The organism is Snodgrassella sp. M0110, assembly GCF_016101465.1.
Lineage (GTDB): Bacteria > Pseudomonadota > Gammaproteobacteria > Burkholderiales > Neisseriaceae > Snodgrassella > Snodgrassella alvi.
Genome location: NZ_JACFQM010000005.1, coordinates 1 through 57,671, shown reverse-complemented (window position 1 = coordinate 57,671; position 57,671 = coordinate 1). Strand labels below are relative to the sequence as shown.

Here is a 57,671-nt window from a genome sequence, read left to right as displayed (position 1 = left end):
TGTTGCCAGAATAACCGTTTGCCGGAACTGATTTCCCAACTGCTGGCAGGCAGATTAACCCGGGCAAAACCTATTGTAGCCTTTTCAAATAAACGCCGTAACCAAGTGTCAGTTTTTTTAATTTGTTTTGCCGACTGCACGCCTGCCTGTTCTGTAGGAATAGCCAGCTTAAAAATAAGACGGCATAAGGTGAGTAAATATCTATCCTGTGTGCCGGCCCGATCAAAATAGTCGGCTCTGAAATCATAATGAGTTGACTGGCCTATTTTCAGTGTATTAAAGTGGCTGATAATTTTCTGACATCGGATTTTTAATTTTTCATCCTCTATCAGACGCAATAAAGTGTGAGCGGCTGCATGAATATAGCGGTTTTTTGGTGTATCAATAGTTAAAACCTCAAACTGACATTGTATTCTGCCTTTTTCCAGTAAATGCTGTCGTACTGTAGCAAGAATATCTATTTTTCCTCTGACACGATTCAGTATTTGCGTCTGTTGTATATATCCGCAGGATAATGATCGCATGAGTTTTTCGGTAGCCTTACAATACAATTCGGCAGCCAGCTTAATCAGATCTTCAGGATTATTTTCCAGTTGAATCCGTTGCTGTTTACCCAGACTCCGATATAAATTAGAAGCATAAAGTAACAGTAACCAAATATTTTTAATCGGTATCTTGGCTACTGTAGTACTGGTTTCCTGTTTATAAGACATATATTTTTTAGTTAGTTGTTATTTCTTGGTTTCAGGAAATAATTTTAGCTTGGCTTCCTCAATTTGCTCGGGGGCATGAAACCAGTATTCTTCCAATAAAGGCATAATTTCAGTTTTAACGATAGTGGTAAACCATTTATCAGCTTTATTATCTTTATCAGCTTTATTATCTACTATGCGTTGACTGGTGGTCAGGTAGCTGTGTCCGATGGTAAATGCAGAACCCAGTGTCTGGTCAGCGCTAATTATTTTATTCAGCTCGTCAATACGCTTTTGCAATTCATTTAATTTTCTTATTGAAATTTTTGTTTTGTTGTTCATATATTTTAGCCACTCATTACCGAAATTTGGCTTTAGATCAAAAAATGCAAAGCGGCGCCGCAATGCAAAGTCAACCATAGCCAGAGAGCGGTCAGCGATGTTCATAGTACCTATGACATACAGATTATCCGGAATAAAAAAGCCTTCTTTTTCATCTCCATAGGTTAATTCCAGTGCTTCCTGAGGATTACGTTTACTGGCTTCGAGTAGTGTTAACATTTCTCCAAAGATCTGTGCCGGATTTCCGCGATTGATTTCTTCAATAACAATCACATAGTTTGCGTCAGGATCATTTTTTGCCTGATTGGCTATATTAAGAAAAGGGCCGTCAACTAATTCAAGTTTGCCGTTGCAGGAAGGGCGATAGCCACGGATGAAATCCTCATAGGATGTATTCGGATGAAACTGGATTGCTTTAATATTTTTAGAATCACGATAGCCAACGATTACACTGGCCAATCGCTTCGCCAGCCAGGTTTTACCGGTACCGGGTGGTCCTTGTAAAATTATATTTTTCTTTTCTTTTAATTTTGTCTGAATACTTTCTAATTCATCTTTGCTGATAAAGCAGCCTTCTGCTATTAAACTATTGATAGTATAAGGTGTTTTAACTGTATTTGGCTCAATTTCTTCCTGAATATTGTTATTGGTTTTATTTTTAATATCACTATTATAATTTATTAATTTATATTTACCCCTACCAAAAAAATCTAGAATCTTTTTATCGCGTAAGTCCTGCATTACTCGGCTAATAGTTTGACTTATTGTATTATTGTTTGGATATTGGTTTTTCAGTAGTTGTTCATAATGCAACATAAACTGTTTTCGAGTAAAAATATTGCTTTTATTGTTATGACATAGTTCATAAATTAAATTTAGTACAGTTTGATACCATCCGGCATTATTAAGCTGCTGCTGATTTTGATTATTCATATCCGGCTCATAATTTGTATTATTAAAACGTTCCTGCCAATAAGGCATCTGACAAAATTGATCAATATCCTGAGGCTGATCATCAAAGGTGAAATTAATCAATTGCTCCGATTGCCAGTTGGTATCTTTATTTACCGGCCAGATGGTTTTCAGACTGGTATAAAAATACCATTTTTTTTCAGGAGTAGATCTTTGCCAGCTGACTTTCAGAGATTTACCATCACCCGGATTTTCAATAACAGTACCGATGGCTTTTATTTGTGTTACCGGTACAGGATAGCCTTTGTTTTCGAAAGGCAGATCAGATATCTGAGGTGAGACGGATTTGATTGCTACTTGATCGCCGGTAGCTATCAAATGAATTTGCTCAATATCCTTCTTATTATTGCCAGCATATATCCATTCATTATTACGAATAAAAATATCACTCCGGTTATTATTTGCCTCTAAAAACCAGTAGTTTTGCTTTGTATTATTCATTTTCCCCATCTTTGTAAATGATTACCGGTTGCTGATGAATCATAGCATAGCAATTAAATTAATTAATATTAACTTTAAATGACATTAAATATGATTAATGTTAATCATAATAAAGTTTAAATACAAACTTTTTTGAAAATAACATTTATAGACAATAACAAACAGCCGCCGATAAAATAATTAGCTGTGATATACGCAGATGCTGGTAAGTTATCTTTTAATCTGAATGTTTTATTATATTTTAGTTCAAGAAATTGCGATAAAAAACGCGATGTAATCATCGCGTTTTTTATTCTTTACTGAAACTCAGGCAGCTTCATGAAAGCCGCAGTGACGTAACAGTGCATCGATTTGCGGTTCACGGCCGCGGAATGCTTTAAAGGATTCCATCGCCGGACGCGAGCCACCGACAGCAAGTACTTCGTGCCAGAAACGTTTGCCTGTTGCCGCTGCATTCGCTTCTTCTTCAAAAGCGGCATAAATATCCGCAGAAAGCACTTCTGCCCAGCTATAGCTGTAATAACCGGCAGAATAACCACCGGCAAAGATATGGCTGAAAGAATGAGCAAAGCGGTTAAAATCTGGCTGGGGCATCACCGCTACCCGGCGGCGTACTTCCAACAAAGTTTGCTGCCAGTCACAACCCGGATGGCTATAGATTTCCATATCAAACTGAGCAAACTCCATCTGGCGCAGCATCCACAGCCCGCTCTGGAAGTTTTTTGCAGCCAGCATTTTCTTATAAAGCTCCTCAGGCAGTACCGCGCCGGTATCCTGATGGCAGCTCATGCCGGCAAGCACATCATATTCCCAGACAAAGTTTTCCATAAACTGGCTGGGCATTTCAACTGCATCCCATTCCACGCCATTGATACCGGAAACCCCCAGTTCATCTACCTGAGTCAGCAGATGATGCAGGCCATGACCGGTTTCATGGAACAGAGTCAGGATTTCTTCGTGGCTCAGGCGTGCGGTATTGCCGGCTACAGGCGGCGTGAAATTACACACCAGATACGCAATAGGTGTTTGCAGCTGGCCGGCATGATTGCCTGTTATAAAACGACGGCGGCCGCGGTAATCATTCATCCATGCACCGCCGCGCTTACCGGCTCGTGCATACAGATCCATGTAGACGCCACCGATGATGGCCCCGCCCTGTTCAAGTTCGTAATAGCGAACATCAGGATGCCATACCGGTACCTGTTTTTCGATGAAATGAACGCCATACAATTTATCAATCTGGGCAAACAGACCCGCGAGAACGCGATCAGCCGGAAAATATTTTTTTACTTCAGTCTGGCTGAATGCATATTTAGCCTGACGCAGTTTTTCACTGGCATAGGTCATATCCCATGGCTGTAAATCATCCAGACCGAGATATTCTCGTGCGTATGTTTTAACTTCAGCCAGATCTTTTTCAGCAAAAGGTTTGGCCCTGCTCGCCAGATCCTGAAGAAAAGTCATCACCTGTTGGGGTGTATCAGCCATTTTGGTTGCCAGCGATAATTCTGCATAGTTTTGGAAACCCAGTAACTGAGCTTCACGTGCGGCAATCTGCAGAATCCGGTTGATATTGGCGGTATTATCCCATTTAGCCTCGCCAAGCTCACTGGCCCGGGTTGAATAGGCATGATACAGCTGCCGGCGCAGTTCGCGATTGTGGGCATATTGCATTACCGCCAGATAATGCGGCATTTGCAGCCCGATTTTATAGCCGGCTTTACCTTCTGCCTGTGCCGCAGCGGCAAACATGGCCAGTGCCTCTTCGGTTAATCCGCTGACTTCGCTATCCTGTGCAAAGTCGGCATCTGTGCTGGTCTGACCGGATGTGTTTTCCTGATCAGCCAGTTCTGCGCCATTAGCAAAATACAATGCAAATGCATCAGTGGTGTCCAGAACATTCTGACTAAAGGCTGCGGAAAGCTGCGCACCTTCTGCCTGTAAGGCTGCAAACTCCGCCTGTTCCTGTTCCGGCAGCTCTGCTCCGCTGAGAACAAAATCTCTTAAATCATGGTTCAGTTTGGTTTGCTGTGCCGGGCTCAGCTGTGCATATTCTGCACTGGCTTTGATGCTTTTAAAGCGCTCATATAAGGCAATATCCTGACTGATCGCAGTAAAGAATTCGCTTACTTTAGGCATCAGTGCATTATAGGCCGCACGTAATTCAGGTGTATCTGCCACACTGTTTAGATGGGCAACAACACTCCAGATACGACCAACACGTTCAGTAATACTGGTTAAAGCTTCTACGGTGTTATTCCAGCTGGCATCAGGCTCAGCTTTCAAGGCGGTGATAGCGGCAGCAGCCTGCTGCATAGCTTCAGTCATTGCCGGCTCAATATCTGCAGCCTTAATGGCATCGAAACGGGGTTCACTATCCAGATTCAACAAAACATTTTCAGACATAGTATTCTCAAGAGAAAAATACCTGTAAATTTGCGGTTTTTCAGGTAAATCGGGTGGAAAGAGCAGGAGCTTATATTTATCTTCTGCTATAAATAATATTGCATAATGTAACAGGATAAGGTCAAAAACATGAAAAACAATATTCGTTCTTATTTAGATACGCAACCACAAATTGCCGATAGTTGTTATATAGATGATATGGCTGTGGTTATCGGGGATGTAATTTTGCAGGAAGAAGTATCTGTGTGGCCGTTTGCGGTGATTCGCGCAGATGTGAACAGTATGCGTATTGGTGCCAGAAGCAATATTCAGGATCACTGTATGCTGCATGTCAGCCACAAAACAGCAGCCAAACCGGATGGCTCACCATTGGTGATTGGTGAGGATGTTACTGTAGGTCATCATGTTAATCTGCATGGCTGTACGATTGGTAACCGGGTGTTGGTGGGGATTAATTCGATTGTTCTGGATGATGCGATTATTGAGGATGATGTGATAATTGGTGCCGGCAGTCTGGTGCCTCCGCGCAAACGTCTGGCGAGCGGTTATCTGTATCTGGGTTCTCCGGTACAGCAAATTCGCCCGTTAACGGAAAAAGAACGTGAATTTCTATTATATTCAGCATCGCATTATGTTAGACTCATGAAGAGTTATTAAGTTAACCCTCTAATTAAAGGACTATATAATGAAAAAATTCTTGTCTTTAAGTTTATTATGCAGCCTGCTGGCGTTGACAGGCTGTGCTGGCGATGGCACAGGTAAAGGGAAAGGGCAAACCCAGGTGTACGGAGAGATCAATACCGGTGTGGAAACGTCACATACCAGTACCAGCCGTTAGACTTCATACCAGTTAATCTGGTATAGATATAGCCCGGAATGGTAGCGGTATTGGGATAAATTAGTGTCGTAAAAAGGATATTTTATCAGTTGTAAAATGCAAAATTCGCATGGATCAATTGTTATCTTGGAAAAGTTAAGCTAGATTATTGAAATAGTTTTTCAAACCAACCTCAAAGGACACACATAATGAAAAAGTTATTAGGAATCGGTGCAGTATTAGCTGCCCTGTTACTGACTGCCTGCGCTGCTACAAATTCTGATACAAAAGCTGCTCCATATAGCGATTTACAGGCAGCAGAAGAATCTAACTAAGCTACAGTGCTTAATCAAGTGGTTGTATTTCTGGACAAATAATTCCGGCAAATACAACCACTTTTTTGTATGAAGTAAGCAGATAAATGCCAGAACAGAAAAATAACAGATATTAATTCTCAAATAAACTTTTTTGCTTGAGTTTTAAAGGCACTCATAAATATAAGTCTGTAACTTGGCCTTTTCAGTTAAATCAACCTGAACAACTCTATTTCACAATAAATCTTTATTTAATCATATTTCATTCTGACAATGATTTTTTAAATCTGATTTGTCGATATGTCAATATATAGTGATATTAGAAATGTATTGAGTAATAATATATTACATTATGCCAGAAATGTCGTCAGGGTATGCAAATTAACGCCATGATTTTTTAAGATATTTTATCAATCTCTCTTTCGTTGAAAATTCACAGCGTCTATCGGTTTCAAAATCATCGACACAAATAATATTTGATATAGCTCTATTATCCCCTAAAAAAATAACGCCCTTAAAATACCATCATCTTCTATAAATAAAGGTAATTCAATAAAGCTATAACTGTACGTTATATTTGGCTCTATAGTATCTTTAAGTAAAATGTAAATGTATTTGTCGCCTGTTTTTTATTAGCATATTCAAAAGCACTTACTAGTTCTTCATCACCATATTGATATGTATAAAGTTCGTATGCTTTATTTAATTCTCTATTATTATTTGTTAAAAAATATACCTCTAAATTACGCCTTCCATCTTCAAAGATATTACTCAGAAACATCGCCGTTCCTTTATGGCCTTTATATTCAATATTAATTGGCGGATGAATAATGTTATTATATTTGGGAAATCGATATTCTTCCGGAATAGTATCTAAATCTTCATCAGAATTAGCATAAACATTTTGCAGGGTAAAAACTAAACCTAATAATATAAACAGTACTAGTTTAAATTTCATTGTAATCCCTAAGAAAGAAATAGAATATTTTGCTTTATTTATTTTCTCAAAGTCTGTATATCATTTTGCATAAATCTCAGTCTTATTATTGATTATTTTTTATGTTATCAATATTTTCCTTTGTCTCCTTGATCTGCTTTTTTTACAATTTATCAGAATGTATTACCACTAAACATACCAGTTTTCTCAACCGGAAATTTGAAATCCGCTTCATGGATAATCTGATAATAAGAAAAATATATCTCAAGGTATATTGGTTTTAATATAAAATGTAATTTTATTGAATAAATTTTATGATATGTCAGTAAAATAGAATTTTCCAGCCTCAGACAATACGCTAGCAAGACTGGAAAAATTAACAGGTTATTGTATTAATATATAAATAAAATAATTTTGAAACGCTGAGTGCTGGTTTATGGTTTCAGCAGATCGCTTAATCACCCCTAATGAGTGATGTAGTTGTGCCGTCCGGATGCACTTCTTGCAGAATAACCCCGCATTGGGCTGATGCAGATGCCGCGATGGCCTCGTAATCTTTACCCGGTTCGGCTACAAAAGTAAGTTTGTTACTCTGGCAGGAGGGCTGATAGGAAATGATTTTGCCATCGTTATGAGTATTATTAACATTGGTCAGACCAATAATGGCATTGGATATGGTAATCGGTACATTAGCTGGAATGGTGAATTCACGGTAGTACAGCTTAGACAAATTATGATTATGTCGTTTCATTGTATCCAAAGTAGCCGTTGCCGGTATACCAATGGTGCTGTTACGAGCCAAGCCTAATGATGAAGCAAGTGATCCGCCTAAGGTACCACCGGTTGATTCTTTTACCTCATGCCCCTGAAAACTGTATTTCATATTAGTCGGTTTGCCATTCTGCCCGAAGATACGTATCCGTGCCTGTTGTGCACTATCAACTAAAACATCCTGAGCCATGGCAAAATTCATATTGAAACTTAAGAAAAAACTGATTATCAGGAATTTTCTCAGGCTTAGTCTGGATTTGTTTTTTATGATAAAAGACATATTGAGTACTTTCTGAATAATTGAGAATAGAAAAATTAAAAATAAAATGATTTATCAGAATAATTAACTGATATTACTACTATATTCAGATAAATAAATATTATTTTTCTACATAATTTTTTCTATAGCAGAAACAATTTCGCCTGATAGCATGATTCGGATTGATATTATGAAGTGTGTAATAAATTGTAATGCTGAGTAATATGGTTATAGGCTATCAGTTTTCTTGTTCATTTTATATGATTGCTTTGAAATAATAAATTTATTCAGTTGTACCTAATAAAAAAACGGTATTCAGATAAAAATTTTATTAATAGTTTATTGTGTCAGGAATATTCGGCAGTAATTATTGCTGAATAAATTGTCTGATACTGCAGATTAGCATTGATGTCAGTATCACAATAATATAAATCTGATACCTATCGGATTGCTGTTTTCCGGTTATTTGCTGCGCAGCACTGGCGGATCATTGTAATCAATAACTGATACCTGAAAAAGCAGATTTGATTTCAATAAGTGCAATGAGAATATGCATATTAATATCGGGAAATTCAGATGTAATTTACGATAAATAAATATATATCCGCATAAACAAACAGCATAACGGACACAGTAATTTGTCTCCGTTATGGTGTTTGCTGTTCAGGTGAATTATGTCTGGCTGCCGCCCACAGTCAGACCGGCATCAATACGCAGCGTGGGCTGTCCCACACCTACCGGCACGCTTTGCCCGTCTTTACCGCAGATACCTACACCACTGTCCAGACTACTGTTATTGCCTATCATACTAACGTGTTTTAATACTTCCGGACCACTGCCAATAATGGTGGCTCCTTTTACCGGATATTGCAGCTTACCGTTTTCAACCCACCAGGCTTCCGAAGCACTGAATACAAATTTACCACTGGTAATATCTACCTGTCCGCCGCCAAAATTAACTGCATACAAGCCCTTATCGACCGAGGCAATAATCTCTTCCGGATTAAGCTGGCCGTTTTCCATATAAGTATTGGTCATGCGCGGCATCGGTGCTGAGGCGTAATTTTCACGCCGGCCATTACCGGTCACGGGGACACCCATTAAACGTGCATTGGTTTCATCCTGTAAATAGCCGCATAAAATACCATCTTCAATCAGTACCGTACGCTGTGTAGCATTGCCTTCATCATCAATATTCAGCGAACCACGGCGTTCGGCAATATTACCCTGATCAACAACAGTCACACCTTTAGCCGCTACGCGTTCACCTAAACGGCCGGCAAACGCACTGGTTCCTTTGCGGTTAAAATCACCTTCCAGACCATGACCTACAGCTTCATGTAACAATACACCCGGCCATCCACTGCCCAGTACCACCGTCATCTGACCAGCAGGTGCCGGACGGGCTTCCAGATTGGTCAGTGCCTGAGCAACGGCTGTATCTACATATGATTTGAGCATGGCTTCATCAAAATAACCCAGATCAAAGCGACCCCCTCCGCCACTGCTGCCCTGCTCGCGCCTTTCTCCCTGTTTGGCAATCACAGTAACAGATAAACGGACAAGCGGGCGGACATCAGTGTGTATCCGGCCGTCAAGTCGCGCCAGGTAAATCAGTTCATGCTCGCATACTAGCCCGGCCATTACCTGCACAATACGCGGATCAGCAGCTTTTGCCAGTGTCTCCACACGCTGTAATAAGGCTACTTTCTCTCCGGCATCCAGACTAAGCATCGGATTAGCCATTGCATACAGCGGTTTGACTGACGGCAGAGAAGTTAGTCCCACTGAGCGCTGCTGACCGGCCTGCCCAATTGCCCGTACGGCCTGTGCTGCATCTGTTAATGCCTGCACATTCAGATTGTCGGCGTAAGCAAATGCAGTTTTTTCACCACTTACCGCACGAACACCGACGCCCTGCTCAATCTGAAAACTGCCTGATTTGACCATGCCTTCTTCCAGATGCCAGCTTTCATAGGTACTGCGCTGGCAGTAAATATCAGCATAATCAATATGATGTGCTCCCATTAGCGAGAGTGCACGGGTAAAATCAGCTACAGCCAATTCGTTTTCGGCCAGTAGCTGTTGGTGAACAAGTTGCGCGGTTTGAGTAGAGATAGGCATGAGCTGTCAAAAATTAAGTTGTGACAAAAGCACAGACAGAGAAAGATTTAATCAGAAAAGCAAATTGTGGGCAATTATACCGAAAACAAGCTTTGTCCGGGCGAATGCAGGAATACTTATTATACGCAGATCAGGTGTTGGAATAGAGACCAGAAAAACAAATTGTAAAAATTACCAAATTGTTATTGATAATAATTCTCATTATATTATAATGTGACTCACCAGTTAGTTAGAGATAGTTAACCGGTAATGACCTCAAACATCTTTTATCTAAATCTACTTTCAGGAGCGGCGTAACGATTAGCGTTAAATTTTTGCATCAAAACTCAAAAACCGAAAACACTTAACCCACTGAAATATCAGTGGGTTAAGTGTTTATAATAAGCTGATATTAGATTCATTGTGGCTGTTGTAGCCCTGTGGATTGAGCTGTTGCCAGTGCCATGCATCAGCCATCATACTGGTCAAACTGCGCTGAGCTGTCCAACCCAGTTGTTCGGCTGCGCGTTCAGGATTGGCATAGCACACAGCAATATCTCCTGCCCGGCGCGGGACAATCTGATAAGGAATTTTTTTGCCGCTGGCCTGTTCAAACGCATGTATGATTTCCAGTACCGAATAACCCTGCCCTGTACCCAAATTATAAATATGTACACCGGGCTGATTATTGGTAACGCGCATGGCACTTAAGTGGCCGTCAGCCAGATCCATTACATGAATATAATCACGGACACCGGTACCATCAGTAGTAGGATAATCGTTACCAAATACCGATAGCTGTGTCAGCTTGCCAACAGCTACCTGACAGATATACGGTAATAAATTATTCGGAATGCCATTCGGATCTTCACCAATTAATCCGGATTCATGTGCGCCCACCGGATTGAAATAACGCAGTAATGTCATACTCCAGCGCGCATCTGCTGCCTGTATATCCGTTAACATCCGCTCTACCATATATTTAGATGTTCCGTACGGATTGGTGGTTCCACCGGTAGCCGCATTTTCATCAATCGGAACCGAAGCCGGTGTACCGTAAACTGTAGCTGAGGAACTGAAAACCAGATTGAAAATACCTGCTTTGGCCATTTCTTCAACCAGAATCAGGCTGCCACTGACATTATTATCATAATATTTCAGCGGCTCCCGTACACTTTCACCGACTGCTTTTAAGCCGGCAAAGTGCAGCACATGCTCAATACTGTGCTGTTTAAATACCTGTTGCAGCAGCGTACGGTCGCGAATATCGCCCTGATAAAAAGTTACCTCTTTACCGGTAATCTGTTTTAAACGCTCGAGTACCACTGGCGATGCATTACACAGATTATCAATAATAATCACATTGTAGCCGGCATTAAGTAATTGTACAGTCGTGTGAGAGCCAATAAAGCCGGCACCACCTGTTACCAGAATAGCCATAAATTATCCGTAATAATTTTTCATCGAAATACAACAAATAACCGGTATGTAAACAACCAGAAATCCATAAGTATATCTTGTTTATAATCATAGTTAAGCTGATGCGGGGTAGAAGATACACTAAAAAAACCAGCATCTGCTGTATCTTTACAACAGTAAAGTGCTGAGACGCACAGATGAGGTGACACAACAAAAAATATCCGGTACCTCTGACAAAAGTTATTTCTGTTCAAACGGCAATAACTGAACTGGACAGGAGTGATAAAACAGAAATCTGATAGAAATATGACTTGAAATACAGCGGCAAATAAAACCAGATAAACCATTATGCAGATATAGCAGATAAAAAATCAGATTGAATATTTGCTGAAAACCGGCTACTGATAAATATATAACTAATTAATAAATTGAAAGTTTATATTTATTATTTAATAATATACATTTTAAAAACTAAAATAACTTTTTTGATTTTAACAATGTTCTTCATAATCGGAAGATTGAGACATTAATATTTGTGCATGATATTGCGGCTGTTAATAAGCAAGTTAAGGATAAGTCATTTTTCTATCGGTTAACTCTTAATACTCATCATTATTCTGAAAAAGATACACAAAGTGAAAATAACTATGATTGTAAACAGCCTTTATTTAAAGACCGGCAAAATGTCTGTCTCAATTTAAATCTGCAGAATCAGTTTTTTAGATTATAGCTAGCGAAATCAACACTAGTGCTTTTAAAGATATACAGAAATTGTCGTACAAGGCGATTATAGCACGCCTGCGTCTGTTGTATTAAATGAATTTAAAGATAGCTTTAAACCAGATTCGGCACCATTTATACACTTCGGATAAATTAAGCAATTTGTAAATAGCAAGATCGGTCTATATTATTTGACCGATTTTTATATCAATGTTGTATTTAAACTAATTTAACAGTATAGTATGCAAATATTATGAATACCAAATATCAGCTTGTGATTATTAAATTAGCATTTTGTATTTAGTCATCTACTTAATAATATGGAGTATTTAATTATGCAGATGTATATGAAAAGAATAATATTTTTAATAACCTCGTTGTTGATGACTTTTTTACTAAGTTCTTGTTCTAATTTATTAGACCGATATTTTTTATTTTAATAATATCAAATATTTAATTAGTTGACTGTATATGAAAAGAATAATATTTTTTATAACCTCGTTGCTGCTGGCTTTTTTACTAAGTTCATGTTCTATTCATGGGGAATACGTAACTTATGGTACTGATGAGTTAGCAAATAGCTCTGACACCAATAAATCTTTACATTTTAGTTTACAAATTGACGATTTTTATAAACCTTTTTTAACTCATGCAGAAAATGAAGATTTAAAGAAAAACTTTCCGCCAAAGAATATTAAAATTATAGCCCACTATTACCCTAAAACTAATAAAAATGATAAAAGTTATAGAACGAATCCTCTCTTCACAAAACATAAAACAAAAAGCGGGCCGCCGGATTTGTTTTCGCCGGATTTTTTTTCATTGAAAAGTATTTTAAGAATAACATACGAGGATACTGTTTATGTCACGAAAACCCAAGTTGCTTATGCAACAAATTTACAATTTGATAAAAATAATCGGATTATAAACTTTGATATCCCTGAATCTTTAAAAAAAGGCAATCTAGAGTATTTTCTTGAAGGTATTTATCTTCATTATCCAGATTTTTCTTTTAGCAACTCCAAGAGTTTTTATGTTGACCATGATGAATATGTTCCTGTTTTTTTAAATAGAGGGGCGAAATTCTCTAATACACTACATGGTCTTGATAAAAATTCAAATGGTTATATAGATAGATTTAGTCATTTGGCCTATCGAGAACTTGACATAGAAACTGATAAATTTGAACGTACAGTTAAGACTAAATTACGCTTAGTAAAAGGAGGTGCCTTTAATACCAGTGTTTGGTTTTCAAATGATAAACCAATTAAAAAGGAATTATTAAGTAATGAATATAAAAATGAGTTATTTGATAAAATTAAAGTCCATCGTTACAAAGATGCAATAGATATAGTTATTCCTGATTCAAAGTTAAGCTGGTCTAATACTGAAAATACATCAGGTGCTTTTTATAAAGGTAAAACTTTTGACGTTTTAGTACTTGAAGGGAATTTTTTAAAGCAGCCTGCTAACCCTGAATACAAACGTAAAAGTGGAATATGGATAACGCAAAAAGGGGATTTGGTATCTGTTGAACACAAGTATGATGGTTGGGAGTGCGAATTAAATTATCGGATAATTTTTGAAAAAGGAAATCAAAACCAAACTAGAAGATATATGTTTAATCCATATAATAAATCTAAAACTGCATTTCGACATAATATACATAGTCAAGAAAAAGACGAAGATTTTACATCTTCTGGTAAGATTTATATAACACAAAAAAATCTAAACATCTTTGAAAAAATGAAACAGCAAGCAAAAGAATATTATGACAATAAATTTAAAGAGTTAAACGAAGATTTTGAAGATTTTAAACATACTAAACATACTAAAAAAGATGGCCCAGAATATGTAAGTAAAATTACAAATTTCTATCAAAGTGAAATACTTGAAAACCAAGACTCAGCACAAGCATGTATGAGGGAAATAGATCATATGAAAAGATTGATGACAATGCCAAAAGAACATTTAATGCAAGAATTTGAGCAATACAAAAAAATCATCAATGAAGAAACCTCGAAACAACGCTAATATAGCTGCATATTAATACAAATAAAGTAAATATATGGGTATTTCATCAAAATTTAATAAATATTACGATTCAGGTTACAGTTTGATTGGGCTGATAAATTAATATATTAGTAAATTACTTACCCTACTGGAGATGATTAATTTTATAATATAGTCTTATTTAATTTTTTATTACTTTTATTTTAACCACAAAAACAGCTCTGGTTTCGGTCAGAATATTTGTATTCGTTTTATTAATTTTTTTTAAAAAACATATGTGCTGAAAAAATCATTAAAACAATGTATACTGAAACTGTATATAATGATAATTTCAATTATTTATCAGTTAATGCTGCTCTAAGTAGATTGAATCTGAATATTTACATTAAGTTATGGTTAATAAACCTTACCAGTATGATTAACATACTAAATCAATGAAAAATTTTATCGAAATATTAAACCAAAAAGATATTAAATATACAGTTGAAAATGACATTATCCGCATAGCGGATAATCTGTGCTTTTGTCAAAATCCACTTAAATCACTGCCGGATAATTTAATTATTGAAGGTGACCTGGATATCTCCCAAACAAAAATCAGCCAGTTACCGGATAACCTGATTGTCTGCGGTAATTTGGATATCTCCCATACTAAAATCAGTAAACTGCCGGAAAATATGATTTTTCGCGGGGGGCTGAATATATCTGGTACACAAATCAGAGTGTTACCGGAAAATTTGGTGGTTCAGGGCAAACTTATCGCCTCTCGTACCAAAATACAAGTTTTACCGGAAACGCTAATTGTTGGTGGTGCGCTGGATTTATCCTATAGCTATATTCAGTCGCTACCAGAAAATCTGACAATAAACGGTAATTTATATTTACAGAATAGTTATATACTGGAATTACCGGAGAATTTGGTTGTTGCCGGAGACCTGGATGCCTCTTCAACCAGAATAACCCGATTACCAGAAAAATTTACGATAAAAGGCAGTCTTTGTCTGGAAAAAAGCGGTATCAATACTCTGCCTGCTAATCTGCATATAACCGATGATCTTGATTTGAGTAATACCCGTATCACAAAGTTACCTGAAAATCTGAAAGTAGATGGTAGCCTGATTCTGGCTGCCTCCAAAATTAAGAAATTACCAAAGAATATCCAGGTAAAAAATAATTTAAACTTACGTTTTACAGAAATCAGAAAATTACCGGATAATCTGACGGTGAACGGAGATCTGGATTTATCAGGAACAAAAATTAAAAAATTACCTGCTAATCTAAGAGTCAATGGATGTTTAGGGCTAGAAAGCTGTGTAAAAATCAATCAGTTACTTAAAAATTTTAGAGCTATATGCACTAGTCTGGATTTGTGCTTTAATAAAATCAAAAAAATACCAGAGAATTTAAAAATCCAATCCAATCTGTATTTGAATGAATGCAAAATCAAAAAATTTCCCAAAAAAATGAATATAAACGGAAATTTGAACCTGGATGACGCAAAAATAAAAAAATTGCCTGAAAGTTTGCATGTTGGTGGCAATTTATCTTTTTTGCTGGTACCGATTAAAAAACTACCTAAAAAACTTTCAGTAGGAGGTGAGCTGTATTTATGGGGTTGCCGAGTTAAAAAAATTCCCAGTCATGTTAATGTAGTCAATGGGCTGGACTTAACTTTGACTAACGTAAAAAAATTACCTCAGGATCTTACCGAGATAAAAAATTTGGTAATAGAGGAAACTAAAATTACCCGTTTGCCTGATAACCTCAATGTTGAGGATTGTCTGGATCTGAATAATAGCCGGATTAAAAAATTACCCCAAAATTTGCAGGTTGGTAAAACATTACTGTTAAATAATACCCGGATTAAAAAGCTACCGAATAACCTGAAACTTGATCATGGTATAAACCTGAAAAAAACTTCAATCAGATTTTTGCCGGAAAATCTGGAGCTCAAATGGTTAAGCCTTGATCTTAAAAAGATTAAAAATATTGCTTACCGGAAAAATTGTACAGCTAAAAGAAAAACCATTTTTGCAGCTTATTTGAATGGTGAATACAAAATCTTTCAGAATGAATACCTGATTGGTACCCTGCAAGAGTATGAGCAATTTGTTAACCAGAGATTTATTGATCCGCAGGCTGGTAAACTTAAACAGGCAGCCAAGGATTGCGTAGAGCAATTGCAGAAAAAACTCAGTACTCATAAAACTTAATATATTGAATACTGGCTGACAATAAAACCAGACCGGATAAAGTCAAAGTACTTATTCAGCTTTGTAATTTTTTAATTAGAAATAGATATTTATACTGAAAATATATACTGAAACTGCATGATATTAATACCAGCTTTCTGGAAATGTATGCAACTAAGTTACCTTCCCTTAATTTTTACCAGTATGCTAACATACTAAATCAATGAAAAAATTTATCGAAATATTAAATCAAAAAAACATTAAATATAAGGTTGAGAATGATGTTATCCGGGTACTGGATAATCTGTGCTTTTATCAACCCTGTCTAAAATCACTGCCTGACAATTTAATTATTAAAGGCAATCTGGATATTTCTCAAACAAAAATCAGAAATTTACCGGATAATTTGATTGTCTATGGGAATCTGAATCTATCTGGTACAGAAATCAGTATATTACCGGACAATCTGGTGGTTCATGGAGAACTAAACGCCTCTTATACCAAAATAATTACGTTGCCGGAAAAGCTTATAATAGGCGGTGCATTAGATTTATCCTTCAGCTATGTGCAGTCGCTACCAGAAAATCTGACAATAAACGGCAATTTATCTTTACAAAATACTTATATACTGGAATTACCGGAAACTTTGATAGTTGCCGGAGACTTAGATATTTCTTCAACCAGAATTACCCAACTACCGAAAAAGTTTACTATCAAGGGTAGTCTTAATTTGGGTCATACTGATATCACAAAGTTACCTGAAAATCTGAAAGTAGATGGTAGCCTGATTCTGTCTTCCAAAATTAAGAAATTTCCAAAAGATGTACAGGTAAAAGCTGATCTGGACTTAAGCTACACGAAAATCAGAAAATTACCGGATAATCTGACGGTGAACGGTAATCTGGATTTGTCTGGAACAAAAATCAAAAAATTACCTGCTAATCTAAGAGTCAATGGATGTTTAGCATTGAGAGAGTGCAGTACAATCAATCAGTTACTTAAAAATTTTAAAGCTACTTGCATTAGCCTGGATCTAAGTTGTAATAAAATTAAGAAAGTACCAAAAAATTTAAAAATACAATCCAGTCTGGACCTGAATAGCTGTAAAATCAAAAAATTTCCTGCAGAGCTGACTGTAAAAGGGAATCTGGATTTGTTGGAAGCAAAAATCAAAAAACTGCCTGCAAAGCTGACTGTAAATGAAAATCTGAATCTGGAGGACGCAAAAATCAAAAGATTGCCTGCAAAGCTGACTGTTGGCGGACAATTATCTATTGAGAGGACGTCAATTAAACAATTACCTAAAAATCTTTCAGTGGGAGGTGAGCTAAACTTATCGGGTACCAAAATTAAAAAAATTTCCAGTCATTTTAATATAGTCAATGGAATAAATTTAGCCTGTACACCAGTAAAAAAGCTACCCTCGAATTTTACTGAGATAAAAAATTTATATATTAACGTAACAAAAATTTCTCGCTTGCCTGATAATCTCCATGTTTGGGAGAATCTGGTATTGTGTAGCAGCAAAATTAAAAAGTTACCCAAAAATTTGCAGGTCGGTAAAAAACTGCTGTTAAATTATACCAAAATTAAAAAATTACCAGAAAATCTGAAACTTGAAGAAGGCATCGACCTGAGAAAAACTCAAATCAGATATCTGCCGGAAAATCTTGAGCTCAAATGGTTAAGTCTTGATCTTAAAAAGATTAAAAATATTGCTTACCGGAAAAATTGTACATCTAAAAGAAAAACTATCTTTGCAGCTTATTTGAATGGCGAATATAAAATTTTTCAGAATAAATCCCTGATTGGTAATCTGAAAGAATATGAGCGATTTGTTAACCAGAGATTTCTTGACCCGCAGGCAGGTAAGCTTAAACAGGCTGCCAGAGATTGCGTAAAGGAATTGCAGAAAAAAATCAGAATTAATTAAATTTAATGTACAAAGAACCGGCCGACAGCTGCAAATATGCTGAATTTATCAGTATGAGACACAGACATATTTGGCCGGCACACGTATTTTAAATTTTATCATTAGCATATAAAAAATATTAATTTAGTATTAAATAAAATTCTTTACCGAAAGTAAATTTTAATTCTAGATCAATATACAACTCATGTAAAAATTATAGTTATTTGCATATTATCAAATTTATTTTTGCAAATTTGCCCTAATGATGATAACAGTCTTCAACATGATTACTTATAGAACAATTTTTATAGATATTACATAATTTTGTCACTTCACAAAATGTATGTACGTTGAATCACCACGATCAGAAAATTTTTTTTTGAGACTATTTCCAATTTTCTGACAATATTTACCACATTTGTTACAAAGGAATGAACTAATAATTATAATCTTTCATGAAATTCATCATCCCTTTATCTTTATATATCTGCATAAAGGGGTAATAAACCTAATTCATGTAACTTAGTATCGACACGATTTACCGCTTTAATATCATCTATATTTTTTTCATCAAAAAAATGTGGTACGGTAATAACTAGTGATCCAGCTGCCTGCTCTTCATGGTTTGTGCCGCTAATCACATCAAACGTCTGTGGAACCATATTATGGGATAACTGAACTTCAGGTAAGTAAATCATCCATGCAGCCGAAAGTCTATCGAGAAAAATTTGTTTTTCAATTTCATAATTATTATTAACCATAATATATGTTCCATCAAATTGCTCAGACAAAGCAAGACAAAATTTTTGAATTTTATTTAAAGCTATTTCTGATAAAAGAATATCATAATCCAATCTGATCTCAACCTTAAATGGTTGTCCACAAGTTTGTTCATATATACTATATACTAATCCGGCCTCCTCTGTTTTTTTATCCCAGATACCTAAACAAAAATGTTTTTTGTCTTTATTATATTCTTTGGTTAATTTATGTAATCCAATTTCAGTAACACTATTCCTATCAAATATTTTATGAATCGATGATTTTTTCGATGTACTACATATTTATACTCATAGGCAAATGTTGGAAACGGTAGGCTCTCCAACCAGCCGTTTTGGTGCTTTAGTTGAGATAAAAGGTATCAAACCAGATAGTTATGAAATTTTTTCAAAATATCAAGGATTAGAAAAAAATTTTGATTTAATATTCACTTATGATGAAAAATACTAATAATATACCAAGTGCTCGATTTGTGCCTTTTTGTGCTAAAAAAGCTTTTCTCTAGGGATTTTATTTTGTTTTGTTACCAGGCCTAGATGAAATATTTCGACCTAATTTATTTTATGAAAAATGTAAAAGCATATCTATATTATCATCGAATAAGAATTCTGTTATCATCGAATAAAATTATGTGATCTACATTTAAAAAGAATTTTAATGGTGAATAAATTAAAAAATAATCCTAATGTTGATACTTATGGTCTATTTGATAGTGGCCAATTTATAGGCCCGTATGAAACATTACGAGATTACCGTTATTCAATTATTTTTGAGAATGAAATATCGCCTTACTGTTTTACTGAAAAATTAACTAACTGCTTCGCAACTCAAACCATCCCTATTTACATTGGAGCAAGTAAAATAGGGCAATTTTTTGACGAGAAGGGTATTAGAAGGATTAGTGAAAATGAGATTGATAATATAGAAAATATTATCAAACAATGCAGCAAAAATGATTATATCTCTAGAAAAGATGCAATAACTATAAAATTTTTAGCAGTTCAGAAATTCAGTAATAATGAGAATTACATGTATAAAAATTACATAAAGAATCAGTTTTAATTTGTTTATATCAAATTAAAAATTATTTTTAGCTAATTGAGTATTTATTTTTTAATGAACTATTAACTTGTTCAATAATATGGAATTGGTAATGATTGATATAAAAGGGTGTGTTGAAGATAAAAAAGTTATCGCTTTCAATGGTAAAGAAGTTGATAATCCATTACATGTTTTACTTTGTTTTGATGATAAATATGCTTTTCCCGCTGGCATTAATATGTATTCTATTATTCATAATAATCCAAACAGAGAATTACATTTTCATTTATTTATGCAAAATGTAAGTGTTGAAAATCAATCTAAAATAGCTGAGCTATCATCAAAATTTGTTTCAATTACTCAATATTCAATTAATAATAAATTTAGAATTCATTCAAATAATACAAAATTTTTTCCTATTTCCGCTTGCTTACGTATTATTGCACCTTTAATTATATCCCAGAATGTAAAGAAATTACTTTATATCGATAGTGACACAATTTGCCTATCTTCGTTAGATGAACTTTTCAATACAGATCTTAATGATAAAATTATTGCGGCCGTAGCTGATGTTGAAAATACTCAAGTTTCTCAGTGCAAAAAATTTCAATTAGAATATGGTAGTTATTTTAATTCAGGAGTTATGCTATATAATCTTGAAAATTGGAATGAAGCTAATATAACTAAACTGGCACTTAATTTGTTAAATGAAGGAATTGAGTATAAATTTCCAGATCAAGATGTATTAAATATTTTATTAAAAGATAAAATTTATTTTGTTCCAAAAAAATTCAATAGTATATTATATACAGCTCAAAGTTTTGAAAATAAACAAAAAGTCGAAAAGGAAGCAGTCGAAAAAGGAGCAGTTATTATACATTATACTGCGGGATGTAAACCTTGGTTTAAACTGCATTTAACTCCAATCTATAAAAAATATATATATGATTCACCATGGAAAAATACAAAACTGTTATTAGCTAACAATCCATCTACATTACGACGTTATTCAAAATATTTGTTACGGCAGCATAAATATTTTCGTTCCTTTTTTTATTATATGTTATATCTAAAACATAAAATTTTAAAAGTGTAATTTATTAATAATATTTTTTAGCTAATTGTGATTAAGGTTTATATGAACAATACCCCACTTATACCTGTTATTATTTCGGCATACAATACAATGGATATTATTGAAGAAATGTTGAAATTAATAGAAGCTTAAACCTATCTAAATTACCAAATTATTATTAAGTAATGGTTCTATAGATGAAACAGGAGAATTTGTTGACAATTATTGTAAAATAACAATAGAGCAATAGCTTTTCATCAAGATAATTATGGTGTATCAATTACTCGTAATAAAGGTATTAATTATGCAACGGGGGAGTTTATTTGTTTTTTAGACAGCGATGATATTTATACAGCGATTTTTTAGAAAAAATGTTAAATCATCGGCAACAAACAAATTCCCATTATAGTTTATGGTAGTTTTAATCGTATTACGAAAATTAATATTTTTAAAGAAATGTTGACTTTTGATGGGAGGATATTCTTAAAAATTCTATCGAGAAAAGCTTTCATTTCTCAGGGATGTTATTTAAGCATTTTTTGTTTTGGGATAATATTTATTATGATTATGACCTTAAAATTTGTGAAGATGTCTTTTTTACTATCAAAGCAATAAGTCAAACTGAAGCTTATGCGGTTAGAGAGCAGTTATTTAATTATTTTTATAGAAATCTATTTGTTAATAATTCAATTTATAATACTGAATTATATAAGAATGATATTAAAACATAGTCGCAAGTTCAGTCTTATTTAAGAGAGAATTATGATTAAGAAGATAAACAAGATATTATCGAACTAATTTATTTTATATTAGTTAATTTAAAGATAATAATTTTAACTTAATGTTTAAAAATTTTAAATATAAAGTAATTTGTGATTATTTAAACAAAGACTTTGATCTTAATTATAATTTAATAAGTCTTAGAGATAAATTTTTACATAAAAGTGATAGAAAAAATCCCATATCATAAAAGAAATAAATTAATTTTATGGCTTTAGGGTAGTGTATATTATCGATATGTTAGGCGTGATATCAGAAAATAATAAAATTCAAACCATAATACCAATTTTGTTCTTTGTATAGATATTGTTGTTGGATGTTCAAAATATTATAAACATGTTCTATACATATTATAAGCGATAAATACTTTTTAGGATAAAAACAGATATCAAAAATTAAATTTTTTATAATTAATGATCTATGTTATTTTAATAGTGGGATATAAATTGTGTATAAATTAGGGTAATTTTCTTTATTATTAGAAAATTACGGTATCCCTTTTTAGTCACCTACAACCAACAGTATTGAGCAAGGTAATTTTGTCTACATAATTTATCTTGCTTTTTTCTTGCAACATTATTTTTTGATAATGTTTAATAGTCCATGATAGCAATTCCAGTATTAAATTAATTTATGTAAATAAATGATCATAACGCACTTTAGCCTCTAAAAAAACAAAATCTAGGTAACTATCTATCAAACTCTACTGGTGGATTACCTGATTCTTTAAAATACATCCATTCAGTATATTGTTTTTGCTATCCCAATTCAAACTTCTAATTGCTGATTGATAATCTAGCGATAATAGGCTCATACTACGAAAAATGTTTTTCCTTTGTATTCATTTAAATCTATCTGGCGGGTAATTACAGTTGTTTCGGCCATGTTGCTAATTTTGCTATCACTGCTATTGCCACTGTTCTAAAAGCCACTTTATCTTGTTCCGATACGTGCATATGCTTCTCCAAGCCCGGTTGATTGTGCATGTAATTCTCTCTTAATAATTTCAACAATAGAAGCATAGCTACTATTGTTGAATAACTTACAGATAAACTATTTCAAAAGCTAAAGCTAATGAGTATAAACAGATGGCCAGAGATTGCACAGCGCAGTTAAAGCAAAAGCTGTCTCTTGAATAATCATGACAGTTTTATCAGAGATTATTAATTAATAGCAGGAGACAGGAATTATGTTTTGATATTCATTGTAAAATTATTAAGTGATAAAATGCTAATTAGTTGCTATAGTTCCTGGAATATTTTACGTTATTGTGTTTTTTGTTTTTAATTTATAGAACTGATTAACAATTATTTTACGGAAAGTTATGAATAAGAGCATTATGAATATTTATAAATTGGTTCAGTGGTTTGTAATAATTGTTTTAGCTTATTTTATTATCTGTAATGTCATTATTCATCTCTATGCCCGGCAAAAAGCAGCAGACAATGCTGATACTATGGTTATCTTAGGTGCTCAGGTAATGGGTAATCCTGCAGTACCTCATCCTGTTTTAAAAGGGCGTTTAGATAAAGCTCTGGTTTATTTGAAAAATAACCCTAATACCAAAGTTGTTGTTTGCGGAGGACAAGGAGAAGGGGAACCGGCAACAGAAGCAAGTGTTATGGCAGGTTATTTAATTGATAACGGGATTGATGCCTCAAGGGTTTATCTTGAAGATAAATCAACACGTACTGCTCAGCAGTTTGTTTATGCGAATAAAGTGTTACCGTTAGGTAAAACCGTGGTAGTTACCAATGATTTTCACTTATTGCGTTCTATTATGTTAGCTAAAAGATCAGGAATAAAAGATGTATCTGGGTTATCTGCACCTTTAAGTTTCAGAAATTACAGGAACTACATTTCTCTTATTAGAGAACCATTAGCTCTGATTAATTCATGGTTGTTCGATCATCCCCTAAATAATGATAATTAGAAGATAAAGATATACATGTCTGGAAGCAGAACAGATGCAATTGTTACCAACTGAGCGGGTGAACTAACAGTAAATAATTAACTAATATATTTTATTGTCATAATAGTTAAGGCATAAATACCGATAGCTATAATGCTGATACAAGTACCACAGGAAATGGGTTTAACGGAGTAACCGGTACCCAGATAGTGGGTTTCAAGAACAATGATATTGGCTGCTGGAGGAAGCAGGCAAAATAAGTAAAGTGCGGCACTATTTTCCAGAATAAGGTTTTGCCGGCACAGACAGGCAAGGCCAAGCAGGGCGGAGAGGATGCAGAAATAAGCCGCAGCTTTTTTCAGGAAGGTCTGAATGGTGTTTCTGATGTCGGTCAATGTAATTCTGCTTTTAGCCAGCCACATACCAAGAATAGCCATGCCAAAAAAGCTCATCAGAAATTTAGCGAGGGAATAAATTATATCCAGCTCGCGGATTTGTTTACCCAGTGGTAATAGTAAGCAGCCAATAATAAGGGCAATGACGGGAGGCATCTGAATCAGTTTTCTGATATTGAACCGGATGCCGGTAAGCAGCCATGCCCCAAGTGAGTTACCGACAATAGAACTGCCGATATAGGCAGATATAAATATTGCTGCAGCCTGATTACCAAAGAGCGAGGCTGCTATGGGAAGACCGAGCCAGCCAATATTCAGATAGCTGAAACACAGGGTGCTTACCGGATTGATCCGGAGAAATTTACCGGTAAGCAGCATTATGCTCATAACGACAATAGTGGTAATTAATACCGCGCCCATATTGCTGAAATTGGTCGCTATATTATAGATAATTACGACAGGGATAATAAATTTTGTCAGCAGCAGAGACAAAACAGGTTTTATATCCCGGGTTAATTTGCCGGCGATCAGACCACAGAGCAGGTAAATCAAGGGTAGAAACAGGGTCATGCCGGCTCCCTGAGCATTGCATCGGTTTGTGATAGTTCATTGTAGCTTATCTTTTTTCAGATCATTAGTCATCTGCATTTATTCGATAAGGTATTTATATACTTACAATACGTTTAATTATTTTTTATCGGTGTATTCTGATAAGTTTTAGTATTTGAGTTTTTTCTAGAGCCAGATAATCAGCGTTACTGGTGCAGCCGTGGGATGGGAAGATAAATTCAGCAATCATTTATCACTATTTTGATATCTGTTATGTGTTTTATTGCTTTTGGTCTGGTCTGGTCTGGTGTAAAAATTTCTGTTTATTGGCAGTTGTGCTATGTGGTTTTTGTAAGTTTATTGCAACGCTACCGGTAAGGTTTTATTGGTAGCGTTTTGTATGGGGATGGCTGGGTTAGCGTGCGCCGAAGCCGGTGAGCATGGTTTTGAGGGTTTTGAAGAATATAAGTATATCGAGTGAGAAGGAAAAATGTTTGATGTAGTAAAAATCATGTTCGATTTTTATCTGGGTTTGTTCGGTGTCGGCAGCGTAGCCCTGAGTAACTTGCGCCCAGCCGGAAATTCCGGGTTTGACAATGTGGCGGTAATCATAAAAGGGAATTTCCTGAATAAACTGGTCGACAAATACTTTTTGCTCGGGGCGTGGACCAATCAGGCTCATGTCACCTTTCAGGATGTTCCAGAATTGCGGCAGTTCGTCGATACGGGTTTTGCGGATGATGTGTCCGATACGGGTGACGCGGGCATCCCCAAGTTGCGCCATGCGGGCACCGTTTTTCTCTGAATCGCTGCACATGCTGCGAAATTTATAAATACAAAATTCTTTGCCGCTGCGGCCTACACGGTTTTGCCGGAACAGGATGTTACCCGGGCTTTCAAGTTTGATGGCGATGGCAGTAATAAGCATTACCGGCAGGGTAACAGGGGCGGATAGCAGGATAAGAACGATGTCGAATACGCGTTTAATCAATACATAGGTTGGTGAAGGCAGCAAAGAACCAAGATCATTTTCATATAGGTGATGAATTTTAACCCGTCCGGTAAGAAATTCTTCTACCTGACGAATATTGTAGACAGGCATGCCATTGAGGGTTTGCCGGGCAAGAAATTTCTGCCAGTGGTTGTCGAGCTCAGGTTCGTGCAGGTCGGCAACAATGCCGTTAATGACAGAGGTCTCAGGCAGGCAAGGGCTGGTTAATTTTATCCAGTTGACGTTGGGAAGCTGATCGGCGTTGCTGGCACGTCCGTAGGGCAGGTATGCGTAGGTTGTTATGAATTTGTTGCGGTAATAGATATAAGAAATACACAGAAACAGGGACAGACAGCCTGCCATGAATAAAAACCATACGGTATAGGGCAGGTTAAAGAATTTGGCCGTCATCCACATGCCGAAAAACCAGAAGAAAGCATGCGGCAGAGCAATCACTGCGGATTTTCTGCCGGGAAAATTGCTGAATACAGATAAAGATTTGGTTGTCAGAATATGGGCAATACCGGCAAGAATTATGCTGGTGATGAAAGCAGCACGTCCCTGAGCAAAGCCTTTAATAGGCTCCATGATGGCCAGTGGCAGTAGCATTACCAGCAGGGTTCCGAAGAAAAGACGGCTTTTATAGGACAGTAAACTTCGCATAATTGTTTTTTATTTGTTCAGGCGCAAATGTTGGTAGAGGTTGCCCAGCAGGCTGGTGGGGAGCAGACGGCTGCTGCCGCGCAGGGCAAAACAGCTTAGTGCCGGCAGCAATGGCTGGCTTTTGAGGTGGTGTTTTAGACGCAGCAGCTGCCATTCGCTGCGAAGGTAGCGCAGCCCGCGCCGGCGGGCATGCATGTTGTGGCCGGCACGGGCATACACGAGGGTTTCCGGCAGGTTTGCCGCTTGATAGCCGGCCGCCAGCAGGCGCAGCCACAGGTTGTAATCTTCCATCCACTGGTGATGCTGATAGCCACCTACTGCCTGTACCGCACTTTTGCGGTAGGCCGCAGCCATGTGATTAATCGGGTTGCGCCACTGAGCATAATGGCGGATGGCAGTGTCTGTAAGAGGTACCTGCCTGACTGTGCCGCTTAGTTCCGGGGTTGTGCTGAATTCAGCTATCTGCCCGCTGAACAGGGCGGTATCGGGGTTTTCCAGGATATATGCCCACTGGTATTCAAACCGACCGGGTGCGCAGATGTCGTCAGTATCCATGCGCATGATCCATTCATGCTGGCAGTGTTCCAGTCCGGCATTAAGGGCATGTCCGAGACCGACGTGTTGTGACAGCGGGACGATTTTTAGAGGCAGCCGGGTCTGATAGCTGTTCAGTACGCTATGCAGTTCAGTACCTACGGCACCATCCAGTACCATGATGATTTCGTCGGCCTGTATGCTCTGCGTACACAGGCTTTCCAGACAGGCGCTGAGCCAGTCGGGATGTTCCTGTGCATATAAGGAAAGCAGAACGGAAAAAGGGCGCGTTTTCATGGTTGTGGCAGTAATGGATGCCTATGCTAATGGTTTGTCAAGATTTGTTTATTATATCGCAACAATGCAGGCAGGTGCCTCCCGGATGACAGCGGGTGCAGGTTTATGTTGTTACATCAAAGATAGTTGCTGATTTTTTTACATTTATATCTATTTATACTGTGATGATGGCTGCTGGCTGTTTTGCTCGAATGAGGCTGGATCGGGCAGGTAGTGCTCGTAAAATGCACTTTGAGCAGCGTGCAGTTGTGCCAGTTCGGTGCTGTTGTTGCTGGTGCAGGTATCGTTGAGACAGACAAAACGGATTTCCGGGTGGCGATGCAGATAATGGATAGCGTTATTCAGTTCGGTGATGTTGCTGATGTTGCGCACGAAGCCGTCGTTGTGTTTTTGGGGTATGAATGCACCGCTGGCGAGTTGCCAGTAGCGATTGAGGTAGATGGTGAGGTCGTTACCGGCGCGGAAGCGGTTTGCGGTGCTGGCAAGTATTTCCGGTTCGAAGTGCTGATAAACCTGTTGCAGTGTACTGCGGGTGTAAGGCTGGGGCAGATGCCAGTGAGCAAACCAGAAATAATGGCGGTAAAGGTATTTGAGCAGGAAATTGCTGAATTTTTCACGCAAACTGTAGCTATGGGCAAATAATTGCTGTTTATTCAGTGAGGCTGGCTGATACAGGCGGTTAATCAGGGCAATATTGTTATTCAGTGCATCTACCCAGCTGTTGCGGCCGCGCAGACGGCGAAACAGGCTGCCGCGCTTTAGCCAGCCATGACAGAGAAAGTCTACTGGTAGCCCGTGCTGAAACAGCCGCTCACGCGGGACAGGGCGCAGAATGACGGTGTCGTCGTTAAGATAAACAAATTGTTCACTCAGGCCTTTAAGGTTAACCAGATTCATTTCGATAGCTGAGGAATTGAATACTGGCAGATTCTGCGGGCGGATAAACAGTTGCCGGTGGCTGACAATTTCTATTTTCGGATGACTGGTTTTCAGCCATGGCGGCTGCTGATCGGCGGTTATCAGGTAAATTTTGTGATACCACGGGCAGTTTTTTTCAATGGAGCGCAGTACATAACGCAGGGTGCCGAAATCCTGATAACGGTTATTACTGGTCGCGTCACTGTGTCCCTGATGTTGTGGCTGATAGTGGTTTTTTGCAGCCAGCCAGTCCGGATCGCTGTTGTCTACCCATGGCAGAACAAAATCAATCGAGGTATTGTCAGTACTGGTGTTCATCGGTTTTTCCGTTTGAGCAGCGCTATCAGTTTCTGGCTGTTACGGGCGCCAAGTGTAGTACGCAGAGTGTTTAGGATTCTGCGTTTGAGCCGGTTGACGCCTTTACTGTCATTAAGCCATGTACCGTCGTAGTGATGAATGCAGACAGTATTAGCAGTACGGTTCAGTTCATGGGTATAGGCATTTTTGGCCATGAAGTAATCACTTGGATAAACGCAGACATAGCCGGGAATTTCCTGTCGCTGATCGTTAAGGATAATTCCATGCTTTTGGTATATTTGTTTAAATAACTGGTTGATGGTAATAAGCTGCTGCGGATTGAATTCAAGATTCTGATACTGTTGCCAGATATCCTGCATAAGAATGCTGCCGGCATCACAACCCATTACGCCGGCCTGAGGGTTACAGGTAAGTTCGCGGGTATAGGGATTCATGCCTTGTTCGAAACCGGTGAAGCAGTGATGGTGCAGGAATGGGTCGAATGAGGCAATCATCTGTACATCGGTATCCAGATAGATGCCGCCATGCTGATAAAGTGCCTGAATACGGCAGACATCGGCTACAAAAGCATATTTCCCGGCAGCATAGGCTGAACGGGTGTAAGCGTTAGCCTGGTAGTCAAAATTGTGTTCGTTCCACAGCTGAATTTGATAATCGGGCAGAAACTGGCGCCAGCTGGCAATATATTGTCGGGTGGCGGCAGGCAGTGGCTGAGGTCCGAACCAGCAATAGTGAATCAGTTTGGGTATCATTGGGCAGGCCGTCGATAAATCAGAATTAACAGGATGCCAAAGGGTATGGCGGTGCTCAGACCGGTAATAAAGCCAAGTTTAATCCAATCGATAAAGGTATGTACACTGATGCTGTTTACCGGATGCCCGCCAATAGTGAGGATAATGGCGATGGTAGCAAAAACTGTCAGCCACAGCAGATAGGCACGGGTGCAGGGCAGGGACAGAATGTGTTTGCTGGTGTAATGCACCATTTCACTGCTGCGGTAAAGAAATGATATCAGTGCTGCAAGCAAAATCCCGGCACTGCCCCATATCTGTATAAAGCATACTGAGCAGGTAATGTTCAGAGCAGCTTCGATCAGTGCCTGTGGTTTGGTGTCTTTGTAACGACCGGCTGCCATGATCATGGTCATACTCGGAATACGGCTGTTTTCAATAATGCCCACCAGTAAAAACAGGGCAGCCAGCACGGGTTGATGGTAGTTGGCATCGGTCATATTACGGGTATAAAGCTGAATAAAGGGCGCCAGCAACAGGCCGGTGCATGTATAGACCCAGCCCAGAAAGCACATAAAGAGACGATTATAGCGGCAGAAATTCTGACGGGTACGCTGAATATCTGTGGTAAGGCTATGACCAAAAATAGCCTGCATGCCTTGTGACAGTGATTGCAAGGCCATTTTGATTGCGCCGAAAATCAACGCATAAACGGCGTAGATGCTGGCGTCTTTCAGTGACAGGAAAAAAGTAATCAGTACCAGCGGTGAGCTGAATATCAGCAGACCGGTTAGCTGATGGGTAAGGGCATCCCATGTTTGTTGCAGCTTATACGCGTTATGTTTGTCGTAATGCTGGTTCAGATTGTGATAGTGGTGTTTTACATAGTGACGGTACAACAGAAATTTACTCGCCTGTATCAGGGTAGAGATAAACTGAACAGTCAGAATACTATAGCCGTTACAGATCAGCCAGTAGCATACGACGATGTTAACGAAGATGCTGCCTGCCTGAATGGCGGAGATGATATAGGTTTTCTGGTCGGCAGTAAGTAAGGCACGGTAGCTGCCGAAAAAGAAAAAATCCAGAATATTCACGGCACCCATTATCAGTACCATGTAAAAGGTAAGGCTGGCACTGATTTCGGTGTGGGTAAGCCAGGCAAACAGGATAGCCAGTATCAGTAATGCGACGGCAAACAGCCCGCCGGAGATGCGGTAAAAGTGATGGGCGGCTGCAAGAATGCGGTTACGCAGCTGGTTATCCTGTGCTGTTAGCGCCTGATAAAGGGCTACGACGGCAGCTGCACCGATACCCGCCTCCAGTAAAGTCAGGTAGGCAATAAACTGTTTGATAGAGGCCAGCATACCGTTGGTTGCTGAACCATAGGTTACAACAATTAACGGTGGCAGGATGAATCCGCCCAGTGCAGTTATCAGTTGCAGCAGCAGATTAGCGGATATGTTTTTCAGGATAACTGCACGGGTACTCATGAATATTTAAGCGGATAGGTGCCGGCTTAATGACATTTACCACTACGCTGCATCCGGCCGTAACGACCGGTAATGGCGTTGATGTCCTGCATAGCTGAGTTGTCTACACCACTGAATACAACGCGCATTTTCGCAATGCTGGTAGCGGAACTGCCGGATGACTGGCTGTCACTGTCGCTGCTACCGCCCAATGTGGTGATAAAGGCGTCACTGAATCCCTGCATTTTGGCACGTGCCATCAGGCCTTCTGCATCTTCCCGGCGGTTAAATACGCCAAGGCTGACTTTACCCTGATTAACACCGTAGTCAAATCCCTGTTCCTGCAGACGGGCACGTATACTGCTGTCATTACCGGAAGAGAGGGCAACCATGTAGCGGGTAGGAGCAGCTGTCTGACGGGTTTTGGCCGGAGTGCTGACCTGTTCTATAAAGCGGCTGGTGGTAAACGGCCAGTGAGTAAGCAGGCCTTTGATACGATGAAAATCGTCTTCCGGCAGGGTAACAGTGGCAGTACAGGTATTGGCCGGAGCAGCAGGCTGTTTGTCAGTGTTGTCGGAAGCATTAGTAGTAGCGGCAGTAGTTGTTTTGGGCGCAGCAGTGGTTTCTGTTTTGCTGGCAGCTTTAGCCGCTGTTGTATTGCTGCCGGCAACAGTTTCAGTTTCTGTTGCCTGCCGTACACTGATATCCGGACTGGCTGGTGCAACAGCTTCTGTTTCAGGGCTGGCGGCACTGGCTGCAGCAGGTGCACCAGAATTACTATGTACCAGTTTCCCTGCTATCATGCTGCCAAAAACAATGATATTGAGTGCTACCAAAATTGCAAACAGCCATTTCATGCGTATTCAACCCAGTTTAGTAAACCGTAAATCACTAAATTATCCACAATTTCAATGCGGTTGTCTAAGACAAATGTATTAGGGAGTGCCTGAGCCACTTTATTGGCACCACCGCCGGTAATAATAATGTCGACAGGTTTGCCGGCACCGATTTTCTGTTGCAGGCGCGCATGCATCAGCACAATAGCCCCGCAGACTGCGTCCATAATGCCGCTGGCCATAGCATTCGGGGTGGTGGTGGCAAAAGCGTATGGTTTGCCCAGCGGCCGGTTAAGGTTAGCAGTGCGCCGCGATAATGCCTCTTTCATTAAATAAAAACCCGGCAGGATACTGCCACCAAGATAATGGTTGGTGTCGGTAAGGGCATCTACTGTGACAGCTGTACCACAGCTGACTACAACACAGGCCTGACGGCTGTAGCGCCGGCTGCCGATGAGATTAAACCAGCGGTCGGCACCATGTTCGGCCGGATTGCGGTAATGATTAGAGATGCCGAGTGCTTCCGGCATGGAAGGCAGCCACTGTACTGGCAGTGGCAGAATACCAGCGATTTGCTGCTGGCGGGCTTCTCCGCAGACAGCACAGCCGATAATGCACTGTACGCCGGCCCCTTGTCTGACCCAGTCCTGTATCAGGGGCTTCAGGTCGTAGTAGGCTGCTTTGCCATAAGCCTGTATGCAGCCGTTTTCTACCCATGCCCATTTGAGTTTGCTGTTGCCGGCATCCAGTAGCAGGTAACGTTGTCTGTCATTGGCTTTTACCTGATTCTGTGCAGTCCCCGGGCGCAAACTGATTTCACCGGTGACAAAACTGCGTTCTCCGTCGGCAGTTTGCAGCAATAAAGCCCCCGATGCTGCAATACCGTTAACGGTACCTTCGGCAATGGTCTTGCCGTTGGCCAAGAGATGGACTATTTGTCCCTGATCCCGATGCAGCTGGTTGTAATCATTAAGAAATGAATCTAGTCCGGTTTGGTCAAACTGGGGCAGATATTGTATCAGTTTGGCTAGAATACCCTGAAAAATCTGTGTTACCTGTGCATGTGGCAGAAGAGGCAGAATAGCTGCGGCTGTGCCTACCTGATCAGGCAGACTGAAATTGATGCCGATACCGATAACAGCAGTAGTCTGATTCTGTTGCGCTATGGTTTCAATTAGGATGCCACCGAGTTTGTTTTTATCCAGCATCAGATCATTCGGCCATTTAATTTGTGCCGCTACACCAAGCTCGCGTAAAGTTTGTGCAACAGCCAGTGCTACTACCAGCGCCAGACCGCCAAGCTCTGCCTGAGGCCGCTTAAATGACCAGCTCAGGCTGAACATAAGGCAGTCACCGATGCGGTTTTGCCATGATTTGCCCTGACGTCCGCGCCCGGCAGTCTGCTCATAAGCCAGACAGATTTGCGGCGCTGTATTTACCGGTGCATAGCGCAATTGCTCCAGCAGGACGCTGTTGGTCGATGTGGTCTGCTCCAGCAGTTGCGGATTAAACCCGTACTGACGGGCACTGGTATTGAAGATGTGTTCCGGTATTAATGCCAGAGTTTTAGTTAGCTGCCAGACACCATTACGCTGACGCAGCAGATTCTGGATATGGGCAGGCATATCCTGCCATGCTGCATTGAGCTGCGGTATTTTTTTATTCAGAATGCCTGCCAGTGTCTGGACTTCATGTGCCAGACCATCGGCAAGCAAGGCCAGTAACGGCCAAAACGGTGTGTTCATAAAATGGCATCACCAAGGGTGTCATTGGTTACAACAGGTTAAATTCAATTTGCTGTGTCTGACGGCTGCGCCGGATGCAGACAGGCTGTTAAAACGGCCGTGCAGTCACAACCGTTGTGAATATTATCGCATGGTTTGGTAAATGTATTTGGCTGTGCAGGTTTATTCGACCACAATTTTGGGAAAACGCCGGCTATAGTCTTTGCCCTGATCTGCCAGCGCCTGCACCAGCTGCCATGCAGCCTGTTCATACAAGCCGGCTATTTGCGGCTGCTGCTCTGCCAGTATGCCGGCGGTACCGTTATCCATGGCCTCACGTACAGCCATTGTTAACGGTAGCTGACCCAGCAGGGGAACACCGAGTTTATCAGCAAGCTGTTTACCGCCATTCTGTCCGAAAATAGATTCGGTATGGCCGCAGTTAGAGCAGATATGCACCGACATGTTTTCAAGTACGCCAAAAATGGGAATATTGACTTTCTGGAACATATTGACTGCTTTGCGCGCATCAATCAGTGCTATATCCTGCGGTGTCGTCACTACAAGCGCACCGGTAACCGGAATTTTCTGTGCCAATGTTAGCTGGATATCGCCTGTACCGGGGGGTAAGTCGATAATCAGATAATCGACATCATCCCACTGGCTCTGAAACAGAAGCTGCTGTAAAGCCTGACTAACCATCGGGCCACGCCAGATAACTGCCTGATCAGTATCAACCAGAAAACCAACGGACATCACCTGAATTTCACTGGCAGCCATGACCGGAATCAGCTTATCTTGATGCTGACGCGGTTCAAGGCCGGCGACACCGAGCATGGTAGGCTGGCTGGGGCCGTAAATATCAGCATCAAGGACGCCGACACGGGCACCCATGCGGCTCAGGGCAATTGCCAGATTAGCACTGGTAGTCGATTTGCCCACACCGCCTTTACCTGAGGCAACCGCAATAATATTTTTGACGCCGGCAATGGTTTGCACACCGGGCTGCACTTTATGTTTGCCTATCGCCAGTTGTACCTGAACAAATAATGGTGTGTCACCGAATTCAGTGGTAATGGCCTGATCAATACGCTGTTGCAGTTCGTCAATCAGATGGGCAACCGGATAGGGAAAAGTAAGATCCAGATGAATGCCGTCACTGGCGACGGTAACATTACTCAGGGCTTTTTCACTACCCAGTGTACGGTTACTGTCCGGAATAGATATTGTGTTAAGTAAGGCGGTAATGGATTGTGTGTTCATACAAATTAAGTCCGCAACTGTATTTCCGGCGCATATTTTACCCTATTTGGTCTGCAGCCAGTATTTGCTTAAGACGGTAGTGAATAATCAGGTTGGTGGCTGGGTGTTTTCAGATTCAGCAGAGCTGCCGGAGTCAGCTTTGCTGTGCTGCTGCCGGCTGCGGATCCAGAGTAAACGCAGACACAGAGGGGCAGGATAAAGTAACAGTATGGAAACGATGAGGTAATGCAGATTATGCCAGTCTATAACCAGCTGTCCGTGTGCAAGTGACCATAATGCCCATGACCATTGCCACCAAGCAGGTAAACTAAACGCCAGTACAATCAGCAGCGCAGCTGTTCTAAGCAATGTCAGAGGCCATATCTGCTGTTGTTGTACTGCGCGGTTTAACTGTAGCAGTGTACGAAAAGCCAGGCTGAGAATGAATACCATACCGCCGTTGGCGATTACCTGTAACCAGCTAAAGGCAATGTCTGGTGATACCGGTAAACTATTGCGTGGTACTGGTGTCTGTTCCATTGAAATACTGGCAACAATATTCAGTATGAAACTGTAAATCAGATCCAGCCATAACAGTAATAGTGGCCAGGTGCGTTTCAAACGTTGAAACATGTTGTTTTGCTATCGAAATCAATAATACGACAGTGTACCCACTGCTACAGGCGACTGTAAATGGCTGGTAGCCGGATTATTTCGCTTATAAATGCTGAAACTGCTGTATAAAAAATAATTAATGATTGCAAAGTCGGGCAAATGTTGCCAGCAGAATAATGAAACGCTGGTGTGCTGCACTGCGGACTATCCGGTATTCATTTTCAGGTAATCAACAATTTTGTGTTTATTTGTGGTTTGGTTTACCAGCCAGAAATAATGACCAGTCAGGCATAAGCAAACTGAAAATCATATCAGGCAAATATGTTTCAAATTCAGCCTGAATAAAACAATTTTATTGTTATTTAATTTATTATGCTTTTAGTTTGTATATTTTTTATCTGGTTTTAATTAGTGTATTTTCTTTAGTTAAAAAAATAGCTATTTGAAAAATAATGATTTTTATTCTTTTTTTATATGCTATAAGAGTAAAAATTAATTGAATTTAAATACGGGTAATTTAATCTAGTTGAATAATTGTAAAGATTATCAAACGGCATTATTTACTTTTTTGAGTTAGAATAAACACTCCAATTTATCTTATTCTTAATTTTTGACTGAATTTTTTATTTGTTTTCTGACCTTTAATAAGGTCTTTTTTATTTTATGCTTTTGAGAATAAACACAATGACAAGACGTTTGCCAGTTGTGATGAAAATAAGTGCGGTCTTAATCAGTACGACGATAGTTATTTCTCCTGTATATGCTTCCGGATATCATTTGGGCTTACAGTCGGTAACAGCTGTTGGAACCGGGAATGCTGCCGCTGCTGAAGCAGCCGATGCGGCAACAATTGTCAATAATCCTGCCGGACTGGTACATCTGGATGGCACCCAGCTAGAGACTAATCTGTTTGTGATTAAGCCCGATATTAAATACAGTAATGCGCGAGGTGTATTTTCAGATGGTTCCGCAGTACAGGGACCTGAGCATGGCAATATTGCCAATACTGCGCAACTGGTGCCGCAGCTGTATTTTTCCCATCGCCTGAACGACAGATGGGGTATGGGGCTTGGGGTATATATTCCGTATGCGGCCAGAACTAATGACAGTTCCGATTCGGTATTGCGTTATAACGTGAATAAAACCAATGTAAAAGCACTGAATATTAACCCGGCGATTGCTTATAAAATTAATGACAGGCATTCATTGGGTGTGGGGCTGATTGCGCAATACCTGCATGCAGAAGTACAGAAATATGCGGATTTTACTCCGGTGGGCAGTGCACAATCCGGAAGACCGTCGTCTGAATTACATCAGCAAGCTCCGGGCGCATTTGATGCACGCGCAACAGTCAAGGGTAATGACTGGGGCTATGGCTTTAATGCCGGCTGGTTATGGGACATTAATGATGATGTCCGGGTTGGTGTCAGCTATCGTTCGAAGATTAATCAGCATCTGCATGGTACTGCTCGCTGGAAACCTATGGGCAGATATGCAGAAAATTATGCTCCGCTGTTTGAGCAGTTCGGCTTTAAGGCTCTGGAAGGTGCGCAGGTACAGATTACTACGCCGGAAGTAGTATCCCTGCACGGTATGTGGCAAGTAAACCCGCAGTGGAATATATTCAGCAATGTAAGCTGGACACGTTCTTCACGTCTGCATGCTCTGGATATTAAATTTGAGAATGATAAGATAATTGATCCGGTACATGGTGCTACTTCGGATACCACTCATATTGCCACAAACTGGCGTGATACTTATGCGGTTGGTGTGGGCGCTTCTTATCAGCAGAATCCACGTTTACAGTGGCGTTTCGGTGTAAATTATGATCAGTCACCGGTACGCAGTGCTTCTTCGCGTCTGTCTACTATTCCTGATGGTAACCGCTGGCTGTTTGGTACCGGATTTAAGTATGATGTGGATAAAAAGAATACGGTAGCGGTATCGTATGCTTATCTGCATATTCAGCATACACATATGAATCAGCAGGATGAAGGAACACATGTATCAAGCAATGTGCGCGGTGAAGCTGATTATCGTTCGAATGCGCATATTGCCGGTGTTTCGTATACTTACCGGTTCTGAAATCTGTCCGGATGGCTGCTTGATGTCATTGTTTGATTATTGTTTTTTTAAGCCATTGAGATTAATAAACTTTAACTAGAATAATGACATAAATTACAGATACTTTTCTTTGTTGTGTACTAATCTGTCGTATGATGGTTTAGCTGTTCCATTTTGGATAAAGCATTGTTAAACAAGGAGATGTATTATGAAGCATCAAGAAGGTTTACAAGATCCAAGAACCAAGTACTACCATCAGGATTTTTCTAAACAGCATCAGCCTGCACCGGGCTTGCAAAGCAGAATGGATCCGGTGCCGGATTGCGGTGAAAGAAGTTATGAAGGTCATGGTCGTTTGCGCGGCCGTAAAATTCTGGTAACTGGTGCTGATTCAGGTATTGGTCGTGCTGCTGCTATCGCTTATGCACGCGAAGGTGCCGATCTGGCCATTAATTATTTGCCTGCCGAAGAAGAGGATGCCAAACAGGTTGCCGCTCTGGCACAGGAAGCTGGCCGTAAAGTGGTGTGCATACCCGGTGATTTGAGTGATGAGCATTTTTGCAAACAGCTGGTTGAAAAAGCACGTACCGAGCTGGGCGGCCTGAATGGTCTGACTTTAGTGGCTGGTAAACAGACTGCGGTAGAGCGTTTCTGTGATATCAGCACCGAACAGTTGAAAAAGACTTTTGAAGTGAATATTTTTTCCCTGTTCTGGGTGATTCAGACTGCTATGCCGCATTTGCCTGCCGGTGCCACTATTGTGACGACCAGCTCTGTACAGGCATATCAGCCTAGCCCGAATCTGGTCGACTATGCCACTACTAAAGCCGGAATTGTGGCTTTTACTCAGGCGTTGGCCAAACAGGTTGCCGCCAAAGGTATCCGGGTTAATTCAGTGGCTCCTGGCCCAATCTGGACTGCATTGGAAATTACCGGTGGTCAGCCTCCTGAAGCTATTCCGAAATTCGGTCAGAGTGAATCAGTGCTTGGTCGTGCCGGACAACCTGCCGAACTTGCATCTACCTATGTTTTCTTAATGTCTGAAGAATCCAGCTATGTGACAGCACAGGTATACGGAGTAACTGGTGGTATTGTGCTGTAAGCCAGTACTTTAAACCGTAATCTGTATTAATCCGTACTGAAATTTTTTTCCGCTCTGATTGTTTATCAGCCGGAGAACTTAAATTCCGGTACGGATTTTTTGTTACTTACAAACGGATTTTCTGCTTTCTTGTGACCAGCCAGTATTTATTTGACAGGCTGTAGTCATCATTCTCAAAAGCCATCCGGTATGATTCTTGTATTTTGGTCAGAGGTATTACCCTGTATCTGTAAATAACTACTAATTGACTGTATTAGTATTGTAATAAATCAATTGCTTCAATATTGAAGTTCCGGACATTGCTTCTCTTTCAGGCAAACTATTTTATTCTCATAATTTTTGATACTAAGCAGTATTTATTTTATTGGTATATCCTGTTCCGATAATAAATGCGAATAATTATGTTTTACACGGATAACTAACTGATAAAATTATGGGTATGTTGCTGTAAAAATAAAAATAAATAGTGAAAATAAGTTAAATTATATAAATATTTTATAAATTAAATGGCTATTTCAGGCTCTTTTCAACAGTTTAATAGATGGTGAGAACCATTATTGTTATAAGATAATGTTTTTATTTAATAATTTGTTAAATAAAGAATATTTTATCAAATTATTATGAAAATTAGTCTTATTTAGATTAAAAATAGTTATTTAATTTAATGTTATGATAACCCTAAATGGTTGTATTGATGATTGGGCAGAATTTATTGCTTTGTTAATACAACTATTTAGAGGGGAGTCGGGTTGCGGGCTAGTAATAGTCTGCAACCCAAGACAGAAAAGATATTATTTTAGAATATTTTTCCCCGAATAAATGACTGCGCGATGTCAGTGCATCGCCTAATCTGCTGATGATACCGGCAACGATAAATTAATAAACAAAATTCTATGAATGACGTTCAGGCTATGACGGCAAATGAGTCAGGACGGTTTGTTGACGACTGTTTAGTGATTGAGCATGCCTGTCTGGACGGATTAGCAGAAGAGTTTTGAGCAAAAAGGAAACAGACATGGAAGGCAAAAAAGTTGTACTGGATTGTTTAAACCGGTTACTGGCAGGAGAGCTGGCCGCACGTGACCAGTATTTTGCGCATTCACGCATGTATGAAGATATGGGCTATATGAAGCTTTTTCAGCGTATAGACCATGAGATGCAGGAAGAAACCGATCATGCTCACCAGTTTATTCACCGTATTCTGATGCTCAATGGCAAACCGGAAATGGTACCGGATGCAATTAATGTCGGTACTGATGTGATTAGTATGCTTGAAAATGATCTGGCAACAGAGCTTTGTGTACGCCAGAATCTGAAAGATGCAATTAAGCTGTGTGAGCAGGAACAGGACTATGTCACCCGGCAGTTTCTGGTGACACAGCTGAAAGATACTGAAGAAGACCATGCCCACTGGTTGGAGCAACAGTTACGCCAGATTGAAATAATGGGTTTGCCGAATTATCTGCAAAGCCAGCTGTAAGGAGAAAGATATGCAGGGTGATCGTCTGGCCTTACAGGCATTGAATAAAAATCTGGGTCTGCTGCTGGTATCTATCAATCAGTATTTTTTACATGCACGGATATTACGTAACTGGGGTTTTGCCGAACTGGGTGAGGCATTATACAAACATTCGATTCGCGATATGAAAATTGCGGATGCACTGATTGAACGCATTCTGCTGCTGGAAGGACTGCCTAATTTACAGGAATACGGCAAAATTCTGGTTGGCGAAAATATCATCGAAATTTTGCAATGTGACCAGCAGGCAGAACAGGCAAAACATGTGGCACTGGCTGATGCCATCTCAGTATGTGAAAACCAGCTGGATTTTGTGTCCCGTGATTTGCTTGAACAGCAAAAAGCAGTAAATGAAGAATATCTGGACTGGCTGGGAACACAGCTAGACCTGATTGAAGAAGTTGGTCTGGCTAATTATGCCCAGACCGCAGCGCAGGCAGACTGATACTTGCCTGAATGAAAAAACAACACGTTTGTGAACGTGTTGTTTTTCAACCGGAGAAATGATTAACTTTTAAGCAGCAGCTTCACTGACAACAGGTTGGTTATCCGTCTGGTTAAACCATGCCAGTTGCTCCCGTAACTGTACTACTTCACCGATAACCATCAGAGCCGGTGTATCAGCCTGTTGAGCCAGTTCGGCCAGCTGATGCAGCCTGCCGGTTAAGACACTCTGGCTGGACAGCGTACCATGAGAAATAATCGCAACCGGTGTATCGGCGGCACGTCCGTGGTTAATGAGTTGTCTGCTGATTTCAGCCGCTTTCAGCGTACCCATGTAAATAACCAGTGTCTGCCGGTTACGGGCGAGTGTCTGCCAGCCATAAGGCTGGTCGGCCAGCTGCTGATGGCCGGTAATAAATAATACACTCTGAGCATAATCACGATGGGTTAGCGGAATACCGGCATAGGCAGTTGCTCCCAGACCGGCACTGATACCCGGAATAATCCGAAACGGAATCTCAGCAGCCTGCAATATGGCACATTCTTCTCCGCCACGACCGAATATAAACGGATCACCGCCTTTCAGACGCACAACGCGTTTTCCCTGCTGCGCCCACTGTACCAGTAATTCATTGGTTTGCTGTTGCTGTACCTGATGGTGTCCGCAACGTTTGCCTACACTGATTTTTAATGCATCACGCCTAACCAAATCCAGTACTTCTGCTGAAACCAGTGCATCATATAACACCACATCTGCTGCCTGTATCGCCTGTAAAGCATGCAGGGTCAGCAGACCGGCATCGCCCGGGCCGGCTCCGACCAGAGTAACTTCGCCCTGTGGCAAAGGCTGATGCTGCGTCAGTTGTTGTTGCAGCAGTGTTTCTGCTGCAGATTCATTACCACGGGCAATATATTGGTTAAAACGGCTGTGTTCAAACAGATATTCCCAGAAACGCCTGCGTTCGCTCATGTTGTGCAGCGTGGCTTTGACTCGTTTACGCCAGCGTCCGGCTATCGCTGCTGCCCGTCCGATAGAAAAGGGCAGTAATAATTCGATTTGCTGACGAATCAGTCGTGCCAGCACAGGTGCATGACCGCCGCTGCTTACCGCTACCTGTATCGGATTGCGGTCAATCAGTGCCGGTACAATAAATGAGCAGCAATCAGGCTGGTCTACGCTGTTGCAGAAAGTAGCAGCTGCTTCGGCTGCCTGAAAAATACGCCGGTTAAGCGCATGATCGCTGGTTGCGGCAATCACCAGAAAAATACCGTTTAATAAATCAGGGCTGAATTCGGTACTTATATGTTCAGCCTGTTGCCGGTCAAACCATTCTTTAAATCTGGCTGTAGTCTGCTGTGCGACCACCAGCAAATGCGCACCAGCTTCTAACAAAGCACTGGCTTTGCGTTCGGCCACGTGGCCGCCGCCCACCAGTAATACCTTACGCTGGTGTAGTTGGGTAAAAATCGGGTAGTGATTCATGCTGACTTGTCGTTGTTGTTTATACGCTATCTTATAAGCGTCGGTGCCCGAATGAAAAAGAAGCAATTTTTCTAACCAAAGCGTTGGCAGTTATATCTGTAACAGCAGCATCAGTGACCGGAAGTTTGGTTATAAAGAAAGAAATTTTTATTCTTTCCTCCATGCCGGCTGCACTTGTTACTATTTGTGCTATTCAGACAGTAATCCGGTTAAACAATTACTGTCATTAATAATTTGTGCATTCAGGATAGTGATAACCATGTTGCGTCCCCGTTTGTGGACTCCTCCGCATGATGCGGCTGCCACCGGCCGCCTGCCGGCTCTGACAACCGAGCTGACAACACGCTTGCAGCAGATTGCACAGCAGCATCACCATGTTAAATTTGCTTCCAGTCTGGCGGTTGAAGACATGGTCATTACTGATGTGATTGCCCGCGAACAGCTGCCTATTGAAGTATTTACGCTTAATACTGGTGCATTGAACAGTGAAACACTGAGCTTGCTAGGGGCTGTGCGTCAGCACTGGGGTATTCGTATTGCGGAATACCGGCCAGATGAACACGCTGTAAATGCATATATCGCCACTCACGGCAAACTGGCTTTTTATGACAGTGTTGCACTGAGGCGTGAGTGCTGTCATATCCGCAAAATCGAACCGCTTGGTCGTGCTCTGAGTCAGGCCGATGCCTGGATAACCGGACAAAGGCGTGAGCAGTCGGCAACACGTACGGCTCTGGCTCTGGCAGAGCAGGATCAGGTGCACGGCATGGCTAAATATAATCCTCTGGCTGAATGGCTGGAAACTGAAATATGGGCATATGCCCGGCAACAGCAGTTACCGGTTAATGCCCTTTATCAGCAAGGTTATCCCAGTATCGGCTGTGAGCCCTGTACCCGCCCAGTAAAAGCAGGTGAAGACATTCGTGCCGGACGCTGGTGGTGGGAAAGTCAGGACAGTAAAGAATGTGGTTTACATAAATAAGCTGAAATCAACTCAGGGTTGCAGACAGAATGGTCTGTGCCCGTAACGGGAATATCATGAGTATTCAAGACAAACATCTGGACTGGCTGGAAGCTGAATCTATTTATATTATCCGCGAAGTAGTGGCCGAAGCACGCAATCCGGCATTACTGTTTTCCGGCGGCAAGGATTCAGTGGTGCTGCTGTCTCTGGCTGTAAAGGCTTTTCAGATTCCGGGACACAGCCTGCAACTGCCATTGACACTGGTGCATATAGATACCGGACACAACTACCCCGAGGTTATTGCTTTTCGTGATGAAGTCGTACGCCGCCTCGGTGCACGTCTGGTTGTCGGCAGCGTAGAAGAGTCGATTCGCCGCGGCAGTGTGACTCTGCGCCGGGCTACTGATTCACGGAATGCCGCACAGGCCGTCACTCTGCTGGAAACAATTGAAGCCAATGGTTTTGATGCATTAATGGGCGGCGCCAGACGGGATGAGGAAAAAGCCCGGGCTAAAGAACGGATTTTTTCTTTTCGGGATGAATTTGGTCAGTGGGATCCGAAAAACCAGCGTCCCGAATTATGGGATTTGTACAATACACGTCTGCATCCGGGTGAAAATATGCGGGTTTTTCCGATTTCCAACTGGACAGAGCTGGATATCTGGCAATATATCGCGCGTGAACAGCTTGCTTTGCCGGAGATTTACTATGCACATCAGCGAGAAGTCGTTGAGCGCAACGATATGCTGGTACCGGTAACAGAGCTGACACCGAAAAAAGAAGGTGAAGTCAGTATTGTGCGCAGTGTGCGTTTCCGGACTGTCGGCGATATTTCCTGCACCTGTCCGGTAGCCAGTACAGCCAGTACAGCAGCAGAAATTATTGCTGAAACCGCACAAACCACGATTTCCGAACGTAATGCTACCCGTATGGATGATCAGGTATCGGAAGCGGCGATGGAAGAGCGCAAGAAAGCAGGTTATTTCTGATGACAGAAAAACAAATGGTAATACCGGCCAGAATATTTATTGTGCATGGTTTTCAGAGCAGTCCGCAGGATAACTGGTTCGACTGGCTGGCTGCACAGATCCGGACAACTGGTGCAGAAGTAACCGTACCGCTTATGCCTCAGCCGGATTATCCGCAGGCAGCGCAATGGCAGCAGACACTGGATAAGCTTATCGGCCAGCCGGATGAACAGACTTTTCTGATTGGTCATAGTCTTGGCGTTATTACACTGCTGCAATTTCTCAGCCGGCATAAACCTGCACGGCTGGGCGGTCTGATTCTGGTTGCCGGATTTGCCGCACACCTGCCCAAGCTACAAATACTGGATGGTTATATCGATGCCAGTCAGCCGGATTTTGCAGTATTGCAGCAAATCAGTATGCCGGTTCACAGCATTATTTCAACTAATGACCCATATGTTCCCGAAGCAGCCAGTAACGATATTGCCCATGCCTTGCATAGCAGTATTCAGTATATCCCTGATGGCGGCCATCTGATGGCAGAAGACGGCTTCAGAAAACTGGAACCTGCCCGGGACAGCCTGCAACAGATGCTGGCACAGGCGGCAACCTTAAAAAAGTGAGACACCGATGAGTACTGATTCTGTATTGCGTTTTATTACTGCCGGCAGCGTAGATGATGGTAAATCCACGCTGATAGGACGACTGCTGTTTGACAGTCAGTCCTTACTGGCTGATCAGGTTGCTTCGCTGTATCACGGCAAGCACAAACGTACCGCCGACGGCATTCCTGATTTTGCTCAGCTAACTGACGGACTTGCCGCTGAGCGTGAGCAGGGTATTACTATAGATGTAGCCTATCGTTATTTTGCTACGCCGGCGCGTAAATTTATTATTGCTGACACGCCGGGGCATGAGCAGTACACACGCAATATGGTTACAGGTGCATCTACTGCTGATGCAGCCATTATTCTCATAGATGCCACCCGACTGGATTACACTGAACATACACCAGCCTTACTGCCGCAAACCCGCCGTCATAGCGCAATTCTGAAACTGCTGGGTACGCCGCATATCATTGTGGCAGTAAACAAACTGGATTTACTGGATTACAGTGAAGAAAAATTTAATGCCATCAAGCGTGCTTATGCTGAACTGGCTATTGCTCTGGATTTGCACAATATCAGCTACGTACCCATATCAGCTTTGAATGGTGACAATATAGTGACTGGCAGTGCGCATATGCCATGGTATCAGGGGCAGCCTCTGTTGCCTTTGCTGGAAAGCCTGCCCGCTGCCAACCGCAGCAGCCAGCTACTGTCTGCTCCTGCATTATTCCCTGTTCAGCGGGTTGCCCGGCTGGATGGCAGCAGCGCAGATGACTTTCGCGGTTATCAGGGGCGTCTGGAACAAGGTACCCTGAAAGTGGGCGACCGTATACGCATTGAACCGGCAGGACAGACCAGTGCCATAGCGGCCATTTATACGCCTGATGGTCAGGTGGAGCAGGCACAGTCAGGTGCTGTGCTGACTGTGGTACTAGCAGATGATGTTGATGTTTCCCGGGGCGACAGTCTGGTGGCAGCAGATAGTGCATTACAGCCAGTGAAAACCATCAGTGCTTCCGTGTGCTGGTTTGACAGCAAACCCTTAAACTCAGCCCGCCGCTACTGGTTCAAGCATACTACTCAGACGGTATACGCCAAAATCAAACAGGTTGATTATCTGCTGGATGTACAAAGCCTGAACCATCGCGAAGACAGCGACAGCCTGCAGCTAAACGATATTGGCCGTGTACAGCTTAGTATTCAGAAACCCGTGGTAGCAACTACTTATGAGGATAATCCCGCTGCCGGAGCCTTTATTCTGATTGATGAAGCCACCAACCATACTGTTGCAGCCGGTATGATTGTTTCTGTTGCTTAAAACCGCATTCAATAATAGTTTAATCTATTGAAAATAAGCAGACAGAATTAATATTTTGTCTGTTTGGTACCAGCCTGATATTCAGGCTGGCTTAGTATTATCATCATGCATTAGTTGATATATAACATTTGTTAAAAATTCTTATCATTTTTACTTATTGAAAAGTTAAAATGTAAGTGTATTTAATATCAAAAGTTAAATAATTGTTGTTTTGAATGCAAGCTTACGATACCCCAATAAGATTTATATCAAATTTTTGTGTAAAAATAATGTAAAATTGACGTTAAAATGAAGTTTTTAGAAGTTAGCCTATAACCATAATATAATATTAATTAAAATTTAAAATGAATTATCACCTTAATAACATTAGGGAATTCATATCGGATAGATATTATTGCTTTCTTTCTAGACAAATTGTCATATTTTGTATATATCAAATGCTCATCACTATAAACAAAACATAACACGATTTACGTTAACATCATTCTTCTTTTAATCAGGAGATAATTGGTGTTAAGCGATCGGATCAAACAGGCGCGACAGCTTGTGGCTCTGTCTCAGCAACAGGTAGCTGACAGAATGGGTGTTTCTAAAACCGCCGTATTTAAATGGGAAAACGGTCATTATGAACCAAAAAATCTGGATATACTGGCCAATATACTGGGCGTCAGTTTATCTTGGTTACGAGAAGGACGCGGTAGCCCGTTTCCGACTATAGCCACATTATTACCCACAGAAGTGAATATTGTTGCTGAAAATCAGGATGAAACGCAGGTACGTTTTTATTCTTCAATAGAACAGGCTGGTACTGTACGATCAAAACAGTCATATATCCAGCATTGCAAAAAAATCAGCCTGAGAACCGAGCTTCTGGAGCGGAAGAAAATTAACCCGCATATGGTGGTGTGTTTCCCGGTAAATGATAATAGCATGGAGCCTATTATTCCTCACGGGACTATTTTTGCAGTAGATTTAAACCGCACCAATATTATTGATGGCAATGTATATCTGATTAAACAAAATCACCAGTATCGCATCAGAAAACTGTACTCAATGCCGTATGAAGAAGTTCGTCTGCATGCTTTCAATACAAAAGAATATAGTGATGTTTGTGTGCCGGCTGATCATATCATTATCATCGGGCGGGTATTTTATTACGCAGTCGAGTTGTAAATGGTTTAATTATTATGTTTAAAAATTATACGGATATTTTTCTGTTAATTCAGTAAACAACTTATTAATCTTCTGATATTTTGATTTTGTCAGTAAATAAATCTGATTATTTGTCAGATAGCTGTTACTTAGCCTGAAAGCAGTTTTATCATTTTATAAATTATTGTTTCAATGAAATTAATATTGAATTTTTATGTTAGATATATTATTTTTTTAGTCAGATCAAACAATATCTGAAATATTACTTTTTTTGTGCCAGTAAAGTGGTAAATCGCAGATTTATTCGATTACCATCACTATCGGTTTTATGCAGTTCACCAACATCTTCATTGTATTTCAAAATATTCCAGTCCTGATAATAATTACGCAATTCATTCTCTTTAAAAGTAAACGAAAACCCGACTGTACAAGGGAAATCGTCAGTGGACATCGCACTGACAATTAAATTATATCCCCCCGGTTTTGTTATCATTTGCATATTACGAATAATATCGGGAATTCTGTCTGCCTGTAGAAACATCATTACCACTGTTGAAATAATTAAATCGTAATTACCTGTTAAATCAGCCTGATTTATATCATAAACAGATGCATTGATATGGGCTAAATGTTCATTAACAATAATGCTTTGTAAATTATTAATACTCACCTCTGATTTATCAACGGAATCAACATCAAAACCCAGTAACTGTAAATAGAGTGAGTTACGACCGGAACCACAACCTAAATCCAAAACTTTCCCTGCTGAAATGAGCTGACTAACTGCCAGTACTTCAGAGTGCGTTTTGGTCATTTGATATTTTTTCTGAGTGTAATCTTCCGGCAGACAATAAAAAGCCAGCTGGCATTGCAGATCATCCGATACCCGAGCTATCCGGTGCCATTGCTGCGGTAAAATCAACGGTGGTTGCTGCTGAGTATTGAAAACATGCTCAGAAATGATGTCTCCCTGTTCAGTTAATATATCAAAATTCACATAACCTTTAATAATATTTAATTTTGCCCAGGTACCTGTTTGCGTATTATGCTGTTCACAAAACTGTTTCGGTAAGGTTTGTGCATTCCAAACTGGTAACGTTTTATAGCAAATTAAATTTTTCATCACATCACCACTAATAAAATAACTTATTGATACCATAGTATATGGCTTTTTTGATTAGTTAAAGAGATGACTCAAAATTAATTAAATTTGTTATTGTTACCTTACAGATACCATAGCATCTTTATCTTTAAAATAACCAGTATTTATATTCTGAATAAATCTTCCCTGGATTATATAAATATTTATTCATTTAAATTTATCATAAATGCGAAATTTTATCTGGCACCTTTAGCTTGGTATTCGCATTGAGATAAAATATCTTGTCAGTCAGAGAAAATAATATTCATTAATCAGCATACCTTATCTGTTGAAAGGCCGGCCTGAAATATCTCTATTGCTACAGAGTTAAATGTAATAATTGTATGATACTTATCATCAGGCATATGTTGATAATTTTTATACCAACACTATCGGTGTTCAAATCTTCAATTTGTAAATATAAATTTTTATCATAAATTCTGGTCAGAATTGAAAACAAAAAGACCATAAATTATTCTATTTCAGAATGGCGATAACATAAGAGAAAAGGCAGATTATAAATACAATAAGTGGATATTTAACATAGATTCTACAGGTAGCAATGCTGAACCATTTTTCATAACGCACTATATCAATAATCAATAAAGCATTTATAAATTAAGATCATTATTTTGGTTTTTAGTCAAGTATAAAGTGGAATTTACTAGCGTAAAAATATTATTCAAAATTAAATATAATTATATTAAATTCACGAAAATATCGATATGTATAGTAAAAAATATACATAAAATTATATTTATAGACCTAATATACCAAAATTTGTAATGAATAATGAATATAAATAAATAAAAAAAATGGTATATGATAATCTGTTACAATTTATGCATAAATTCATATAGTTTTGTATTTATCCATAGAAACGAGGTTGATTTATGTTACAGCCTACTAATGCCAAAAATCACCAGAAAATTGTTCTGGTCGGCGCCGGTGCAGTTGGTTCCACTTTTGCCTATGCTGCTACCCTGCAAGGTATCGGTCAGGAACTGGTTATCGTCGATGTTGCCCGTGATAAAGCACATGGTGATGCTAAAGATATTGCTGATGCATTACTGTTTACTTATCCGAAAAACATTTACGCCGGTGATTACAGTGATGCTGCTGATGCTGATATCGTAGTCATTACTGCCGGTGCTGCTCAAAAACCCGGTGAATCACGTCTGGATTTGGTTAATCGTAATCTGCATATCATTAAAAGCATTGTCACTCATATAGTAGAGTCTGGCTTTAACGGTATCTTTCTGGTGGCTTCGAATCCGGTTGACATTCTGACTTATGCTACATGGAAAATTTCCGGTTTTCCGGCAGAACGGGTAATCGGTTCAGGTACATCTTTGGATTCCGCCCGTTTGTGTAAATATGTAGGGTATTTACTGAATGTCGATCCGCGCACAGTAAGCGGATATATTCTGGGTGAACACGGAGACACCGAGTTTCCGGCCTGGTCTCACCTGAGTGTAGGCGGGCTGACCATAGAAGAATGGATTAAAGGTGACCCGCGCTTTACCGAAGCAGATCTGGATATTATTGCTGATCGTGTGGTCAATGCCGCTTACGATATTATTCGCCTTAAAGGTGCTACTTACTATGGTGTCGGTGCTGCTCTGGCACGTATCTGCCGCGCATTATTGGATGATGAAAATACCATTTTACCTGTTTCTGCTTATTTGAACGGTCAGTATGGTGTTAATGATATGTATATTGGTACACCGGCAGTGTTAGACCGGCATGGTATACGTCAGGTAATTGAAATTCCGCTGAATGAAAAAGAGCAGGGTTTAATGCGTGCTTCAGCCAGCCATCTGGATGAAGTAATGCGTAAATCTTTTCCGGAAATCGGTATTAAACGCTAATCCGGACAGTCTGGAGGCAAGCCAGGCCATCCGATTCAAGGCAATCCGAAGGGTTGCCTTTTTATATATTCTTACTGCTTCTATCTAAATAAGCGTCATTTCTTTCTCAAAAAACCTTGTGCTTGCTAGTATGGCTGACTATCTATTGCAGTCTGAAAATTACATTAATCATAACTTTATCGAGCACAAGCCATGAGCATACCCATTTCCCCTGAATTGCTGCAATCGCTTGCCAGCCTTTCACCAACACAACTTGCCTGGCTGTCCGGCTATGCATGGGCAAACAGTCAGCAGCAAAATACGGTTTCTCCGGCAGCGTTGCCGGTATCCGGTGTTGCAGAACCGGTTGCAGCACGCAAAGTACTGGTTTTATCCGCTTCACAAACCGGTAACGCACGTCGTGTGGCAGAAAGCCTGCAATTGAAACTTGAAGCTGCCGGTATTAATGCAGCTTTAATCGCCAGCGGCGACTATAAAATCAAGCAGCTCTCCAATGAAGATATTCTTTTGCTGGTAACGTCAACACAGGGCGAAGGCGAACCCCCGGAAGAAGCTTTACCACTATATAAATATCTGTTTGGTAAAAAAGCACCGGCTCTTAATCAGCTTCACTTTGCGGTACTCGGACTGGGAGACAGCAGTTATCCGCAATTTTGTCAGTGTGCTAAGGATTTTGATAATCAACTGGCTCATCTGGGTGCGCAGCGCCTGGCTGAACGGACAGACTGTGATGTCGACTATCAGAGTAGTGCCGCAGCATGGCAGGATAAAATTATTGCTCTTATCAGTGAGCTGAATAACACTAATAACGCAAATATAAGTAATGAGGTTCAGCAAAGTGTAGTCGCTGCACAAACTGCGGTATTTACCAAAGCAGCACCATTCAGTGCCACCTTAAGTTTGCGTCAGCGGATCACCACACCTGAAGCCAACAAAGATGTCGAACACATCGAAATCGATTTAACTGGTTCTGGTATCCGTTATCAGCCCGGGGATGCTCTGGGCGTGTTTTATCAGAATGCAGCCACACTGGTAGAAGAAATTCTGCAGCATACTCAGGTAGACCGGGATGTACTGGTTCGACTGGCTGACGGACGTGAAATAAGCATCGGCGAAGCTTTACAGAATGAGCTGGATATCACTCAGAATACACCTGCTCTGGTGCAAAACTATGCCCGGCAGATACAAAATGCCGAACTGGATGAAATCGTAGCTGACAGTACAGCCTTGAAACAGTTTATTGCCACCACTGCGCCAGTCAGTGTGCTGGCAGCCTATCCGCATTTAATTGATGCACAGGCATTACATGATTTATTTCGTCCGCTTACACCGCGCCTGTATTCAATTGCTTCAAGTCAGGATGAAGTTGGCGAGGAAGTTCATCTGACCGTGGGTGTGGTGCGTTTTATTCAGCGTGAACGGCAATATACAGGGGGTGCGTCTGGTTTTCTCGGTGAACGTTTGCCGGAAGGAGAGGCAGTACGCGTATTTATTGAAGAAAATCACCGTTTCCGCTTACCTGAAGATGGTAATACCCCCATTATCATGATTGGTGCCGGTACAGGTATTGCACCGTTTCGCGCATTCATGCAACAGCGTGATGCCAATGGTGACGCAGGTGAAAACTGGCTATTTTTCGGTAATCAGAAATTTACTGATGATTTTCTTTATCAGGCCGAATGGCTGCAATACCGCAAAAGCGGTTTGCTGACACGTTACGATTTTGCCTGGAGCCGTCAGGAAAACGAAAAGGTTTATGTACAGCATAAATTGCGGGAGCGTGCACAGGATATCTGGGAATGGCTACAGCGCGGAGCGCATATTTATGTTTGCGGCGATGCCGGCAAAATGGCTCGTGACGTTGAGCAGGCACTGCTGGATATTGTTACTGAGCAGGGTAAACTCAGCTCTGAAGATGCTGATGAATATCTAAGCGAGCTGCGTCAGCAGCAACGCTATCAGCGTGACGTATACTAACAGCCAGCCTGATTCTTAAATCCGGATTTACAGATAGTGCAAAAAAACATTAATATCGAGTTGTGTTTCCTGCTGATTGTTAATATTTTATGCTTTTCCATATAGATGTATGGCTGGAATGTCTGTAGCCATGCATCATTATGTTTGCAGCTATTATTATTTACACGGTCAGCCATTAGGCATCAGCTGTATTTGTCCATAATTTGCTTAATTTGCGTTTGGGTGCATTCACTGTAACTTTGTTTTTCGTGCATTCAGATTATCTGTTTGTGCATTGCTCCGGTGTTTTGTTTGTCTTCTGCCTGCTGTGTATTACTTACTGTATTTACAACGGCTCACACCGGTCACAAGTGATATGCTGCTTAAATGGTACTCTCATACTAAAAACTATGTTTTTTGAAAAATGGGTTAAACAGTGTTGATGATTATCCGGAGGTCAAAACCGATGAAAATTAATTTTAGATTAAAATTATTTGTTATTTTATTATTTTTGTTTAACTTTAATTATTCGTATGCTTTACCTAAAGAAGGAAGTTGGACTGATGAGATGTATACAGATAATAATGAAATACCCTATAGCATTTTCTCAATTAAGTTGAAAGTTGAAGATAATAATAAAATTAATGGGGAATTATGTTCAATTATTCAATATGGTAATAAAATTGATTGTCCTATTCTTTTTTCGTCTAGATTGATCGACAATAAAATTAAAGTTCATTTTGATAGTAATTTTGGTGGTATAAATGGTTTCGCCGTTATAACAATTCAAGGTAATAATTTAAGTTGGGATTTAATTAATGTTCCTGAAGGTGAATATTATGTTGTTAGAAAAGCATTATTACTTCCAGAAAAAAACAAATAGTAGAAAAAAGGTTTTAGAGTAAATCGCTAATAAGCTATTCACTTATTGTTTTCGTTTTTTTATATCAAAAGTATTTACTGAGTTTGCTTGTGTTAATAACCAATAAATTGGTTTAACAGTTATATTACATAACAAAAATTACTATTGGAGTTTAATAATCGATTGATTATGAATCATTAAATGGTTACCTATCCATCAGAGAGCTGACTAGCCACCTCGGTGTGAGTAAATCCACTCCCGATAAATGGATAAGATAACTGGTACCCAATAAAATCTGTACTACCGGCAGCAAATCAGTATTATTCAGTATGCAGGACACCCGATTGATTAATGCAGATGTATATTGAACATTATACAGAGAATGGGCATTTTATTTTTTCCCTGACACTAATTATATATTCTGCACTCGAAAACCAGTTTACCGCCTCTGGCAATAATCGTAATATTTATTGCCATTTATCTGATTGACCCATTTAATCAGCAAAAAGCTTACTTTATTGCCTGTTTTGCCATAGACGTACTGGCCAGAATATTGTCTGAATCTGTACAGATATCTAAAAAATTCTGTGATATCGGTATCGTGCTGTTACTGGTGCTGATTTTTTGTATTACTAATGGTCACTATGAGATTAATTTCTTACCACTGTTTGCAATGCTGTTTGGCCTGATTGCGCTCTGTAGTACTGTTACGGCTAAAAGCTTTTATACGGCATCGGTGATGCCAGTTACAGTATTTATTTATTACATGATATTGGGATATTGGCTGGTTCTGTTTGAATAAAATTATTCAAATAAATGAAATTTATCTGGAGAAAACAGGCTATACCTTGTTTGTTACCGTGGTATGTATTACCTTAATGCTGATATGCACCTTAAGCTAACGTTTTATTGAACAATCCTTTATGCAATTGGGTCGGCGTAAGCGGCATATTTAATATGAGATAATATTTTATTTTGATTTTATTTGGTCAAAAAACATTTATTTTTCATAAATGTAAATAATATTAAAAAGAAAAAATTTAATTTTAAACAAACTTTGGATGTTAAAATAAGTTTATTATAAAAACTTCTGAAAAAATTAATTTTTAAATTGAAGAATCATAAATGCTAATTCAATATAAATTCATTTTATGGATGCTTGGGCTGATATTGCTTATAGGGCTATTATTTGGTTCAAGACTTTTTAGCTTTATGGATGAGAACAGTCAAGTTAACAGAGTAAAGCATTTAGACGGATTGAGATTCTTCCTAGCATTTATAGTTGCACTATTTCACTATCTTCTTTGTTATTTCTATTTTCATGGACAGGTGTGGTCAGGTTATATAAATCGACCTAACTATCCAATTGTTGTAAATATGGGTGGTCTTGGGGTAGCCATATTTTTTATGATTTCCGGTTATTTGTTTGCCTGTACACAGCCTTCTTCATGGATAATGTTTTATCAGAAGCGTTTTTTTCGTATTGCACCTGTTTTTTATCTTTCATCTATATGCTGCATTATTTTTGCTTTCTTTATTCAGAAAGATAATATTAATACTGATCAGTTGTTCAACACTTTTTATTATTGGTTTGATGCAGGTATCACCGGTAATAAACCACCTTTATTTGGTTTGAAAAATTCTAATTTGATCAATGCTGGGGTCACATGGACATTGTTCTGGGAGTGGGGATTTTATTTTTCGTTACCCGTTATTTGTATATTACGCAATAAAATAGGTTTATTAACATTAAGCTTAACAATATTAATTATCTGTACATATTTTATTTCTCGATATAATCAAAATTATGCAGTATATATTGCATATTTTGCTATTGGAGCTTTAGCAAGAAAACTACCTGAAAAAATTCAAATACCCAAATACATTTGTGATATTGGAATAATATTAACAGTCGTATTTATGCTTGCAGTTGCAGATAGAATTTACAATATTGTTTATTTGCCGGTTATGGCTTTGCTATTTATCTTCATCACTATGGGTGGTGATATTTTTGGCTTATTAAAACTGAGAGGATTCGTACGTCTGGGAGATGCCAGTTATAGTATTTATCTACTTCATGGTTTGGGCTGGTATGGTATGAATAAATATATTGCCGTACAAAATCTTGTTTTAAACCGCACACAATACGCATTAGTCTCTACAGCAGTATTGTTGATTTTACTGACTATCTGTACCCTGAGATTTCAGTATATTGAAAAACCATTTATTGCTTTAGGCCGGCGTAAATTTTCGTGGCTGAAAGAATAAACGTTCGAACAAATTTTTCTAGGGTGCGACAACTGGTTGTATCACTTTCAGATACAGATAATTCAGGATTTAAATACAACAATAATTTCTGTCCGAAACAATTCATTGATCCGGGCAATATGGTTTATGCGATACATTGCTTGATTTGCAAATAGTTATTTATCCGGCTGATCCTGATTATCAGTATTCTGCAAAGTTTCATGAATATGCTGTTCTGCACTTTGGGCATCATACGGAGTGTCAGTAGCATTATTGTTGCGCGGGTCAAGCTCGGCGGTCATCGGCCCAACATTGCCGGATACCGGTACATAAACACTGCGTTCTGAAACCGGTACAGCCGGCTGCATATACGCATATACCGCCAGAATGGTTGCAATAATCGCATATACACTATAGAAGCCGAAATGATTGAACAGCTGCATAACTGAACCCAGAATCAGTGGTGCCACCAGTGAGCCCAAACCATAAACAAACAGCAGACAGCGATTTACTTCCACTGTATTCATATTGGCAGGTAAAACATCATTGGCGCGTGCCAGCCCCAGTGCATACATCGGAAAGCCGCTACAACCGATAGCCAGTGCAATCACGCACTGAGTCCAGATATTACCCGGCAACCCCACTAACAACAGCATGCCACTGATTGCTGCTACCGCAGCTACACAGGCACAGCCGAAAATAGTACGCGGGCGCCCGAATTTATTTGACAGCCAGGCAATAAATAATTGGATGGTAAACCCTCCAATCATTGCAGAACCCAGAAACAGAGATACTTCAGGCAGACTGTAGCCCAGTTTCAGTATAAATACCGAGCCCATGGTGAAAAAGCCATTAATAAAAATCCCTGCCATAAAACAGGCAATCCATGCCAGTGGTACAATGGAAAAGACGTGCGGCAGACTGATACGTTCACGTTTAGGAATTTCCGGTTGCTGCATACGGGTCAGCCCTACCGGTAATGTGGCCGCAATCACCAGAATAGCAGCCAGTGTAAAAATGTTATTACTGGTCATATTCAGGCTTAGCAGCAGAACGCTGGTTGCTGACGACATATAATATACTACTTCGTACAGAGCCAGAATCTTGGCACGGTTCTGAGGAACGCTGCGTGCTGTAAACCAGCTTTCCACCACCATTAATAAGCTGTAGTGACAAAAACCCAGTACTGCACGCAAAATCCCCCACATCCACAACTGTTCTACCATCAGATGGGCGAGAGCGGCAATAGCAAACAATGCACCAAATACGCTGAAGCTGCGGATATGTCCTACGCGTGAAATAATCCGGTGAGATACAATAGCAGAAATCGTACCACCAATAAAAAAGGCAGCATTCAGCACACCGATGGTAATATTGCTGACTCCCATTTGGGTCAGCTTTACCCCGGCAGAATTCAGAAAAAGCCCGTAACCGGAAAACAGAAAAAAAATAGAACCATATAAAGACAAAAACTGGCGCGTGTGCATGCTGATACCGATAATTAAACAATAGCCAAGCCTGACATAAAACTACTGTTAATGTAAAGTCTGTTACTGAGCGGACAAATAATTAAATTATATCTACATTGATTATTCAGGTTTTGCAAAGTACTCCTTCTGAGTTGATGCAGCCTGAGATTTAACAGTATTTAGTAGTGATTATCCGGCATGAAATTTTCTCTGGCGATGTAAAATAAACAACCAAAATTTTCACTTCATCTGAATAAATTTTATTTGGATAAAGAGATTAAACACAATTAGCAGTACAAATTGCAGGTATAAAACTGTCTGTATATTTTAAATCTGTTAATAAAGTCAGATTCAGTTTAAAAATATACTGTATACGGATAAAAACCATATTCCATTTTCCAAATTAAGTTTTAAGTTAGAAATGTAATGCCAAATGTGCAAATAAAATTGAAAAGGATGGGTTTATGAATGAGAATAAATCAAAAATATAGCCATAATTCAAGCTGGAATGAGGGCATTGAAACTGATTAAAACTGATTATTTATCAGGCTTAGGATTGAGAATATTCAATCTGCCCCATCTGGTATTGTTTATCCCATCATTCCCTTTGGAATTAATTATTAAACGTGATAGTAACTAGCATTAATCCTAAAAGACCAGTTATCCGATCTTATTCATTATGGTTATTCATATTTAAATTATTTAATAATCAGTGCTAAGACACACCTCCACGACGCGGAGAAATGATAAAGCGTAAAGATTGGTCGTCCAGATCATGCTCCTGTGTATAACGAACTTTATTGAACTCATATGAACATGATCTTATCATGCCAATGGATCCAGCTGGCCATGATGTTTTTCGTTTGGATTCACATACTTTATTCCGCTTGAAGTCACTAAGCTCAAAATCAGGATCAAATGCTTTACTCATAAGTTGAATAGATTGCTGGCATTTATTCATATCGGCTGATTTTTTATTCGAGGATTGCTCACAGGTAAGTTCAAGTTTTTCTACCAACTCATCACTCCCGCCTCTACCCATTTTGAGGTTGATATTAGGTGCAAGGTCATATTCAGATAGAGAATAGAGACTCCTCGTTTTTTTTATAGGTTTCAGATTATATCGATATTGTTTATTTAAAGTATTGAATTTTTCTATAAAGTCAGATGCTTTAATTTTATAGATGGGTGGGTAGTACATAGATAGTGCTAATGCTGAGTAAGAGATTAGCTGACAGATAATGAAAATAGTAGCTATAAAGATTTTTTGCATTTGGCTATCTCTGGTTTGAGAAAGTAAGCATTCAATAGTTATCTAGG

The 57,671-nt window shown here is 39.8% G+C and carries 47 protein-coding genes (1 of these 47 running past the window's edge); 25 read left to right on the top strand and 22 right to left on the bottom strand.

What is annotated here, in order from left to right; all coding sequences use genetic code 11:
• The 3 genes from H3T84_RS08160 to H3T84_RS08150 all read right to left on the bottom strand — a co-directional run.
• A protein-coding gene (locus H3T84_RS08160; protein ID WP_198218812.1) for a hypothetical protein crosses the window boundary here: on the bottom strand, nt 1–713 show its 5' portion. It extends 403 nt beyond the left edge of the window; the window shows 713 of its 1,116 coding nt (coding positions 1–713); its start codon is at nt 711–713; its stop codon lies beyond the left edge, outside the window.
• Between the two features lie 18 nt (nt 714–731).
• Nucleotides 732–2,447: an AAA family ATPase gene (locus tag H3T84_RS08155; RefSeq protein WP_198218811.1), complete on the bottom strand. Its 1,716-nt coding sequence runs from the start codon at nt 2,445–2,447 to the stop codon at nt 732–734.
• Between the two features lie 306 nt (nt 2,448–2,753).
• Nucleotides 2,754–4,853 carry a M3 family metallopeptidase gene (locus tag H3T84_RS08150; RefSeq protein ID WP_198218810.1) on the bottom strand — a complete coding sequence of 700 codons (2,100 nt, stop codon included), beginning with the start codon at nt 4,851–4,853 and terminating at the stop codon, nt 2,754–2,756.
• 129 nt (nt 4,854–4,982) lie between these two features.
• Here H3T84_RS08150 and H3T84_RS08145 point away from each other — a divergent pair, with 129 nt between their 5' ends.
• From H3T84_RS08145 to H3T84_RS12330, 3 genes are all read left to right on the top strand, one after another.
• Nucleotides 4,983–5,510 (top strand): gamma carbonic anhydrase family protein, encoded by a 528-nt coding sequence (locus H3T84_RS08145; protein WP_198218809.1) that lies wholly within the window; start codon nt 4,983–4,985, stop codon nt 5,508–5,510.
• A 28-nt stretch (nt 5,511–5,538) separates the two neighbouring features.
• Entirely contained in the window at nt 5,539–5,691 is a 153-nt protein-coding gene (locus tag H3T84_RS08140) for a hypothetical protein (protein WP_198218808.1), read from the top strand.
• A gap of 188 nt (nt 5,692–5,879) precedes the next feature.
• The gene (locus H3T84_RS12330; RefSeq protein WP_255518382.1) at nt 5,880–6,005 is read left to right on the top strand and encodes a hypothetical protein; all 126 of its coding nucleotides are present in this window, start codon (nt 5,880–5,882) and stop codon (nt 6,003–6,005) included.
• 562 nt (nt 6,006–6,567) lie between these two features.
• Here the strand turns inward: H3T84_RS12330 and H3T84_RS08135 are convergent.
• The 4 genes from H3T84_RS08135 to galE form a co-directional block, all read right to left on the bottom strand.
• Entirely contained in the window at nt 6,568–6,942 is a 375-nt protein-coding gene (locus H3T84_RS08135) for a hypothetical protein (protein ID WP_198218807.1), read from the bottom strand.
• 433 nt (nt 6,943–7,375) lie between these two features.
• Nucleotides 7,376–7,882 carry a hypothetical protein gene (locus tag H3T84_RS08130; RefSeq protein ID WP_198218806.1) on the bottom strand — a complete coding sequence of 169 codons (507 nt, stop codon included), beginning with the start codon at nt 7,880–7,882 and terminating at the stop codon, nt 7,376–7,378.
• A gap of 741 nt (nt 7,883–8,623) precedes the next feature.
• Entirely contained in the window at nt 8,624–10,075 is a 1,452-nt protein-coding gene (gene tldD / locus H3T84_RS08125; protein WP_198218805.1) for a metalloprotease TldD, read from the bottom strand.
• Between the two features lie 375 nt (nt 10,076–10,450).
• The gene (galE, locus tag H3T84_RS08120; RefSeq protein WP_198218804.1) at nt 10,451–11,494 is read right to left on the bottom strand and encodes a UDP-glucose 4-epimerase GalE; all 1,044 of its coding nucleotides are present in this window, start codon (nt 11,492–11,494) and stop codon (nt 10,451–10,453) included.
• Nucleotides 11,495–12,664: 1,170 nt separating this feature from the next.
• Between galE and H3T84_RS08115 the strand changes: the two genes are divergently transcribed.
• From H3T84_RS08115 to H3T84_RS08105, 3 genes are all read left to right on the top strand, one after another.
• On the top strand, nt 12,665–14,227 hold the full coding sequence (locus tag H3T84_RS08115; protein WP_198218803.1) for a hypothetical protein: 1,563 nt from the start codon (nt 12,665–12,667) through the stop codon (nt 14,225–14,227).
• 413 nt (nt 14,228–14,640) lie between these two features.
• Nucleotides 14,641–16,419 carry a hypothetical protein gene (locus tag H3T84_RS08110; protein ID WP_198218802.1) on the top strand — a complete coding sequence of 593 codons (1,779 nt, stop codon included), beginning with the start codon at nt 14,641–14,643 and terminating at the stop codon, nt 16,417–16,419.
• A gap of 202 nt (nt 16,420–16,621) precedes the next feature.
• Nucleotides 16,622–18,331: a hypothetical protein gene (locus tag H3T84_RS08105; RefSeq protein WP_198218801.1), complete on the top strand. Its 1,710-nt coding sequence runs from the start codon at nt 16,622–16,624 to the stop codon at nt 18,329–18,331.
• Between the two features lie 458 nt (nt 18,332–18,789).
• Here the strand turns inward: H3T84_RS08105 and H3T84_RS08100 are convergent, their stop codons facing one another.
• Entirely contained in the window at nt 18,790–19,164 is a 375-nt protein-coding gene (locus tag H3T84_RS08100; protein WP_198218800.1) for an Imm52 family immunity protein, read from the bottom strand.
• A gap of 226 nt (nt 19,165–19,390) precedes the next feature.
• Here H3T84_RS08100 and H3T84_RS08095 point away from each other — a divergent pair, with 226 nt between their 5' ends.
• The 5 genes from H3T84_RS08095 (at nt 19,391) to H3T84_RS08075 (ending at nt 23,919) form a co-directional block, all read left to right on the top strand.
• Complete coding sequence (locus H3T84_RS08095) at nt 19,391–19,540, top strand: hypothetical protein (RefSeq protein ID WP_198218799.1); 150 nt, start codon at nt 19,391–19,393, stop codon at nt 19,538–19,540.
• A gap of 171 nt (nt 19,541–19,711) precedes the next feature.
• Complete coding sequence (locus tag H3T84_RS08090; RefSeq protein ID WP_303832248.1) at nt 19,712–20,152, top strand: glycosyltransferase family 10 domain-containing protein; 441 nt, start codon at nt 19,712–19,714, stop codon at nt 20,150–20,152.
• Between the two features lie 91 nt (nt 20,153–20,243).
• A complete protein-coding gene (locus H3T84_RS08085; protein WP_198218797.1) occupies nt 20,244–21,227 on the top strand; it encodes a glycosyltransferase family 8 protein in 984 nt (327 codons plus the stop codon).
• A gap of 225 nt (nt 21,228–21,452) precedes the next feature.
• Entirely contained in the window at nt 21,453–21,572 is a 120-nt protein-coding gene (locus tag H3T84_RS12490; RefSeq protein WP_198218870.1) for a glycosyltransferase, read from the top strand.
• Nucleotides 21,573–23,310: 1,738 nt separating this feature from the next.
• Entirely contained in the window at nt 23,311–23,919 is a 609-nt protein-coding gene (locus tag H3T84_RS08075; protein ID WP_198218796.1) for a YdcF family protein, read from the top strand.
• Nucleotides 23,920–23,996: 77 nt separating this feature from the next.
• Here H3T84_RS08075 and H3T84_RS08070 read toward each other — a convergent pair whose 3' ends face one another.
• The 10 genes from H3T84_RS08070 to H3T84_RS08025 all read right to left on the bottom strand — a co-directional run bounded on the left by H3T84_RS08070 (nt 23,997) and on the right by H3T84_RS08025 (nt 35,201).
• A complete protein-coding gene (locus H3T84_RS08070) occupies nt 23,997–24,863 on the bottom strand; it encodes a permease (RefSeq protein ID WP_198218795.1) in 867 nt (288 codons plus the stop codon).
• A 394-nt stretch (nt 24,864–25,257) separates the two neighbouring features.
• Nucleotides 25,258–26,496, bottom strand: a complete 1,239-nt coding sequence (locus H3T84_RS08065; RefSeq protein ID WP_051506515.1) for a sugar transferase — start codon at nt 26,494–26,496, stop codon at nt 25,258–25,260.
• A gap of 9 nt (nt 26,497–26,505) precedes the next feature.
• Nucleotides 26,506–27,327 (bottom strand): glycosyltransferase, encoded by an 822-nt coding sequence (locus tag H3T84_RS08060; RefSeq protein WP_198218794.1) that lies wholly within the window; start codon nt 27,325–27,327, stop codon nt 26,506–26,508.
• 150 nt (nt 27,328–27,477) lie between these two features.
• Complete coding sequence (locus tag H3T84_RS08055; protein WP_198218793.1) at nt 27,478–28,563, bottom strand: stealth family protein; 1,086 nt, start codon at nt 28,561–28,563, stop codon at nt 27,478–27,480.
• On the bottom strand, nt 28,560–29,315 hold the full coding sequence (locus H3T84_RS08050; RefSeq protein WP_198218792.1) for a glycosyltransferase family 32 protein: 756 nt from the start codon (nt 29,313–29,315) through the stop codon (nt 28,560–28,562). The genes H3T84_RS08055 and H3T84_RS08050 overlap by 4 nt, the downstream gene beginning before the upstream one ends.
• On the bottom strand, nt 29,312–30,787 hold the full coding sequence (locus tag H3T84_RS08045) for a lipopolysaccharide biosynthesis protein (protein WP_198218791.1): 1,476 nt from the start codon (nt 30,785–30,787) through the stop codon (nt 29,312–29,314). The genes H3T84_RS08050 and H3T84_RS08045 overlap by 4 nt, the downstream gene beginning before the upstream one ends.
• A gap of 26 nt (nt 30,788–30,813) precedes the next feature.
• Nucleotides 30,814–31,623 (bottom strand): hypothetical protein, encoded by an 810-nt coding sequence (locus H3T84_RS08040; protein WP_198218790.1) that lies wholly within the window; start codon nt 31,621–31,623, stop codon nt 30,814–30,816.
• Nucleotides 31,620–33,347, bottom strand: coding sequence for a biotin--[acetyl-CoA-carboxylase] ligase (locus tag H3T84_RS08035; protein ID WP_198218789.1), 1,728 nt, complete (start codon nt 33,345–33,347; stop codon nt 31,620–31,622). The genes H3T84_RS08040 and H3T84_RS08035 overlap by 4 nt, the downstream gene beginning before the upstream one ends.
• Nucleotides 33,348–33,509: 162 nt before the next feature.
• Nucleotides 33,510–34,589, bottom strand: a complete 1,080-nt coding sequence (apbC, locus tag H3T84_RS08030; RefSeq protein WP_198218788.1) for an iron-sulfur cluster carrier protein ApbC — start codon at nt 34,587–34,589, stop codon at nt 33,510–33,512.
• Between the two features lie 87 nt (nt 34,590–34,676).
• Nucleotides 34,677–35,201 (bottom strand): hypothetical protein, encoded by a 525-nt coding sequence (locus H3T84_RS08025; protein WP_025331761.1) that lies wholly within the window; start codon nt 35,199–35,201, stop codon nt 34,677–34,679.
• 666 nt (nt 35,202–35,867) lie between these two features.
• On the opposite strand from H3T84_RS08025, the gene H3T84_RS08020 reads away from it, so the two are divergent.
• The 4 genes from H3T84_RS08020 (at nt 35,868) to bfr (H3T84_RS08005) (ending at nt 40,313) form a co-directional block, all read left to right on the top strand.
• Complete coding sequence (locus tag H3T84_RS08020; protein WP_198218787.1) at nt 35,868–37,268, top strand: OmpP1/FadL family transporter; 1,401 nt, start codon at nt 35,868–35,870, stop codon at nt 37,266–37,268.
• A 187-nt stretch (nt 37,269–37,455) separates the two neighbouring features.
• Nucleotides 37,456–38,349: an SDR family oxidoreductase gene (locus tag H3T84_RS08015; protein WP_198218786.1), complete on the top strand. Its 894-nt coding sequence runs from the start codon at nt 37,456–37,458 to the stop codon at nt 38,347–38,349.
• A gap of 1,015 nt (nt 38,350–39,364) precedes the next feature.
• On the top strand, nt 39,365–39,829 hold the full coding sequence (bfr, locus tag H3T84_RS08010; RefSeq protein WP_025331758.1) for a bacterioferritin: 465 nt from the start codon (nt 39,365–39,367) through the stop codon (nt 39,827–39,829).
• 10 nt (nt 39,830–39,839) lie between these two features.
• Nucleotides 39,840–40,313 (top strand): bacterioferritin, encoded by a 474-nt coding sequence (gene bfr / locus H3T84_RS08005; protein WP_198218785.1) that lies wholly within the window; start codon nt 39,840–39,842, stop codon nt 40,311–40,313.
• A 69-nt stretch (nt 40,314–40,382) separates the two neighbouring features.
• On the opposite strand, the gene cysG is transcribed toward bfr (H3T84_RS08005), so the two are convergent.
• Nucleotides 40,383–41,795, bottom strand: coding sequence for a siroheme synthase CysG (cysG, locus tag H3T84_RS08000; RefSeq protein ID WP_198218784.1), 1,413 nt, complete (start codon nt 41,793–41,795; stop codon nt 40,383–40,385).
• A gap of 253 nt (nt 41,796–42,048) precedes the next feature.
• Between cysG and H3T84_RS07995 the strand changes: the two genes are divergently transcribed.
• The 5 genes from H3T84_RS07995 to H3T84_RS07975 all read left to right on the top strand — a co-directional run bounded on the left by H3T84_RS07995 (nt 42,049) and on the right by H3T84_RS07975 (nt 46,826).
• Complete coding sequence (locus tag H3T84_RS07995; RefSeq protein WP_084586602.1) at nt 42,049–42,777, top strand: phosphoadenylyl-sulfate reductase; 729 nt, start codon at nt 42,049–42,051, stop codon at nt 42,775–42,777.
• Between the two features lie 56 nt (nt 42,778–42,833).
• On the top strand, nt 42,834–43,748 hold the full coding sequence (gene cysD, locus H3T84_RS07990; RefSeq protein WP_078475255.1) for a sulfate adenylyltransferase subunit CysD: 915 nt from the start codon (nt 42,834–42,836) through the stop codon (nt 43,746–43,748).
• On the top strand, nt 43,748–44,350 hold the full coding sequence (locus tag H3T84_RS07985; RefSeq protein WP_232346158.1) for an alpha/beta hydrolase: 603 nt from the start codon (nt 43,748–43,750) through the stop codon (nt 44,348–44,350). Before cysD ends, H3T84_RS07985 begins: the two co-directional genes overlap by 1 nt.
• Before the next feature lie 7 nt (nt 44,351–44,357).
• Nucleotides 44,358–45,653 (top strand): sulfate adenylyltransferase subunit 1, encoded by a 1,296-nt coding sequence (locus tag H3T84_RS07980; protein ID WP_198218783.1) that lies wholly within the window; start codon nt 44,358–44,360, stop codon nt 45,651–45,653.
• A gap of 510 nt (nt 45,654–46,163) precedes the next feature.
• Complete coding sequence (locus H3T84_RS07975; RefSeq protein ID WP_198218782.1) at nt 46,164–46,826, top strand: S24 family peptidase; 663 nt, start codon at nt 46,164–46,166, stop codon at nt 46,824–46,826.
• Nucleotides 46,827–47,067: 241 nt separating this feature from the next.
• Here the strand turns inward: H3T84_RS07975 and tehB are convergent, their stop codons facing one another.
• The gene (tehB, locus tag H3T84_RS07970) at nt 47,068–47,928 is read right to left on the bottom strand and encodes an SAM-dependent methyltransferase TehB (RefSeq protein ID WP_232346160.1); all 861 of its coding nucleotides are present in this window, start codon (nt 47,926–47,928) and stop codon (nt 47,068–47,070) included.
• Nucleotides 47,929–48,839: 911 nt separating this feature from the next.
• Between tehB and H3T84_RS07965 the strand changes: the two genes are divergently transcribed.
• The 5 genes from H3T84_RS07965 to H3T84_RS07945 all read left to right on the top strand — a co-directional run bounded on the left by H3T84_RS07965 (nt 48,840) and on the right by H3T84_RS07945 (nt 54,903).
• Complete coding sequence (locus tag H3T84_RS07965) at nt 48,840–49,817, top strand: L-lactate dehydrogenase (RefSeq protein ID WP_025331749.1); 978 nt, start codon at nt 48,840–48,842, stop codon at nt 49,815–49,817.
• A 192-nt stretch (nt 49,818–50,009) separates the two neighbouring features.
• Nucleotides 50,010–51,794: an assimilatory sulfite reductase (NADPH) flavoprotein subunit gene (locus H3T84_RS07960; RefSeq protein WP_198218781.1), complete on the top strand. Its 1,785-nt coding sequence runs from the start codon at nt 50,010–50,012 to the stop codon at nt 51,792–51,794.
• Nucleotides 51,795–52,239: 445 nt separating this feature from the next.
• Nucleotides 52,240–52,656 (top strand): hypothetical protein, encoded by a 417-nt coding sequence (locus H3T84_RS07955; RefSeq protein ID WP_100117148.1) that lies wholly within the window; start codon nt 52,240–52,242, stop codon nt 52,654–52,656.
• 532 nt (nt 52,657–53,188) lie between these two features.
• A complete protein-coding gene (locus H3T84_RS07950; RefSeq protein WP_198218780.1) occupies nt 53,189–53,437 on the top strand; it encodes a hypothetical protein in 249 nt (82 codons plus the stop codon).
• 323 nt (nt 53,438–53,760) lie between these two features.
• On the top strand, nt 53,761–54,903 hold the full coding sequence (locus H3T84_RS07945) for an acyltransferase (RefSeq protein WP_198218779.1): 1,143 nt from the start codon (nt 53,761–53,763) through the stop codon (nt 54,901–54,903).
• 155 nt (nt 54,904–55,058) lie between these two features.
• On the opposite strand, the gene H3T84_RS07940 is transcribed toward H3T84_RS07945, so the two are convergent.
• Both H3T84_RS07940 and H3T84_RS07935 read right to left on the bottom strand, forming a co-directional pair.
• Nucleotides 55,059–56,369, bottom strand: coding sequence for an MFS transporter (locus tag H3T84_RS07940; RefSeq protein WP_198218778.1), 1,311 nt, complete (start codon nt 56,367–56,369; stop codon nt 55,059–55,061).
• 697 nt (nt 56,370–57,066) lie between these two features.
• Nucleotides 57,067–57,393, bottom strand: coding sequence for a hypothetical protein (locus H3T84_RS07935; RefSeq protein ID WP_198218777.1), 327 nt, complete (start codon nt 57,391–57,393; stop codon nt 57,067–57,069).
• Nucleotides 57,394–57,671 lie beyond the last annotated feature (278 nt).

Coding starts and splice junctions, on each gene's coding strand:
- H3T84_RS08155 (WP_198218811.1), bottom strand. CDS start 2,447: ATGAATAATACAAAGCAAAACTACTGGTTTTTAGAGGCAAATAATAAC.
- H3T84_RS08150 (WP_198218810.1), bottom strand. CDS start 4,853: ATGTCTGAAAATGTTTTGTTGAATCTGGATAGTGAACCCCGTTTCGAT.
- H3T84_RS08145 (WP_198218809.1), top strand. CDS start 4,983: ATGAAAAACAATATTCGTTCTTATTTAGATACGCAACCACAAATTGCC.
- H3T84_RS08140 (WP_198218808.1), top strand. CDS start 5,539: ATGAAAAAATTCTTGTCTTTAAGTTTATTATGCAGCCTGCTGGCGTTG.
- H3T84_RS12330 (WP_255518382.1), top strand. CDS start 5,880: ATGAAAAAGTTATTAGGAATCGGTGCAGTATTAGCTGCCCTGTTACTG.
- H3T84_RS08135 (WP_198218807.1), bottom strand. CDS start 6,942: ATGAAATTTAAACTAGTACTGTTTATATTATTAGGTTTAGTTTTTACC.
- H3T84_RS08130 (WP_198218806.1), bottom strand. CDS start 7,882: ATGGCTCAGGATGTTTTAGTTGATAGTGCACAACAGGCACGGATACGT.
- tldD (WP_198218805.1), bottom strand. CDS start 10,075: ATGCCTATCTCTACTCAAACCGCGCAACTTGTTCACCAACAGCTACTG.
- galE (WP_198218804.1), bottom strand. CDS start 11,494: ATGGCTATTCTGGTAACAGGTGGTGCCGGCTTTATTGGCTCTCACACG.
- H3T84_RS08115 (WP_198218803.1), top strand. CDS start 12,665: ATGAAAAGAATAATATTTTTTATAACCTCGTTGCTGCTGGCTTTTTTA.
- H3T84_RS08110 (WP_198218802.1), top strand. CDS start 14,641: ATGAAAAATTTTATCGAAATATTAAACCAAAAAGATATTAAATATACA.
- H3T84_RS08105 (WP_198218801.1), top strand. CDS start 16,622: ATGAAAAAATTTATCGAAATATTAAATCAAAAAAACATTAAATATAAG.
- H3T84_RS08095 (WP_198218799.1), top strand. CDS start 19,391: ATGTTGGAAACGGTAGGCTCTCCAACCAGCCGTTTTGGTGCTTTAGTT.
- H3T84_RS08085 (WP_198218797.1), top strand. CDS start 20,244: ATGATTGATATAAAAGGGTGTGTTGAAGATAAAAAAGTTATCGCTTTC.
- H3T84_RS08075 (WP_198218796.1), top strand. CDS start 23,311: ATGAATAAGAGCATTATGAATATTTATAAATTGGTTCAGTGGTTTGTA.
- H3T84_RS08070 (WP_198218795.1), bottom strand. CDS start 24,863: ATGACCCTGTTTCTACCCTTGATTTACCTGCTCTGTGGTCTGATCGCC.
- H3T84_RS08065 (WP_051506515.1), bottom strand. CDS start 26,496: ATGCGAAGTTTACTGTCCTATAAAAGCCGTCTTTTCTTCGGAACCCTG.
- H3T84_RS08060 (WP_198218794.1), bottom strand. CDS start 27,327: ATGAAAACGCGCCCTTTTTCCGTTCTGCTTTCCTTATATGCACAGGAA.
- H3T84_RS08055 (WP_198218793.1), bottom strand. CDS start 28,563: ATGAACACCAGTACTGACAATACCTCGATTGATTTTGTTCTGCCATGG.
- H3T84_RS08050 (WP_198218792.1), bottom strand. CDS start 29,315: ATGATACCCAAACTGATTCACTATTGCTGGTTCGGACCTCAGCCACTG.
- H3T84_RS08045 (WP_198218791.1), bottom strand. CDS start 30,787: ATGAGTACCCGTGCAGTTATCCTGAAAAACATATCCGCTAATCTGCTG.
- H3T84_RS08040 (WP_198218790.1), bottom strand. CDS start 31,623: ATGAAATGGCTGTTTGCAATTTTGGTAGCACTCAATATCATTGTTTTT.
- H3T84_RS08035 (WP_198218789.1), bottom strand. CDS start 33,347: ATGAACACACCGTTTTGGCCGTTACTGGCCTTGCTTGCCGATGGTCTG.
- apbC (WP_198218788.1), bottom strand. CDS start 34,589: ATGAACACACAATCCATTACCGCCTTACTTAACACAATATCTATTCCG.
- H3T84_RS08025 (WP_025331761.1), bottom strand. CDS start 35,201: ATGTTTCAACGTTTGAAACGCACCTGGCCACTATTACTGTTATGGCTG.
- H3T84_RS08020 (WP_198218787.1), top strand. CDS start 35,868: ATGACAAGACGTTTGCCAGTTGTGATGAAAATAAGTGCGGTCTTAATC.
- H3T84_RS08015 (WP_198218786.1), top strand. CDS start 37,456: ATGAAGCATCAAGAAGGTTTACAAGATCCAAGAACCAAGTACTACCAT.
- bfr (WP_025331758.1), top strand. CDS start 39,365: ATGGAAGGCAAAAAAGTTGTACTGGATTGTTTAAACCGGTTACTGGCA.
- bfr (WP_198218785.1), top strand. CDS start 39,840: ATGCAGGGTGATCGTCTGGCCTTACAGGCATTGAATAAAAATCTGGGT.
- cysG (WP_198218784.1), bottom strand. CDS start 41,795: ATGAATCACTACCCGATTTTTACCCAACTACACCAGCGTAAGGTATTA.
- cysD (WP_078475255.1), top strand. CDS start 42,834: ATGAGTATTCAAGACAAACATCTGGACTGGCTGGAAGCTGAATCTATT.
- H3T84_RS07985 (WP_232346158.1), top strand. CDS start 43,748: ATGACAGAAAAACAAATGGTAATACCGGCCAGAATATTTATTGTGCAT.
- H3T84_RS07980 (WP_198218783.1), top strand. CDS start 44,358: ATGAGTACTGATTCTGTATTGCGTTTTATTACTGCCGGCAGCGTAGAT.
- tehB (WP_232346160.1), bottom strand. CDS start 47,928: ATGAAAAATTTAATTTGCTATAAAACGTTACCAGTTTGGAATGCACAA.
- H3T84_RS07965 (WP_025331749.1), top strand. CDS start 48,840: ATGTTACAGCCTACTAATGCCAAAAATCACCAGAAAATTGTTCTGGTC.
- H3T84_RS07960 (WP_198218781.1), top strand. CDS start 50,010: ATGAGCATACCCATTTCCCCTGAATTGCTGCAATCGCTTGCCAGCCTT.
- H3T84_RS07955 (WP_100117148.1), top strand. CDS start 52,240: ATGAAAATTAATTTTAGATTAAAATTATTTGTTATTTTATTATTTTTG.
- H3T84_RS07945 (WP_198218779.1), top strand. CDS start 53,761: ATGCTAATTCAATATAAATTCATTTTATGGATGCTTGGGCTGATATTG.
- H3T84_RS07940 (WP_198218778.1), bottom strand. CDS start 56,369: ATGCACACGCGCCAGTTTTTGTCTTTATATGGTTCTATTTTTTTTCTG.
- H3T84_RS07935 (WP_198218777.1), bottom strand. CDS start 57,393: ATGGGTAGAGGCGGGAGTGATGAGTTGGTAGAAAAACTTGAACTTACC.